Origin of the sequence: Variovorax sp. VaC1, from assembly GCF_043658315.1 — a bacterium.
Taxonomy (GTDB): domain Bacteria; phylum Pseudomonadota; class Gammaproteobacteria; order Burkholderiales; family Burkholderiaceae_C; genus Variovorax.
Map to the genome: position 1 here is coordinate 56,932 of NZ_JBIGLT010000002.1, position 57,061 is coordinate 113,992.

The window sequence follows — 57,061 nt, forward strand, 5'->3', positions numbered from 1 at the left end:
GATCCCCGGCGTGGCGCAGCGCACCGGCGCCACCACTTACTACATCGAGGTGTTCCCGGTGCCGCTCGCGCAGCTCGGCGGCCGGCGCCCGGTGTTCAGCCTGAGCCCGGTGCCGGGCGCGCTCGACGCCATCGTGTCGTCGGAGCTGCTCGAAACCGCGCGCCAGATCGGCAACGGCATGAGCGCGCCGCTGCGCACGCTGGTCATCAGCTCGTCGGCGCGCATCTTCACCACCGCCGAGCGCATGGAGCCGGGCGATGGCCGCGCCGACGCGCAACGGCTGCTCGACGTGGTCAAGGCCTTCAGCCGCGAGCACCATGTGTTCGACATGAACGCCATCGCGCGCGACGCCGGCACGGTGGTCAGCGCGGTGATGCTCGGCGCCATCGCGGGCAGCGGCCTCTTTCCGTTCAAGCGCGAAGCTTATGAACACGTGGTGCGCGGCGGCGACGCCAGCGCACCCGAGAAGCTGAGCAAGATGGCCGCAGCCAGCCTGCGCGGCTTTGCCGCCGCACTCGACGCGGTGAGCGCGCCGCGCGCGCAGGCCGCCTTCGTCAACAGCATGATGGCGAACGACACCGCCGATGCACCGCCACCGCCGCGCGCCCTGCCCGACGAACTGGCGCGGCGCTTTCCGCCCGCCGTGCACGACATGCTCGCGCTCGGCCATGCACGCGTGCTCGACTACCAGGACGCCGGCTACGCCGCGCTGTATGCCCAACGCCTGGGCCGCGTGCTCGACGCGGAGCGCGGCGCCGACCCGGCCGGCGCGCAGGGCTTTGCCATCACGCGTGAAGCCGCGCGCTGGCTCGCGCTGTGGATGGCCTTCGACGACATCGTGCGCGTCGCCGCGCTCAAGGGCCGCGCCAGCCGGGCGCAGCGCGTGCGGCAGGAAGTGCGCGCCACCGACGAAGACATCGTGAAGGTCTACGACCACTTCAAGCCCGGCGCGGCCGAGTTCGCTGCGCTGCTGCCGCCCGGCTTGTCGCGCCGCGTGACCGCATGGGATCGCCGCCGGCAGGCGCGCGGCCTTGCGCCCTGGGCGCTGCCGCTGAAGGTCGGCAGCCATTCGGTGTTCGGCATGGCGTCGCTGCGGCTGCTGGCCTCGCTGCGCTGGCTGCGCAAGCGCGGCAGCCGCTTTGCCGAAGAGCAGGCCCTCATCGAGCGCTGGCTCGCCGCGGTGGAAACCGGCACGCGCGAAGCCTGGGCGCTGGGCCACGAGCTGGCGCTGTGCGGCCGGCTCATCAAGGGCTATGGCAGCACCAACGAACGCGGCAAGCACAATCTGCTGCATGTGATCGACGAACTCGCCGGCCGCGCGGCCTTGTCCGCGCCGGCACGGGCCGAGGCCATCGCCGCCGCCCGCGAAGCGGCACTGGCCGACGAAGGCGGCAAGGCGCTCGACGCCGCGCTGGTGCAGCACGGTGCCGCCCCGCGCCCCGTGCAGGCGCAGCCGATCCGCTGGATGAAGCGCAAGCCCACCGGCGGCGCCTGAGACGGAAGGCCCGCCGATGCCCCTTCTGAACGTGGAAGACTACCGGCGCCGCGCGCGCCGGGTGCTGCCGCGCCTCGTGTTCGACTATGTCGATGGCGGCGCGGAAGACGAGCGTTGCCTGCAGCGCAACCGCGACGCGCTGGAAAGCCTGCCGCTGATTCCCGAATGCCTGCGCGACACCAGCGCCATGGACATCGGCATCGAGCTCTTCGGCCGCCGCTGGCGCGCGCCCTTCGCCATTGCGCCCATCGGGCTGGCCGGCCTCGTGCGGCCCGGCGCCGATGCGTTGCTTGCCGGCGCCGCGCAGGCCGCGCGCGTTCCCTTCATTCTCTCGACCGCATCGAACACGCGCATCGAGGACGTGCGCGCCGCCGCGCCCGATGCCACGCTGTGGATGCAGCTCTACGTGATGGGCGAGCGCGCCATTGCCGAGCGCATCGTGCGCCGCGCGCGCACCGCCGGTTTCGAGGCGCTGGTGCTCACGGTCGACGTGCCGGTCAGCGGGCTGCGCGAGCGCGACCTGCGCCACGGCTTTCGCGTGCCGATGCAGCTCACGCCCGGCACGCTGCTCGACATGGCGCGGCATCCCGCATGGCTGCTGCGGCTGGCACGCAGTGGCGCGCCGCAGTTTGCGAACCTGCTGCCCGACGACGACGGCGCGCCGGTATCGGCACAGACCCAGGCCGCGCTGCTCTCGCGCGCGATGGACCGCACGCTCACCTGGGACAGCCTGGCCTGGCTGCGCAAGCTCTGGGACGGGCCGCTGCTCATCAAGGGTCTGCTGGGGGCCGAAGATGCACGCCGCGCGCTGCGCCATGGTGCCGACGGCATCGTGGTCTCGAACCACGGCGGGCGCCAGCTCGATGCCGCGCCCGCCAGCATCGCGGCACTGCCGGCCATTCTGGATGCGGTCGGCGGCCGCATCCCCGTCCTCATGGATGGGGGCATCCGGCGCGGCAGCGACATCGTGAAGGCACTGGCGCTCGGTGCGCGCGCAGCCCTTGTCGGCCGCGCTCCGGTCTATGGCCTGGCCTGCGGCGGCGAACAGGGCGCGCTGTCGGTGCTGCAGCTGCTGGCGCAGGAAACCGAGCGAACGATGACGCTGCTGGGTGCCAGCGGCGTGCATGAACTGGGGCCGCGCCATGTCGATCGGCCCGTGCCGCGTTCGCTCACCGAACAGGACGGCGCCGCGCAACGAATCAAGGAAACCCCGCACGAGAAAGCCTCCATTTACCCGGCGCGCGCGACTGCCTAGGCTGACCGACCTCGACGCTTTCAAGACACCACAAAGAAGGAGACACATGCCAAGCACCCACCAACCCCGGCCCCGGGGCACACGACCGCAACGCACCTTGCGTGCCTCGCCTCTTGCGCTGCTCGCGGCCTGCGCCGCGCTCGTCGCGGGCACGCCCGCCGTGCAGGCGCAGGACAAGCCCGTGCAGCTCAAGCTGTCGAGCTGGGTGCCGGCGCAGCATCCGCTCAACCCTGCGCTGCAGGCCTGGGCGGACGACATCAAGAAGGCGTCGAACGGCAGCATCACCGCGATCCTGTTTCCGTCGGAACAGCTCGGCAAGGCCTTCGACCACTACGACATGGCGCGCGACGGCATCGCCGACTTCTCGTACGTGAACCCGGGCTACCAGCCCGGCCGCTTCCCGGTCATGGCCGGTGCGTCGCTGCCCTTCCTGTTCGCCAACGGCAAGGAAGGCTCGGCCGCCATCGACGCCTGGTACCGCAACTACGCGGCCAAGGAAATGAAGGACGTGAAGTACTGCTTTGCGTTCGTGCACGACCCCGGCACCTTCCACTCGCGCAAGAAGATCGTGGTGCCCACCGACGTCAAGGGCCTGAAGGTGCGGCCGGCGACCAGCACCGTGGGCCAGCTCATCACCTCGCTGGGCGGTACCAACGTGCAGGCATCGGCGCCCGAGTCGCGCGACATGCTGGAGCGCGGCGTGGCCGACGCCATCACCTTCCCCTGGGGTTCGATCGGCCTCTTCGGCATCGACAAGGTGGTGAAGTACCACATGGACGTTCCGCTGTACGTCACGCCCTTCGTGTGGGTGATGAACAAGGGCAAGTACGAAGCGATGTCCACCGCGCAGAAGAAGGTGATCGACGACCACTGCACCAGCGAATGGGCGCAGAAGGTGGCCGCACCGTGGGCCGACTTCGAGTTCGCCGGCCACGCCAAGATGGCCGCGCTGCCGGGCCACGAGATCTACAAGCTCACGCCGGAGCAGCTCGACGCATGGCGCAAGGCCGCCGCGCCGTCCGAGGCGCAATGGGCCGAGAGCGTGAAGAAGGTCGGCGAAGACCCGAAGGCCGTGATGGACGCGCTCAAGGGCAGCCTCGCCAAGTACAAGTCGGCACTTTGATCGATCGCCCCCTCGGGGGCATCGGCCTGAAAAGGGAGACACATGGCTACACGGTCCGCCAGCTACATGGACCGCGCGATCAACACGATCGAATGGCTTGCCGCCATCTTCGTGGGCATCGTCGCGCTCAACATCTTCGTGGCCGTGGTGCTGCGCAAGTTCTTCGACACCTCGATCCCCGACGCCTACGACTTCGGTCGCATGCTGCTGGGCATCCTGATCTTCTGGGGCATCGCGGCCACCAGCTATCGGGGCGGCCACATCACGGTCGACCTGGTGTGGACGGCCGCGAGCCCGCGCATGAAGCGCGTCATCGACGTGTTCGCCACGCTGGTGCTGCTGTTCGTGGTGGCGGTGCAGACCGCAATGCTGTTCGACAAGGTGCGCGGCACCTACGTCGACAACGTGCAGACCTACGACCTGAACATTCCGACCTGGCCGTTCTACGCGGTGGCCTGGACCGGCGACGTGTGCGCGGTGTTGCTGATCGCCATTCGCACCTACCGGCTCATCTTCCATCCCGAACAGCTCGAAGAAACCCACCCTGAACAGAAGGCGGACGAATGAGCCCCGATGCAGTTGCCATCCTGGGCTTTGTCGCCCTGTTCGTATTGATGCTGTTGCGCGTGCCGGTCGGCATGGCGATGGGCCTCGTGGGAGTGACCGGCTACAGCTACCTCGTGGGCCCCGGGCCTGCGCTGAAGCTGGTGGGCCAGACATCGATGCGCACCGTGACCGACTACACCTTCGGCGTGATCCCGATGTTCATGCTGATGGGCGCGCTGGTGTCGGTGTCGGGCGTGAGCCGCGAGCTTTTCAAGGCGGCCAACTCGATGATCGGCCACCTGCGCGGCGGCCTCGGCGTGGCCACCGTGGTGGCATGCGGCGGCTTCGCGGCGATCTGCGGCTCGTCGGTGGCCACGGCCGCCACCTTCTCGGCGGTGGCATACCCGGAGATGCGGCGCTTCAACTACCCGCAGTCGTTCTCGACCGGCGTGATCGCCGCGGGCGGCACGCTGGGCGCGATCCTGCCGCCATCGACCGTGCTTGCGGTCTACGCCATCCTCACGCAGCAGGACATCGGCAAGCTCTTCATGGCGGGCATCGTCCCCGGCATCCTCGCGATGGCGATGTACGTGATGACCATCGCGATCATCGTCAAGCTGCGGCCCGACTGGCTGCCCGGCGGCGAGGTCAAGCCATGGTCCGAGCGCATCAAGGACCTGAAGAACGTGTGGGCGCCGCTGGTGCTTTTCATCTTCGTGATCGGCGGTCTCTACGGCGGCTTCTTCACGCCGACCGAGGCAGGCGGCGTGGGCGCGAGCGGCGCCTTCATCCTCGGGCTGGTGCGGCGCAAGCTCGACGGCCCGAAGATCCGCGAGGCCCTGCTCTCGGCCACGCGCACTGCGGCGGCCGTGTTCACCGTGCTGATCGGCGCGCTGCTCTTCGGTTATTTCCTCACCATCACGCAAAGCCCGCAGAAACTGACCGAGTTCCTCACCAGCCTGGGCATCGGCCGCTACGGCGTGCTCGCGCTCATCATGCTGATGTACCTTGTGCTCGGCTGCCTGATGGACGCGATGGCCATGATCATCCTGACCGTGCCCATCATCTATCCGGTGATCGTGCACCTGGGCTTCGATCCCATCTGGTTCGGCGTGATCATCGTGATGACGGTCGAGCTGGGGCTCATCCATCCACCGGTGGGCATGAACGTCTTCGTCATCAAGAGCGTGGTGAAGGACGTGAGCTTCACCACCATCTTCAAGGGCGTGCTGCCGTTCATCGTGACGGACATCGTGCGCCTGGTCATCCTGATCGCCTTCCCGATCATTGCCTTGTGGCTGCCAACGAGAATGGGCTGATGAGCGACAACAACAGCAATAGCGACGGCAAGGAAGTCGTCTACACCGCGCGCGTCGAGTTCGGCGATTGCGACCCTGCCGGCATCGTCTGGTTTCCCAATTTCTTCCGCTGGATCGATGCGGCCTCGCGGCACTTCTTTGCCGAGTGCGGCGTTCCGCGCTGGGAAGAAACGACCGAGACGCTCGGCGTGATCGGCACGCCACTGGTCGATACCCACACGCGCTTCGTGAAGGCCGCAAGCTACGGCGACACACTGCGGATTGCAGTGCGCATCACCGAATGGCGCGAGAAGAGCTTCGTGCAGACCTACCGCGTGACACGCGGCGAAGACCTGATTCTCGAATGCGAAGAGGTGCGGATCTTCGGTGCGAAGCGTGAAGGCGGGGGGATTCGGGCGGTGGCGATTCCGGGTTCGATCCGGGCGCTTTGCGAGTAGGCCTGGCTGTCAGTGCGCGTCGGCCTGCAGCTTCGCAAGCAGGCCATCGACGCCGCGGTCGATCAGGTCGAAGACTTCGATGAAGTCCTTCTGGCCGCCATACCAGGGGTCGGGCACATCGCCCTCGATGCCATCCGCGAATTCCGTGAACATGTGCACCTTGTCAGCCGTTCCCGTGGGAGCGAGCCTGCGGAGCGCGGCGCAGTGGTGCGTCGTCATGCCGACGATGAGATCGAAGCGCGCGAAGTCGTCGGTGCGAACCTGCCGCGCACGGTGCGCGTGCATCTCGATGCCGCGCCGCCGCGCCTCGGCCACCGAACGCGGGTCGGGCGGATTGCCGCGCTCCTCGTCGGAGATGGCGGCGCTGTCGACTTCGACCTCGAAGCCTGCAGCCCGCGCCTTATGCATGAGCAGCGTATGGGCTGTGGGGGAGCGGCAAATGTTGCCAGTGCAAATGAACAAGACCGATGGTTTCTTCATCTGCGCATTGTCGATGCCCCGCTACCAAGCGTCGCCGATGCCGAGCCCCTGTTTCAGATGGGCTGCGAGCGCCGCAGCACCCTGCAGCAAGAAGCTGATCGCATCCTGAAAAACCGGCACCTCCGTCGCTGAAAAACACGGCGGGGCCTGAGGGATTGCCCGTGGCAAGGGTTGACGCTCCATATGCCGCGGTGCAACAATTCGGAATCTTTATTTCGGAGCCCCGTGCGTGGACAGTGCCAGTTGGATCAGTGACAAGACGCGTGCCTCGGCAGGCGTGACACTCCAGGCCCTTTAGCGCAGGCTCCCCGCGCTGTGGCCGCCGTGCACGCAGCGTGACCCCCTTGCCTTCCGGCAAGCGGTTCTCCCCTCCCGATTCCCGTCGTTCTCGTCACTGACTTTTTCAGTCAGCTTGCGTGCGCCCATGCACGAGGCCCTTCATTGCGAAGGAGCCTTGCCATGCGTCAATTTCAACTTCGTCAGCCGCAGCCGTTGCAGCAGCCGGTCGCTCGCCCGTCGGCGCCTGCACCGGCACGTGCGGCCGCGTCCGAGATCGACGGCGCGCTGGACAAGGCCGCCGCGCTCTGGACCACGCGCCGCATCCGCAGCTTCCTGATGCTGCTCGAACAGCCCACACGCGCCGCCCAGCGCTGAAGCGCGGCGCACGGACACCCCCCATCGCCACGCGAGAAGACAAGGAGGCACCCATGGACCCCGCTCCTCATTGGCGCCCTTGCGCGCCCCAGCCGTTCCGATCGATTGCAAGAGTGCAGCGCGCCGTGCTGCGGAGAGACTTCCACGCCTGACTGACGCGTGAGCTTCTTTCCTTCGCGGCCTGCGCCGCCGTGAAGGAGAGAAAAATGAAAAACGTCCTGAAGTCCTTTTTCGAGAGCTTCCTGCGCAGCCGCCACATGCTGCATCACTTCGAGCGCTGGCAGACGCTGCTGGGCCCGAAGCCCGCCGGCACCGGCTCCATCAGCATGCCGCCCGACATCGCGAAGGCCCTGGCCACGGCCTCGCGCACCGATGCCGGCGAGATGCTCGTCAGGCTCGCCAGTTCGCCGCGCGGCCTCAGCGAAGGCCATGCCCAGGTGCTGCGCAAGCGCCTGGGCAGCAACGAAGTCCGGCACGAGCAACCGCTGCCATGGTGGCGGCACCTGTGGCAGTGCTACCGCAATCCGTTCAACCTGCTGTTGACGGTGCTCGCGCTGATCTCGTACGCCACCGAGGACATGAAGGCCACGCTGGTGATCGGCAGCATGGTGGTGCTGTCGACGGTGCTGCGCTTTCTGCAGGAGTCGCGCTCCAACAAGGCAGCCGACCGGCTCAAGGCGATGGTGAGCAACACCGCCACGGTGCTGCGGCCCGCGCCGGGCTTCAAGGCCGGCCCGGCCGGCGACGAAGGCTTCGACACCACGCACGCCGGCACGGTGCGCGTGGAGGTGCCGATGCGCGACCTGGTGCCGGGCGAAGTGATCGCGCTGTCGGCCGGCGACATGATCCCCGCCGACTGCCGCCTGATCACCGCCAAGGATTTGTTCATCAGCCAGTCCGCGCTGACGGGCGAAGCCATGCCGGTCGAGAAGTTCGTCGTCGACCGCAATGGGCACGCGGCCGGCGTGCTCGAACGCGAGAACCTGCTCTTCATGGGCACCAACGTGATCAGCGGCACCGCCACCGCGCTCATCGTGCACACGGGCGACCGCACCTTCTTCGGTGCGCTGGCGCAGCGCGTGACGGCCACCGACCGCGGCACCAGCGCGTTCCAGGCGGGCATCAACCGCGTGAGCTGGGTGCTGATCCGCTTCATGCTGGTGATGGCGCCGCTGGTGCTGGTGATCAACGGCCTGGCCAAGGGCGACTGGTGGGAGGCGGCCCTGTTCGCGCTGTCGATCGCGGTCGGCCTCACGCCCGAGATGCTGCCGATGATCGTGACCGCCACGCTGGCCAAGGGCGCGGTGGTCATGTCGCGCCAGAAGGTGATCGTGAAGCGGCTGGAGGCCATCCACAACTTCGGCGCCATGGACGTGCTGTGCACCGACAAGACCGGCACGCTCACGCAGGACCGCATCGTGCTCGAACGCCACACCAACGCCTGGGGCGAGGCCTCGGACCACGTGCTGCAGCTGGCCTACCTCAACAGCTTTCACCAGACGGGCCTGAAGAACCTGCTCGACAAGGCGGTGCTGAGCCATGCCGAGATGCAGCTCGAGACGCGGCTGCAGACCGCCTACCGCAAGATCGACGAAGTGCCCTTCGACTTCTCGCGCCGCCGCATGTCGGTGGTGGTGGCCAACGGCGGCAGCCAGCACCTGCTGATCTGCAAGGGTGCGCTGGAAGAGATCCTGTCGGTGTGCACCTCGGTCGAGCGTGGCGCCGAGGTGCTGGCGCTCGATGCCGACGTGCTCGCGCGCATCCACCGCGTGGCGTCGGAGCTCAATGCCCAGGGCCTTCGCGTGGTGGCCGTGGCAAGCCGCGCGCTGGCGCTCGATGCACAGAAGCCGGCCTATGGCGTGGCCGACGAATCGGGGCTCACGCTGCTGGGCTACGTGGCTTTTCTCGATCCGCCGAAAGAATCGACCGCGCCCGCGCTGCGCGCCCTGGCCGAGCATGGCGTGGCCGTGAAGGTGCTGACCGGCGACAACGAACTGGTCACGCGCAAGGTCTGCGCCGATGTGGGCCTGGAGGCCGGCCGCATGGTGCTCGGCCACGAGATCGAGGAGATGGGCGACGCCGAGCTGCGGGTGCGGGTCGAGCAGCACCAGGTGTTCGCCAAGCTCACGCCCGCGCACAAGGAGCGCATCGTGCATGCGCTGCATGCCAACGGCCACGTGGTCGGCTTCATGGGCGACGGCATCAACGACGCGCCGGCGCTGCGCGCGGCCGACATCGGTATCTCGGTGGACAGCGCGGTGGACGTGGCCAAGGAATCGGCCGACATCATCCTGCTCGAAAAGAGCCTGATGGTGCTGGAGCAAGGCGTGATCGAGGGCCGCCGCACCTTCGCCAACATGCTCAAGTACATCAAGATCACTGCCAGCTCGAACTTCGGCAACGTGTTCTCGGTGCTGGTGGCGAGCGCTTTCCTGCCCTTCCTGCCGATGTTGCCGCTGCATCTGCTGGTGCAGAACCTGCTGTACGACGTGTCGCAGATCGCGATTCCGTTCGACAACGTGGACGAAGAGTTTTTGAAGACCCCGCAGCGCTGGAACCCGGCGGACCTGGGCCGTTTCATGGTGTTCTTCGGGCCGCTGAGCTCGGTGTTCGACATCCTGACCTTCACAGTGCTGTGGTTCGTGTTCGCCGCCAATTCGGTGGACCACCAGACGCTGTTCCAGTCGGGCTGGTTCATCGAAGGCCTGCTGTCGCAGACGCTGATCGTGCACCTGATCCGCACGCGCAGGATTCCCTTCCTGCAAAGCCGCGCCTCGTGGCCTCTGTTGGCCATGGGCGCCGCCATTGCCGCGGTCGGCATCTGGCTGCCGATGGGACCGCTGGCACACTATTTCAAGCTGCAGGCGCTGCCGCTGGCGTACTTCCCGTGGCTGGTGGCAATGCTGGTGGGCTATGCGTTGCTGACGCAGACGGTCAAGGGCTGGTATGCGCGGCGGTATGGGTGGCAGTGAGCGCCTGCGGCCTTGCGGGCTTCATGACACGCATATGACATTCGGCGGTTGCAAACTGCGGCATCAACAAGAAGAGGGAACCCATCGATGCAAGCCATTCATAACATCAACCTGCTCTCGCTCCTCGACACCTTCGTCAGCGTGACGGCAGCCTTCATCCTCGGCTCGCTGATCGGCCTGGAACGGCAGGTCCGGCAGCGCACTGCGGGCTTGCGCACCAACACGCTGGTGGCCGTGGGTGCCGCGGTGTTCGTCGACCTGGCCCAGCGGCTGGACGGCAGCGGCGGCGCGGTGCGCGTGGTGGCCTATGTGGTGTCGGGCATCGGCTTCCTGGGCGCGGGCGCGATCATGAAGGAAGGCGCCAACGTCACGGGCCTGAACACGGCGGCAACGCTGTGGGGGTCGGCGGCGGTGGGTGCCTGCGCGGGCGCGGACCTGCTCGGCGAGGCGCTGATCGCAGCGCTGTTCGTGCTGGCCAGCAACACGCTGCTGCGGCCGGTGGTGAACCGCATCAACCGCCAGCCGATCAGCGAGGGCGCGAGCGAAGCGACGTACGTGGTGCGCGTGATCTGCTCACGCGCGGCACGGCCCGAAGTGATGGACCAGCTGCTGCTGTTGCTCGAGGCCGCGAACTATCCGGTGCGCGACGTCGACCAGCACCCGTTCGGCCCGGCCGACACCGAGATCGGTGCAACGCTCTATGCGACAGCGGTCGAGCCTTCGGAGCTCGACCGTGTCATCGAAGACCTGGAAGTCCTCGACGGTGTGCAGCAAGCCTTCTGGAATGCCACCGCCGAGGAGTGATCCGAGGCCGACTTACACGCCCAGGATCGACACCGCCTTGGTGTTCAGGTAAGCCTCGAGCGCCTCGGGGCCGCCTTCCGAGCCGTAGCCCGAATCCTTCACGCCACCGAACGGCATTTCGGGCGACGGCGTGGCGGGCTGGTTGATCCACAGCATGCCGAGTTCGAGCTTCTGGCTCAGCAGGTGCGCGCTCTTGATCGACTTGGTGAAGGCGTAGCCGGCCAGGCCGAACGGCAGGCGGTTGGCTTCGGCGATGGCTTCTTCGAGCGTGTCGAAACCGCGGATGGCGGCAATGGGGCCGAAGGGTTCGTTGTTGAACACGTCGGCGTCCAGCGGCACGTCGGTCAGCACGGTGGGAGCGAAGAAGTTGCCGGTGTCGCCGACGCGTTCGCCGCCAGCAGCCACGGTGGCGCCCTTCTTGCGGGCATCTTCCAGCACATGGGCCATGGCCGTGAGGCGGCGGGCATTGGCCAGCGGGCCGATGGTCGTGCCTTCGGCGAGGCCGTCGCCGAGCTTCAGGCCTTCGGTGTACTTGACCAGCGTGCGGGCGAATTCTTCGCGCAGGCTGTTGTGCACCAGGAAGCGGGTCGGCGAGATGCAGACCTGGCCGGCGTTGCGGAACTTGGCGGCACCGGCGGCCTTGACGGCCAGCGCCACGTCGGCGTCTTCGGCCACGATCACCGGTGCGTGGCCGCCCAGTTCCATCGTGACGCGCTTCATGTGCGAGCCGGCCAGTGCGGCCAGTTGCTTGCCGACCGGGGTCGAGCCGGTGAAGGTGACCTTGCGGATGATCGGATGCGCGATCAGGTAGTTCGAGATTTCAGCGGGGTTGCCGAACACGAGGCCCACGGTGCCGGGCGGAATGCCGGCGTCGACAAAAGCCTGCAGCAGCGCAGCAGGCGATGCCGGGGTTTCTTCAGGCGCCTTCACCAGGAACGAGCAACCGGTGGCCAGCGCGGCACCGAGCTTGCGCACGATCTGGTTGATGGGGAAGTTCCACGGCGTGAAGGCGGCGACGGGGCCCAGCGGCTCCTTCAGCACGAGCTGCTGCGCGGCCAGGTTGCGCGACGGCACGATGCGGCCATACACGCGGCGGCCTTCGTCGGCGAACCATTCGATGATGTCGGCGGCGGCCAGCGTCTCGACCCGGGCTTCGGCGAGCGGCTTGCCCTGCTCTTGCGTCAGCAGCTTGGCGATTTCAGGGGCGCGTTCGCGGATCAGGCCGGCGGCGCGGCGCATGACGGCGGCGCGCTCGTTAGCGGGGGTGTTGCGCCACTTTTCAAAGCCGCGTTGAGCAGCGGCCAGGGCACGGTCGAGGTCGGCGATGCTGGCGTGCGCCACCTTGCCGATGGCCTTGCCGGTGGCGGGGTTCACGACGTCCAGCGTCTTGCCGCCGGTGGCGTCGACCCATTCGTTGTCGATCAGCAGGCGTGTGTCGGTGTAGGTGGCGGTCATGGCGAACTTTTCCTTCGGGACTGGATGATGAAAAGGGGGAAATCTGGATGCGCGACGCGGCACCACGGGGTGGTGCGCTTGCAACAACGGCGGCAGCAGGCTGCCGGACGCGTAGATTAACCCGAGTTCACAATCCGCGCCGAGGCTGGGAAACCCGCCCCCGCGCGCCTTTCACAGCACCAGCAGCGCCCGGAAGTCGTTGACGTTGGTGTGGGAAGGCCCGGTGATCAGCAGGTCGCCGATGGCACCGAAGTAGGTGTAGGCGTCGTTGCGGTCCATGTAGTCCGACAGCTTCATGCCCTTGGCCGTTGCACGTGCCAGCGAGTCGGGCGTGACGAAGGTTCCGGCGTTGTCTTCCATGCCGTCGATGCCGTCGGTGTCGCCCGCCAGCGCCCAGACGCCCGGCTGCCCCATGAGCGCGCCGGCCAGGCCCATGCAGAACTCGCCGCCGCGGCCGCCACGGCCCTTGGGCTGGCCGGGCTTGCGGGGCCGGATCGTCACCGTGGTTTCGCCGCCCGACAGGATGACGCAGGGCCTGGCGAAGGGTTGGCCATGGAGCGCCACCGCGCGCGCGAGCGCGGCATGCACCTTGCCGACCTCGCGCGATTCGCCTTCCATCTCGTCGCTGAGGATGTGCGCATCGAGGCCGGCCGCGCGCACCACCTGGGCCGCCGCCTCCAGCGACTGCTGGGGCGTGGCGATCACGTGCGTCTGGTGGCCCGCGAACACCGGGTCATTCGGCTTGGGCGTTTCGAGCGCCCCGCTCTCGAGCTGCGCGCGCACCGGTGCGGGCACGTCGATGGCATAGCGCTCGAGGATGGCGAGCGCATCGGCGCAGGTGGTGGCGTCAGGCACCGTCGGGCCGCTGGCGATGACCGCCGGATCGTCGCCGGGCACGTCGCTGATCGTGAGGGTGACGACGCGCGCCGGCGCGCAAGCTGCGGCCAGCCGGCCGCCCTTGATGCGCGACAGGTGCTTGCGCACGCAGTTCATCTCGCCGATGCTCGCGCCGCTCTCGAGCAGCTGCGTGTTGATGCGCTGCTTGTCGGCCAGCGTGAGGCCTTCGGCCGGCAGCACCAGCAGCGACGAGCCGCCGCCCGAGATCAGGCACAGCACCAGGTCGTCGGCCGTGAGGCCTTGCGTCAACGCGAGGATGCGCTCGGCGGCGCGCAGGCCGGCTTCGTCGGGCACCGGGTGCGCCGCCTCGACCAGCTCGATGCGCCGTGGCAGGCCTTCGGGCCGCGGCGGAATGTGGTCATAGCGCGTGACGACCAAGCCCGACAGCGGCGCGTCGGCCGGCCACAGGGCTTCGAGCGCCTGCACCATCGAGCCCCCCGCCTTGCCGCAGCCCAGCACCAGGGTGCGGCCCTTGGGCGGCGGCGGAAGATGGGGGCCGAGCGTGGACAGCGGCAGCGCGCGGTCCACCGCCACGCGGTAGAGATGTTCGAGAAAGGCGCGCGGATCTTCGCGTGGATCGGGGGCAGCGGCCAGGGACGGATTCGATGCGGTCATTGCTGTATGTCTCCAGTCCGGCAATTGTGCTGCGGACCAGGCCCCGCCCCTTCGCCGGTCAACTTTTTCGGGATGCCTAGTTCGTCTTTGCGCCGGCCTGGAACCAGCGGCCGATCAGGGCGCGCTCTTCGTCGGTGATGCCGGTCGCGTTGTTCATCGGCATGATCTTGGTGACCACGACCTGCTGGTAGATCGCCTGCGCATGCGCGGCCACCTGCTCCGGCGAATCGACCCGCACGTTCTTCATCTGCACGGACGCGCCGTGGCACATGAAGCAGCGTTGCGCGAGCACCTTCTGCACGTCGGCGAAGGGCACCGCGGGTGCGGCCGCGGAAACGACCGGCGCCGCCACGGGTGCGGGCTTCATCCAGACGATGGTCAGGCCCAGCACCACGATGCCGACCAGCGCATAGGGCAGCGGGTTGCCCGCATTGCCGAGCTTGAAGCGATGACGCACCACGAAGAACTGCCGGATGGCCGCGCCGCCGAGCATGATGAGCAGCAGCACGATCCAGTTGTACTGGTGCGTGTAGGTGAAGCTGTAGTGGTTGCTCAGCATCGCGAACAGCACGGGCAGCGTGAAGTAGGTGTTGTGCACGCTGCGCTGCTTGCCGCGCTGGCCGTGCACCGGGTCGACCGGCTTGCCTTCGCGCAGTGCCGCCACGTTCTTGCGCTGGCCGGGAATGATCCAGAAGAACACGTTGCCGCTCATGGTGGTGGCCATCATGGCGCCCACCAGCAAAAAGGCCGCGCGCCCCGCGAACCACTGGCAGGCCAGCCACGTCGCGAAGGCGATGAAGATCGCGATCAGCACGCCGACGATGGTGTCGCCGTTCTTGCGGCGCCCGAAGATCTGGCAGATGCCGTCGTAGACCATCCAGAACACCACGAAGAAAGCCAGCGCCACGGCAATGGCGGCGCCGGGCTGCCAGTCCATCTTCGACTTGTCGATGAGGTAGGTGCTCGCGTTCCACAGGTACGACATGGTGAAGAGCGAGAAGCCCGTGATCCAGGTCGAGTAGCTCTCCCAGTACGACCAGTGCAGGTGGTCGGGCAGCTTCTTGGGCGCCAGCGCGTACTTCTGCATGTTGTAGAAACCACCGCCGTGCACGGCCCACTGCTCGCCGCCCACGCCCTTGTCGAGCGATTCTTGGTCGTGCGGCTTCTCGAGGCTGTTGTCCAGCATCACGAAGTAGAAGGAGGCGCCGATCCATGCGATGGCGGTGATGACGTGGACCCAGCGCAGCAGCAGGTTGGCCCAGTCGAGGTAGTAGCTTTCCATGTGCTTCTCTCTCAGCCCTGTGCACGCGTGGGGGCGTGGCAAAGGGGTTTCAGCCTGCTCACCACCGCGGGCGCTGTAAGCAGAGAAAGTGCCGCGAACGCAGGCTCCATGGAATGGGCCTCGCTCCGCTGCGGCTTGTTGTCGACCGAAAGTGTATACAGTTTTGGCAAGGGGCGGGATGCTTTTTTAGGGCGTCGTCGCCGGGAAAACCCTGTTCAGCCCAGCGATTGCAACAACTGTGCCGCCACCGCGACAGCGATCACCTCGGGCTCCTTGCCGGTGATGCCCGGCACGCCGATCGGGCAGGTGATGCGGGCCAGTTCGTCGGCCGTGAAGCCGCGCGCCTCGAGCCGGTGGCTGAAGGTGGCCCACTTGGTCTTGCTGCCGATCAGGCCGATGTAGGGCAGGTCGTCGCGCTCGCGCAGGCGCTTGAGGCAGGCGATGACGATGTCGAGGTCCTCGGCGTGGCTGAAGCTCATGATGAGCACGCGGCTGCCCGGCGCGAGCGCGGCCACGGCGTCTTGCACGGGCTCGGAATGCTCGGTGTCGATCTGCGCGGGCAGCTCGTCGGGAAAGACGCCGTCGCGGCTGTCGATCCAGCGCACCGCGAAAGGCAGCGCCGCCAGCAGGCGCGCGAGTGCGGCGCCCACGTGGCCGCCGCCGAACAGCGCCACCGGCTTGAGCTGCGCCACCAGTTCGCGCTGCAACGCCGGCGCGTCAGCCGCCGTGATGCGCTGGTACGACAGGAACATCACGCCGCCGCAGCATTGCCCCAGGCTGGGGCCGAGCGGATAGCGCTGGATGCCGTCGAAAGGCGCGCGTGTGCCGGCCAGCAGTTCGCGCGCTTCTTTGGTAGCCTGAAATTCGAGCTGGCCGCCGCCGATGGTGGCGGTCAGCGCGTCGGCCCACACCGTCATCCAGGTGCCTGCCTCGCGCGGCGCCGAGCCCTGCGTGGACTCGACGCGCACCAGCACCCCGTCTTCGTGGCGAAGACGCGCCAGCAGTTGATCGACCGCACCGCTCATTGCCGATACCTTCGGTTGCCCGGCCCGCGACGACTCACGGTATAAACCCGGCGATGAATCGCCAGCTTACGCCCCGCCGCCTTGCCCTTGCAGCCTCTGTTCTTTCCGCCTTGTGGCTCGCCGGCTGCGGCTCCACCGGGTCCGTGCCCGGCCAGTTGAGCGGTGCCAGCGGCGATGTGGGCGCAGGCCCCGCGCCGCGCGCATCGAATGCGGCCACCGCGCGCGACTACCGCCGCGACGCGGCGCGCCACATCTACGACACCAACCGCTCGCGCATCTACAAGGGCCAGCTGCCGCCGGTGCTCTATGCGGTCGGCACGCTGGAAGTGAACCTCGACACGGGCGGCAAGGTGCGCTCGATGCGCTGGCTGCGCGCGCCCAAGCACGCGCCCGAGGTGATCGCCGAGATCGAACGCACGGTGCTGAAGGCCTCGCCCTTCCCGCCGGCCACCCGCCTGGGCACCGTCACCTGGACGGACACCTGGCTGTGGGATGAAAGCGGGCGCTTCCAGCTCGACACCCTGACCGAAGGCCAGCAGCAAGGGGACTGACGACATCAAGACCCGCGGTAGGTGGAGTAGCTCCACGGGCTCACGAGCAGGGGCACGTGGTAGTGCTGGTCGGTGTGCGCCACGCCGAAATCCAGCGAGACCTTGTTCAGAAAGTTCGGCTCGGGCAGTTTCACGCCGCGCGCCTTGAAGTAGCCCGCCACGTCGAACACGAGGCGGTAGGTGCCGACCTTCAGCGAGTTGTTGTCGTAGAGCGGCCCGTCGCTGCGGCCGTCCAAATTCAGCGTGAAGCGCTTGACCAGCGTTGCGGCGTCGCCGTCGGTGGTGTACAGCGCCACCTCCATGCCCGCGGCAGGGCCGCCATGCATCGTGTCCAGTACGTGAGTGCTCAGGCCCATGGGGCGCTCCTTGAAAGTTCGAAAGTCGGATCGACGGGTGCGGGATATTCCGGTGGACAAAAGTGTATACAGTTCACGGCTTTGGGTCTATCATGAAAAACATGGAGTCCTCCACCACCCGTTCGATCGTCGACGCGCTCACGAAAGCGATCGTCGAGCACCGGCTTCAACCCGGCACCAAACTCGCCGAGCAGAAGCTGGCCGACCACTTCGGCGTGTCGCGCACCCTGGTGCGCCAGGCGCTGTTCCAGCTCTCTCAGAACAAGCTGATCCGGCTCGAACCCGCGCGCGGCGCCTTCGTGGCCGCACCGGCCGTCGACGAGGCCAAGCAGGTGTTCGCCGTGCGCCGCATGCTCGAAGCCGAGATGACGCGCGAGTTCGTGCGCACCGTCACGCCGGCCAAGATCAAGGCGCTGAAGGAACACGTCGCACTTGAAAAGTCGGCGGTGTCGGGCGAAGACATCTCGGGCCGTACCGAGCTGCTCGGCGACTTCCACGTGCGCATGGCCGAGCTCATGGGCAACCAGGTGCTGGCGCAGATTCTTGGCGAGCTGATCTCGCGCTGCGCCCTCATCACGCTGATGTACCAGAGCACCAGCGCGGCCGAGCACTCCAACGACGAGCACGCCGACATCGTGAAGGCGCTGGCCGCCCGTGACGAAGAGCGCGCCGTGCGCCTCATGACCGAACACCTGGAGCACGTCGAAGCCAACCTCACCTTCGACCGCAAGGTACCCACCAACGACATCTCGCTCGCCCTGGCCTGAACACCCATGACCGTCTACGACACCACCCTGCCCTACCCGCGCGACCTCGTCGGCTACGGCCGCAATCCACCGCACGCCCAATGGCCCGGCGGCGCACGCATCGCCGTGCAGTTCGTCCTCAACTATGAAGAAGGCGGCGAAAACGCCACGCTGCATGGCGACGCGGGTTCCGAGCAGTTCCTGTCCGAGATGTTCAACCCGGCGAGCTACCCCGACCGGCACATCAGCATGGAAGGCATCTACGAATACGGCTCGCGCGCCGGCGTGTGGCGCATCCTGCGCGAGTTCGAAAAGCGCGGCCTGCCGCTCACCGTGTTCGGCGTGGGCATGGCGCTGCAGCGCTACCCCGAGCTGACCGCCGCCTTCAAGGAACTGGGCCACGAGATCGCCTGCCACGGCTGGCGCTGGATCCACTACCAGAACCTCGACGAAGCCACCGAGCGCGAACACATGCGCCTGGGCATGGAAGCCATCGAGAAGCTCACCGGCGAGCGCGCCCTGGGCTGGTACACCGGCCGCGACAGCCCGCGCACGCGCCGCCTGGTGGCCGACTACGGCGGCTTCGAATACGACAGCGACTACTACGGCGACGACCTGCCCTTCTGGATGAAGGTACAGAAGACCGACGGCAGCGTGGTGCCGCAGCTCATCGTGCCCTACACGCTCGACTGCAACGACATGCGCTTCGCGCTGCCGCAAGGCTATTCGCACGCCGACCCGTTCTTCCAGTACATGAAGGACACCTTCGATGCGCTCTATGCCGAAGGCGACGCCAACGGCGACAACAGCCCCAAGATGATGAGCATCGGCATGCACTGCCGGCTGCTCGGGCGGCCCGGCCGCATCACGGCGCTGCAGCGCTTCCTCGATCACATCGCGCAGCACGACCGCGTGTGGGTCTGCCGGCGCGTCGACATCGCGCGGCACTGGAAGCAGGCGCATCCCTTCGAATCGGCCGCCACCGGAAACTGACCATGAGCCTCACCCTCGCCCAACTCAATGCCGCCGCGCCCGCCGCGGCCGTCGCCCTGCTTGACGGCGTCTACGAACATTCGCCCTGGATCGCGCAGCGCGCGCTGGTGCAGCGGCCCTTCCGCTCGCTCGCGCACCTGAAGCACGCGCTGGTGCAGGCGCTGGCCGCATCGACCGCCGACGAGCAGATCGGCCTGATCCGTGCCCACCCCGAGTTGGCTGGCAAGGCCATGGTCAGCAAGACGCTCACGGCCGAATCGACTCACGAGCAGAGCAAGGCCGGTCTGACCGACTGCACGCCCGAAGAGTTCGCGAAGATCCAGAAGTTCAACGCCGACTACAACGCCAAGTTCGGCTTTCCGTTCATCCTCGCGGTGCGCGGGCCGCGCGGCACAGGCCTGGCCAAGCGCGAGATCATCGACACCTTCGAGCGCCGGCTCTTCAATCATCCGGACTTCGAACTCGGCGAGGCACTGCGCAACATCCATCGCATCGCCGAGATCCGCCTCGACGACAAGTTCGCGGCCGACGTCACGCTCGGCAACGACGTGTGGGACTGGCAGGAGCAGCTCTCGGTGCACACCGACCCCGGCTATGCCGAGAAGGGCCAGCTCACCGTCACCTATCTCACCGACGCGCACCGTGCCTGCGCCGCGCAGATCAGCGCGCTGATGCGCGACGTGGGTTTCGACTCGGTGCACATCGACGCGGTCGGCAACGTGGTCGGCCGCTATGAAGGCGCCAAGCCCGACGCGAAGACCCTGCTCACCGGCTCGCACTACGACACCGTGCGCAACGGCGGCAAGTACGACGGGCGCCTGGGCATCTTCGTGCCGATCGCCTGCGTGCGCGAACTCAAGCGGCAAGGCAGGCGCCTGCCCTTCGCCTTCGAGGTGGTCGGCTTCGCGGAAGAAGAAGGCCAGCGCTACAAGGCCACCTTCCTGGGCTCGGGCGCACTCATCGGCCACTTCGACCAGCGCTGGCTCGACCAGAAGGACGCCGACGGCATCACCATGCGCGAGGCCATGCAGCACGCGGGCCTGAAGCAGGAAGACATTCCGAAGATCCAGCGCGATCCGGCCCGCTACCTGGGCTTCGTCGAAGTGCACATCGAGCAGGGCCCGGTGCTCACCGAGCTCGACCTGCCGCTGGGCATCGTCACATCCATCAATGGCAGCGTGCGCTACGTGGGCGAAGTGATCGGCATGGCCAGCCACGCCGGCACCACGCCGATGGACCGCCGGCGCGATGCGGCCGCTGCCGTGGCCGAGCTGATCCTCTACACCGAGCAGCGCGCCGCGAAAGACGGCGATTCGGTCGGCACCGTCGGCATGCTCGAAGTGCCCAGCGGCTCCATCAACGTGGTGCCGGGGCGCTGCAAGTTCAGCCTCGACCTGCGGGCGCCGAACAACGCGCAGCGCGACGCGCTCGCGACCGACGTGGTCAACGCGCTGAAGGACATCTGCGAGCGCCGTGGCGTGCGTTACGAGCTCGAAGAAACGATGCGCGCCGCCGCCGCGCCCAGCGCGCCCGCGTGGCAGCAACGCTGGGAACAGGCCGTCGATGCGCTGGGCATTCCGCTGTTCCGCATGCCCAGCGGCGCCGGCCACGATGCGATGAAGCTGCACGAGGTGATGCCGCAGGCCATGCTCTTCGTGCGCGGCATCAACTCGGGCATCAGCCACAACCCGCTCGAATCGAGCACCAACGACGACATCCAGCTTGCAGTGCAAGCCTTCCAATTGCTGCTGGACAACCTCGCCGCCGAACAAGCCCACTGATTCACAGAAGAACAACCATGACCGACTACACGAAGCTCGACGCCTGGATCGACGCCCACTTCGACGAGGAAGTGCAATTCCTGCAGCAACTGGTGCAGGTGCCCACCGACACGCCGCCCGGCAACAACGCGCCGCACGCCGAGCGCACCGCCGAGCTGCTGAAAGACTTCGGGCTCGACGCCGAGAAGCACGCCGTGCCCGCGCAGGACGTGAAAGACTACGGCCTCGAATCGATCACCAACCTGATCGTGCGCCGCAAGTACGGCAAGGAAGGCGACGGCGGCCGCACTGTGGCGCTCAATGCCCACGGCGACGTGGTGCCTCCGGGCGAAGGCTGGACGCACGACCCGTACGGCGGCGAGATCGCCGACGGCAGCCTCTACGGCCGCGCCGCAGCCGTCAGCAAGAGCGACTTCGCCAGCTTCACCTTCGCGCTGCGCGCGCTCGAAGCGGTGGCCAAGCCGACCAAGGGCAGCGTCGAGCTGCACTTCACCTACGACGAAGAATTCGGCGGCATCCTCGGCCCGGGCTGGCTGCTCAAGAACGGCCTGACCAAGCCCGACCTGATGATCGCGGCCGGCTTCAGCTACGAAGTGGTCACCGCGCACAACGGCTGCCTGCAGATGGAAGTGACGGTGCACGGCAAGATGGCGCACGCGGCCATCCCGACCACCGGCATCGATGCGCTGCAAGGCGCGGTGAAGATCCTGAACGCGCTGTACGCGCAGAACACGCTCTACCAGCAGGTCACGTCGAAGGTCGAGGGCATCACGCACCCGTACCTCAACGTCGGCCGCATCGAAGGCGGCACCAACACCAACGTGGTGCCCGGCAAGGTGGTGTTCAAGCTCGACCGCCGCATGATCCCCGAGGAGAACCCGGTCGAGGTCGAAGCGACGATCCGCAAGGTGATCGCCGATGCCGCCGCCGAAAGCGCCGGCATCACGGTGGACATCAAGCGCCTGCTGCTGGCCAATTCGATGAAGCCGCTGGCGGGCAACAAGCCGCTGGTCGACGCGATCCAGAAGCACGGCGGCGAACTGTTCGGCGAGCCGATCAAGGCCATGGGCACGCCGCTGTACACCGACGTTCGCCTGTATGGCGAAGCCGGCATTCCGGGCGTGATCTACGGTGCCGGCCCGCGCACCGTGCTCGAATCGCACGCCAAGCGCAGCGACGAGCGCGTGGTGCTGGAAGACCTGCGCCGCGCAACGAAGGTCATTGCGCGCACGCTGAGCGACCTGCTGGCCTGATCGGCGGTGACCCCGGCCAGCGCGGCCGGGTCACTTCACACGTTGCTGCGGAGCTTCAGCGGCCCACGGTCGACCAGACCGCGGCCCGGCAACCGGGCTGGTCGCGCGGATGCAGCACATTGCAGTTCTGCAGCGCGAGCCTTTGCATGTCGCTGAGCCGTGGCGCATTGCGCTGCGGCGGCGCTTCCCAGCGCGGCCCGTAAGGATCGGGCTGCCATTGGGGTGCCGGCACCGGGACCGGCACGGGCACATAGCGCTCCGGTGCCTCGCCCCAGCCATAGCGGCGGTCGTACTCGCGCCGCTCGTAGCGGCCACTGCGGTTGTTCTGCAGCTGCCACATGCAGCTGTTGAAGTCGACGCCCGAACGGCCGCTCGCGCAATACCTGCGGTCGCTTTCGTACACGTCGATGTCGCGCTGGGCGAAAGCGCTGATGGCGTTCAAACCCAGGAAGGCCAGGAGAACCAGTTTTTTCATAGATCGGACCACAGGTTCGTTGATGAAGGGCAGCCAGGCCGAAGCCGCTGCGATGCCTGTATTTTGCCCTTGTGAATTCGTGAGCAGGCACAAGGATTCATCGCACCGCCGCCCGGATGATTTCAGGCGCCGGATTCACTCCTTGCCCCACCGCCACTTCGGCGGCTCGCCCTTGAGCCAGCAGATGGCCACGAGAACCGCGCTCAGGCCCACGACGGCCAGAAAGAAGGTGAAGGGCGCGCGGTCGGGCCGAATGCGCCACACCGCCACGCCCAGCAGCGCGAAGTAGCCGAGCATCACGGCCCAACCCTCCCAGCGCGTCGGTACGCCCCAACCCCAGCCATAGCGCTTGGCGGGAAACCAATAGTCTTTCGGCGTGCGAGATGTCATGGGAAATTCCGGCCGGTTCAACATGCGCACAGGGTAGCGCCAGCGGCGCGCGCGTGGGTTCATAAAGCCTTCAGATGCCGGGGAACCGCGCGGTCTCTTACCTGCGGTTTCATCGCCGCGTCACAGCCTGAATTCAGACTCGGCGGCTCCTCCTGCCTCGAAAACCCGAACACGGCGGCCAGCCATCTGCTGGCCGTTGTCGTGTCTGCTCTCATGAAATCCGCTTCCCTGCCTTCTTCTCTTTCCACGCCCCTCGTGTCTTCCCTCGCGCTCGCAACGGCCCTGCTCGCCAGTTGCGGCGGTGGCTCTGGCAGCGGCGTGTCGTTCATCGGTTTTCCCACGGCCCCTGCAACGCCCGTGGCCTCCGTGCCGCCTGCCGAACCCGCACCTGAACCCGCGGCCCCGGAACCGGCGGCCAAGCCCGGCCGCTGGACCGTGGGCGATCTGCACATCCACACCATCCAGTCGAACGACACGCAGCAGGTCTCTACGCTGGACCAGGTGCTGGCGCTGGCCTTCGACCGCTTCGGGCTCGACTGGGCCGCCCTCTCGAACCATCTGCGCGAGTCTTCCTACGACAACGACGGCAACACGCTCCCCGCGGCGATCTCGTTCCCGCGGTTCGACAGCAACGGCAATCCGCTTCCGTCGGTGATCGCTTTTTCAACGGGCATGGCGCTGTACGAAGTGCCGCGCATCAAGGCACTGCAGGCCAGCGGCAAGTACGCGGACAAGACGATCTTCTCGTCCTTCGAGTGGGACATGCCCACGCACGACCACGGCAACGTCGGCATCCTGACCGACAACCCGATGTCCGACGCCGCGCTCAAGGCCGTGAGCCAGTTCGAATACCTCTTCACCACCCGCGACCCGGCGATGTTCCCGGCCAGCGACGTGGCGGCGTGGAACGCGAAGGACGCACGGGCCAACGCCACCCATGAAGACGTGCTCAAGGCCATTGCCTGGCTCAAGAAGAACTATCCCGACACGAGCTACCTGCAGATCAACCATCCGTCGCGCAATCCGGGCAAGTACACGGTCGCCCAGTTGCGCGAGATGAACGACGCCGCACCCAACATCGTCTTCTCGCTCGAAGGCATGGTCGGCAACCAGATGGAAGGCAACCGGGGCGGCTACGTCAGCGACTACATTCCGGCCAACCTGCCCTCGCGCACCTACGGCGGCGTCGACTACCTCGTCGCCAAGCTCGGCGGCACCTGGGACGCGCTGCTGTCCGAAGGCCGGCGCATCTGGAACGTGGCGGATTCGGACTACCACTTCACGACCGCCAAGGGCCTCTTCGCCAGCGGCTATGCGCCCGGCGAGTACGCCAAGAACCACCTGTGGGGCGACATCAAGGACCCGAAGTCGCTGCTCGTAGCCTTCCGCGCGGGCAAGCTCTTCGCGGTCAACGGCGACCTGATCGACGCGCTCGACTTCAAGGTGCAGAGCGCGAAAGCCACCGGCGAGATGGGCTCGGAAGTGGCAGCCAACGCGGGCGAAGACCTGAAGATCACCATTCGCTTCAAGAGCCCCGAGCGCAACAACTTCGAGTACCAGCTCGGCAGCGGCATCTACGCCAACGTGAAGCCGGTGGTCGACCACGTCGACCTGATCGCCGGTGACGTGACCGGCCCCGAAACCCCGGGCACACCGGGCTACTCGCGCGCCACCAACCCATCGACCCGCGTGCTCAAGCGCTTCACGCGCGCCGACTGGAAGCTCGACGCCGACGGCTACTTCGCGGTCAGCTACACCGTGAAGGCCGGCCGCAACCAGTACTTCCGCCTGCGAGGCACCAACCTGGGGACGGACGTGCCGAACGAGACATCGAACGGCGAGCCGCTGCCCGATACCGAGCTGACGGTGGGCGCTGAACCAGTCAAGGGTTTCAACGCCATCAATGCCCGCAACTACGCCGACCTGTGGTTCTACTCGAACCCGGTTTTCGTGAAGGTCGCCGCGCTGTAGCCTGTCGATCCGCCCGGGCTTCCCTCTCCCCTTGCGCCGCGCCTCACGACATGACACGCCCGCCGGCGACATCGAGCGTCACGCCAGTGATCCACGCCGAGGCAGACGACAGCAGGAACAGCGTGGCGGCGGCCACGTCATCGGGATGCCCGAGGCGGCCCAGCGGAAAGGCGGCGCGCATCCGCTGTTGCTGCTCCTCGGGCATCGATGTGCGGGTGCGCTCGGTCAACACGGCGGAGGGCGAAACGCAATTGACGCGGATGCCGCTCGGTCCCAATTCCTGCGCCAGATGGCGCGTCAGCATGATCACGCCTGCCTTGGCGGCGCCATAGGCCGCGGGCGCACCAGAGGCGATTCGTCCGCCGGCGGAAGCCATCGTGACGATACTTCCCGCTCCACGATCGAGCATTGCCGGAAGGAATGCTCTGAGGGCCAGAAAGGTCGACGTGAGGTTGTTGTCGATGCTTGATCGCCAATCGGATTCGCTGATCTGAACAAAGGGGACCGGTCTTCCCGTTCCACCTCCTGCGAAGGACACGACGAAGTCCGGGACACCCAGTCGTGCAAGGACACGATCGCGCATGGCTTCGACCGCTGAAGCTTGCGCGCAATCGGCGGGGGCAGCCATCGCTTCGCCCCCCATGGCGTGCACCGCTGCAACGGTGGTATCCATCGCCGCTTCGTCACGGCCATTGACAGCCACCTTCACGCCGTTCCTTGCAAGCGCCAGGCAGGTTGCGGCCCCGATTCCACGAGAGCCACCTGTCACGAGCGCGATCTTCCCCTCCAGGTCTGGATAGATGGGAAGGCTGGACGATTGCGTAGGCATGGTGGGCTTTCTGAAGCTGCGTTGCCGCCACTTTGCGTCCGACCTAGACTAAAAACAAATCATGAATATTCGCCACGGGTATCAATATTCTTATGTCTCACCTGCTCTACCTGCGGACCTTCCTGAGCGTCTACCGGCACAGCTCGATCTCGCGCGCCGCCGAAAAACTTCACCTGACGCAACCTGCGGTGTCCCGGCACATCAAGGTTCTCGAAGGTCGTCTCGGTTATCGCCTGTTCGAGCGTTTGCCGCGCGGTCTGTTGTCTACGCCGGCCGGCAATGAACTGGAGCGAAGAATTGCCTCTCACCTGGATGCGCTCGAGCAGATCGTCGGCTTGTCTGAAGGCCAAGGCGAAGCGCTTGCAGGGGTGGTGCGCGCCGGTACGAGCAGCGGTTTTTCCCGGCTCGTGCTCTCGGCCCTTTCATCGTTGCCGAACTACGGCGTCCGGCTCGATCTGCGCACGGCGCCACCTCCAACGCTCCTCGCCGCGCTGGTGGACAACGACATCGATCTCGCAGTGACACTCGCGCGAATTCCACACCGGGCGATCGAATACGACCTGCTCCACGAGAGTCCGTTGCTGCTTGTCTGTGCACCGCGCTGGCGCGATCGGCTCACCAGGACCGCAGCGCCTCGCGGCATACCGTTGATCGATCTGCAAGGCCCTGCGCCGGCGCTGGCGGGCTACTGGCGCGCGGCATTCGGCGAAGCCCCGGCCGCACCTTCGGCGATCGTTCCCGACTACCAGGCGGCGCTCGATGCCACTGTGGAGGGTGTCGGTATTTCCGTCATTCCCGAGTGCCTGTGCTTCGATCACCTGCAGACCGGCCGCGTGATCAGCCAGCCCACACGTGCAAGGATCCCGGTACCGCTCTATGCGGCGTACAGCAAGGCGGCCCGCGAAAATGCGCGCTTGCGCACTTGCCATTCCCTGCTCACGGAAGCTGCGGGGGGCTGGCTCACTCGAAGCACCCGCTGAAGGATCGCGCAAAGGGCGATCCAGACGGCTGCGTCAAAGCGCCCGTGCTTGCCGCCGTCTACATGCCGTGAGTGCTTCACCCCATAGAAATTGAACCGCCCAGCGCGGACCGCAGGACGGCATGAGGCCGCGCCGGTGATCGTCGTCCGAAGCGTGAGATCGACAGCCGATGCGGCTCCCGCACGAAGCAACGGTCGCGCACAGTCGCGGTGCATCTGTGCAGATTGCCATTCCGCAGTTGTGTTTCAGCGCGCTCGCCCGCGTCCGCAGTAGTGGCGCCGACACGGCGATGCACTTCATTGGGCATCAGCCGTGCATCAGGGAATCTACGGATATATGATTCCCCGGATGGTCTTGATTGCGTGCAGTTTTTGTATACAAATAACGCACTCGAAAAGCCGGCGCGAAATTTGCGTCAAAACGGGTCCCCAAACCCCACTTAACTCGCACGAGGAAAGACCATGAGCACAGTCGTCAGCCAGGCCCCCACGGGGGCAAGCGAAGCCGGCATTGCGCCGCACGCCGAATCGAACGCCCTCATCAAGCCCGGCTACGACCCGCGCCTGACCAACGAAGACCTCGCCCCGCTCAAGAAGCAGACCTGGGGCCAATACAACATCTTTGCGTTCTGGATGTCCGACGTGCACAGCGTGGGCGGCTACATCACGGCCGGCAGCCTGTTCGCACTGGGCCTGTCGAGCTGGCAGGTGCTGGTGTCGCTGCTGGTGGGCATCGTCATCGTGCAGTTCTTCTGCAACCTCGTGGCCAAGCCCAGCCAGGTGACGGGCGTGCCCTACCCGGTGGTGTGCCGCGCGCCCTTCGGCGTGCTGGGCGCCAACATCCCGGCCATCATCCGCGGGCTGATCGCGGTGGCCTGGTACGGCGTGCAGACGTACCTTGCGTCGGCGGCCTTCATGGTGCTGGCGCTGCACATGGCCCCGGGCCTGGCGCCGTATGCCGATGTGGCGCAGTACGGCTTCGTCGGCCTCTCGGCGCTCGGCTGGGTCGCGTTCATGGTCATGTGGGTGCTGCAGGCCTTCGTGTTCTGGCACGGCATGGAAGCCATCCGCAAGTTCATCGACTGGGCCGGCCCGGCCGTGTACGTGGTGATGGCCGTGCTGTGCGGCTGGCTGGTGTGGAAGGCCGGCTGGAGCAAGATCGACCTGAACCTGGGCGGCATCAAGTTCCAGGGCTGGGACGCGCTGCCGGTGATGCTCTCGGCCATCGCGCTGGTGGTGAGCTACTTCAGCGGCCCGATGCTCAACTTCGGCGACTTCTCGCGCTACGGCAAGAGCTTCGACGCGGTGAAGAAGGGCAACTTCTGGGGCCTGCCGGTCAACTTCGTGTTCTTCTCGCTGCTGACCGTCATCACCACGGCCGCCACGCTGCCGGTGTTCGGCGAGCTCATCACCGACCCGGTGCACACCGTGGGCAAGATCGACAGCACCACCGCCGTGGTGCTGGGCGCGCTGACCTTCATGATTGCCACCATCGGCATCAACATCGTGGCCAACTTCGTGTCGCCGGCCTTCGACTTCTCGAACGTGGCGCCACAGCACATCAGCTGGCGCACGGGCGGCATGATCGCCGCCGTGGGCTCGGTGTTTCTCACGCCCTGGAACCTTTACAACAGCCCCGAGGTCATCCACTACACGCTCGACGTGCTGGGTTCGTTCATCGGCCCGCTGTTCGGCATCCTGATTGCCGACTACTACTTCGTGCGCAAGCAGCGCATCGACGTGGACGCGCTCTACACCATGAGCCCCAAGGGCGAGTACTGGTACAGCGGCGGCTACAACCCGAAGGCGATCCAGGCCCTGGTGCCGTCGGCCGTGGTGCCGATCCTGTGCGTGATGGTGCCGACGCTGCGCGGTGCCGCCAACTATGCGTGGTTCATCGGCATGGGCCTGGGCCTTGTCCTGTACGTGCTGCTGAACCGAAACAACAAGACCTGAAACACTGATAGAGAAAGAAAGGGACCGCGCCGTGCGCATCAAGATCATCAACCCCAACACCACCTGGAGCATGACCGAGAAGATCGGTGCCTGCGCCCGCGCGGTGGCGCACGCCGGCACCGAGATCATTGCCGTGAGCCCGGCCATGGGGCCGGTCTCCATCGAGAGCCATTACGACGAGGCACTGGCCGTGCCGGGGTTGCTGCAGGAGATCGCGGCGGGCGAGCGCGACGGCGTCGACGGCTACGTGATCGCCTGCTTCGGCGACCCGGGCCTGAAGGCCGCCCGCGAACTCGCGCGCGGCCCGGTCGTGGGCATCGCCGAAGCCGCGATGCACCTGGCCAGCATGATCGGCAGCCGCTTCAGCGTGGTGACCACGTTGGGCCGCACCATCGGCCAGGCCTGGCACCTGGCCGAGATCTACGGCATGGAACGCTTCTGTGCCAACGTGCGAGCCTGCGAACTGCCCGTGCTCGAACTCGAAGAGCCGGGCTCGCGCGCACGCGAACGCATCGTCGAAGAATGCCGGCGCGCACTCGACGAAGACGGCTCCGACTGCATCGTGCTCGGCTGCGCCGGCATGACCGACCTGTGCGAGCACATCAGCGAACTGCTCGGCGTGCCGGTGATCGACGGCGTGGCCGCGGGCACCAAGCTCATCGAATCGCTGGTTGCCCTGAAGCTGCAGACCAGCAAGCGCGGCGAACTCGCGCGGCCCCTGCCCAAGACGATGAAGGGCGCGCTCGAAGGCTTCACCCTCGCCGGGTGATACGGGCGGCGCCACAGCCACAACCGCTCGCTGGGCCACAATCTGCGCATGCCCCGCGCCAGCTCCAAATCTCCCGCCGCCCCTGCAACCGCCGTTCCGGCAGAGAACGGCGCGACAGCCGCATCGGCTGCGGCCGACAAGAACAGCTCCATCGAGAGCATCGCGAACGACATCGCCACCGCGATCGTCGAGAAGCGCCTGCCGCCCGGCACCTGGCTGCGTGAAGAGGCGCTGGGCCGCGTCTACTCGGTGAGCCGCACCAAGGTGCGCGCGGCCCTGCTGATGCTGTCGAAAGACAAGCTCATCGAGATGATTCCCGACAAGGGCGCCTTCGTCTGCCAGCCTTCGGTGGAGGAGGCGCGCGAAGTGTTCACGGTGCGCCGCATCCTCGAAAGCGAGGTGGTGCGCCTGTTCATCGCCAATGCACGGCCGCGCGACTACCAGGTGCTCGAGCAGCACATCAAGTTCGAGCGCACCGCGCTGCGCCAGACCACCACCACGGGCACTGTGCGCGAAAAGCTGCTGGGCGACTTCCACGTGGCGCTGGCCGAGGCCACGGGCAACAAGACGCTGGCCGAACTGGTGCGCGAGCTGGTGGCGCGCAGCTCGCTGATCGCGATGCTCTATCACTCGTCGAACGATCCGCACTGCTCGTCCGACGAGCACGCCGAGTTCCTGCGCATCTGCCGCAAGGGCGACGTCGAAGGCGCGGTGACCAGCATGATCGATCACCTGGAGCGCATCGAGGCCAGCCTCGAGCTGGGCACCGACAAGCCCGACCGGCAGCTCGACCTGGTCAAGGCGCTGCTGGCCTGACGCCACGCCCTCGCGACGCCACGGCCGGCGGGCCGGTGCGACTGTCACAGAACCGCGTCATGCTGCTGCCCGGACAGGCTCCGCGTTCTTTCTTCTTGCGGATGCGCCACCGACGAACATCCCAACAGCATGCCCCGGCACATTCGGCCCAGCGACACCCCTGCCTCTCATCCCGCGGTTCACCCTGTTTTCCAGCCCATCGTGGACCTGCGCCAGGGAACGATCTTCGGCCATGAAGCCCTGATTCGCGGCCCCGCCGGCACCCCGCTCCACTGTCCCCAGGCACTGCTCGCGCAAGCTGCCGGCGAGTCGCGGCTGATCGAGTTCGAGCTGCATTGCGTGGAAGTCATCTTCACGCATTGGGGCCAGTTGCCCAAGCCGGGACGGCTCTTCGTGAACATGAGCGCCGACGCGCTGGTCGCGGCCATGGGCGGCGTGGGCGCGGCCTGCTGGCTCGAACGCATGCTCGCGCGCTGCGACATCTCGGCCCGCGACGTGACAGTGGAACTCACCGAGCAACGCGCGGCCGTCAACCCCGAGGCGCTGCGACAGGCCGTCAAGTCGCTGCACGCGCTGGGTGCACTCGTCGCGCTCGACGATTTCGGCGAAGGCCACTCGAACCTGCGGCGCTGGAAAGACCTGCAACCCGATTTCGTGAAGATCGACAAGCTGCTGACCCAAGGCATCGCGAGCAGCCCGCAGAGCGTGGCGCTGGTGCGCGCCATCGTCGGCCTCGGCAATGCACTGGGCACCGAGCTGGTGGCCGAGGGCGTGGAAGACGCCAAGGATCTGCGCGTGCTGCGCGACCTCGGCATCGCCCATGGCCAGGGCTACCTGTTCGGCCGGCCGGCGCCCGCGCTGCAGCCATCGCTGCCCGAGCCCGTGACGGCCGCCATCCACGACGCCCGCATCGCGGTGATGCCGCATGCCTCGCAGCCGTCGCAGCCCAACGTGCTGCGCGGCCTGTCGGTCATCCAGGCGCCGGCGCTGAGCCCGCAGACGCCGATCGACGAGGTCTCGGCCATCTTCCAGAAGCACCCCGACCTGCACGCGCTGGCGGTGGTCGAGCAGGGGCGTCCCGTGGCGCTGATCAACCGGCAGTCGTTCATGAACGACTACGCGAGGATGTACTTTCGCGAGGTGCACGGGCGCCGCCCCTGCCTGTTGTACGGCAGCCTCTCGCCGCGCATCGTGGAGCGCGAGGAGAACGTCGAGAGCCTGCTCGGCATCCTGATGTCGGAAGACCAGCGCTACCTGAGCGAAGGCTTCATCGTCACGGAGAAGAAGCGCTACGCGGGCCTGGGCACCGGCGACCAGCTGGTGCGCGCCGTGACCGAGGCGCGCATCGAGGCCGCGCGGCACGCCAACCCGCTGACCTTTTTACCGGGCAACATCCCCATCAACATCCATATTGCGCGCCTGCTCGAGGGCCGCGCCGACTTTGTCGCCTGCTATGCGGACCTGAACAACTTCAAGGTGTTCAACGATCACTACGGCTACTGGCGCGGCGACGAGATGATTCTGCTGCTCGCGCGCCTGGCGACGCAGCACGCCAACCCGCACCGCGATTTCGTCGGCCACATCGGCGGCGACGACTTCCTGGTGCTGTACCAAAGCCCCGACTGGCAGCAGCGCTGCACGCAGTTGATCGAGGACTTCAACCGGCAGGCACCCGGCCTCTACGACGAGGCCGACAGGCTGGCGGGCGGCGTCGAAGGGGAAGACCGGCAGGGCGCGATGCGCTTCACGCCCTGCGCCACGCTTTCCATCGGCGCGGTGCGCATTCCGCCGGACATGTTCAGGCACGCCGAAGATGTGGCCAGCGAGGCCGCCATCGCCAAGCACGAGGCCAAGCACACCGCGTCGGGCCTCACGGTGCGCGAGCCCCGGCCGCGCACATAGCCGTCCACATCACCGGGCACGCAAAGCACCCGGCCGGATTCGGGTTTTTCCGAGTCCGGATTGTTGCATAAGTTGTATACAGTTTGGCGTACACAATGAGATGTGCGCCATGGCAATACCGTGCCGCGCAGCCTCTCCCCTCGCAGCAGCAGGAGACAACGATGACGGGCGATACCCTTTCCTCAGCAGTTCACCCCGTGGACGAGCGCCTGCCTTCGGGCAAGCTCGCGGCCCTCGGCCTGCAGCACGTGCTGGTGATGTACGCGGGCGCCGTCGCGGTGCCGCTCATCGTCGGCCGCGCGCTCAAGCTCTCGCCCGACGAAGTCGCGCTGCTGATCTCGGCCGACCTGTTCTGCTGCGGCATCGCCACGCTGATCCAGGCGCTGGGCGCCACGCAGTGGTTCGGCATCAAGCTGCCGGTGATGATGGGCGTGACCTTCGCATCGGTCGCGCCCATGGTGGCCATGGCCAACGCCAACCCCGGACAGAACGGCGCGCAACTGCTGTTCGGCTCCATCATCGGTGCGGGCGTGGTGTCGATCATGATCGCGCCGCTCGTGAGCCGCATGCTGCGCTTCTTTCCGCCGGTGGTCACCGGCACCATCATCGCGGTCATCGGCATCAGCCTGATGCGCGTGGGCATCAACTGGATCTTCGGCAACCCCGTGGGTCCGACGGCCCCCGCGCTGGTCGACCCGGTCTATGCGAAGTGGCTGGCCGAGGTCACCTCGCCGGGCAGCTCGATTCCCGCAGTGCCCAAGGGCTTCGCGATCATGCCCACCGTGCCCAACCCCAAGTACGCCGACCTCTCGGGCTTCGGCGTGGCCGCGCTGGTGCTGGTGTCGATCCTGCTCATCGTGAAGTACGCCAAGGGCTTCATCGCCAACATCTCGGTGCTGCTGGGCATCGTGATCGGTGCGGTGGTGGCCTCGCTCACCGGGCTCATGACCTACGAGAAGGTCGGCAAGGCGGCCTGGGTCGACATCGTGCTGCCCTTCCACTTCGGCATGCCGCAGTTCGACCCGATCCTGATCTTGACGATGACGCTCATCATGATCGTGGTGATGATCGAATCCACCGGCATGTTCCTCGCCCTCGGCGAGATGACGGGCCGCAAGATCGACCAGAAAGACCTGGCCCGCGGCCTGCGCACCGACGGCCTGGGCACGCTGATCGGCGGCATATTCAACACCTTCCCCTACACCAGCTTCTCGCAGAACGTGGGCCTGGTGGCCGTCACCGGCATCAAGAGCCGCTATGTGTGCGTGGCTGGCGGCGTGATCCTGATGGTGCTGGGCCTGCTGCCGAAGATGGCCGCGCTGGTCGAGTCGCTGCCCACCGTGGTGCTCGGCGGCGCGGGCTTGGTGATGTTCGGCATGGTGGCCGCCACCGGCATCCGCATCCTCTCGGGCGTGGACTTCAAGACCAACCGCCACAACGCGATGATCGTCGCCGTATCCATCGGTATCGGCATGATTCCGCTGATCGCACCCAACTTCAAGCAGTGGATGCCGCATGCCATTCACTCGCTGATCGAGTCGGGCATTCTGCTGGCGTCGATTGCCGCCGTGCTGCTGAACCTGTTCCTCAATGGCGCGAAGCACGACGAGCAAGCGGTGATTGCGGCGGCCAAGCAGGCCGAGGCGCATTGACCGTGCTCTCCCCAGGCTGCCGGCGCTGCGTGCCACTTCTCCTTTCCCCTTGACGGGGGCCACACCAGCGGCCTGGCAAAGCTGGTTCTGCGGCGTTCTGAATGACTACCCGAAGACCAGCATCGACAGCTTCTGGTTGCGCCGCGGTGAACTCGTGCGATCTCGCCCGGTGAGGGACGCGGGATCAACAGGTTGGGTCTGCTTTTTTCATCTCGCCAATCTTGAAGGCTGTGCGCGACGATGGACCCAATTTGAGCGAAGCCTCCGATGCATGCGAATTCGCAACACCTGTGAATTTTGCGCATTCGCTCAGGCCGATTTCCCGAGGATGCCGCCAGTTCACCATTGTTCGCAGTGTGCATTGCAAGAGTGCGCCAGACTTTTGAGCTTCCGCTTGTCACCGAAGCTCTGCACGTGCCGCAAACCCTCTCCATTGCCAGCGAAGCCATTCCGTTGATTCTGGGCCGCCCGGCCCTTCATCCCGTCCGACTTGCAGGTCATGAGGGCATGAGCAGTTTGTTCACGTACGAACTTCTGCTCAAGACACCCGACTCACTGAACCTGATGTATTCGGCGTCGGCCTTCCAGCCCGGAGGGTGGTATTCGATCTCGCGGTACGCTGCGCTGTCGGCCGTCTTGTAGGCACCCATGGCATCGCTCAAGATGAGGCGATGCTTGCCCTCGGCATGTTCGAAGTGATAGCTCAGCCCCCATTCTTCGCAGAGGCGGCTGAAGAAGTCGAAGTCGGACTCGTTGTACTGCGTCTGGAAGTCCCGGACAGGGTACGTGTCGAACAGACGCTTGTCGACTGGAAAGGAATAGTCGGCCAGCGGCTTTGTCCCCCACAGCCATCTCACAAGCGGCCAATACAGTACCCGCGACTACGACTACACCCGACCTCGGGCCGACCTGAGCGCGGGCCGCAAGGACCCAAGGTCCACGGGGCAAGCAGGGGGTGAGGTCTATCAATGGCACGCCCCGCATGCAGGCAGTCACTACGCTCAACCCCGAGCCGGCACATCCGAGGTCAACGACCCTCAAGGCGAAAGCAGGCTGCTGGCTCTGTTGAGGATGCAGGCGCTGCGTACGCACGGCGAACGCGCCCAGGCCAGCGGCAATCTTCGAGGGATGATTCCCGGCTGCACCTTCAAGTTGAAGGAACACCCTCGCCAAAAGGCCAACGCCGAATACCTTGTCCTTGATACGCACCTTGTCATCGAAGACATCGCGCAGGACAGCCAGAACAAAGACGCGGCGCAAGAGCGATCATCAACACAGCTCGCTGAGCCTCGGCCACATCACCCGCATCGAAGACAATGCGGGCCGCAAGGATGCCAGAGGCGAAGGGTTTGAGCTTCGCACCGACGGACATGGCGCAATTCGCGCGAAAGATGGGTTGCTGATCACAACCGAAGCGCGGATCAACGCTCTCCGGCACGCCAAGGATCTTGGCGAGACAGCGATGCGGCTGACCCGAGCCCGCGAGCAACACGAGAACCTCGCAGAAGCTGCCCAGTTGGCCCGCGCGCAAGACACCGGCATGCAACTGTATTGGCGCTGGCGACTGATGCACGCGGGCAATGTGGCGAAGCTCCCGAGCTACCAGCAGGCCAGCGCACAGGATCGCATCGACATGCGTGAAAGCGACGCCGATTTCTCATCCGACATGGCCGCGGCGCTATGGCAGGAAAAAACCGAATCCGCTCTCACGCAAACAGAACCGCTGGCTGCCGCAATATCCGGCCTCTCTGAAGCGCAGAAAGACTTCTTGCGCATCCACGCAGAGTTTGCGCAAGGCGCCCCGGCAAGCAAGCTGCCGCTTGCCATCGATCAATTCTTCGACCAGTTGGTGCACGACTCGCATGCGTCTTTCTACATGGTCGGTCCAGTCACTGCTTTCGATCGCAAAGAGAAGATCAAGCAGATTGAGAAAAAGGTCGAAGCCAACCGGCGGTTCATCGCGCGTGTCAAGGAAACAAGCGCGGCGCTTATCCTGCCACCGGGCGCAGTGCGTCAGCCAATGCCACCGATGGATGAAACGCGATCACTGTCCGAACTGGAGCGGCGGGTATGGGAGTACCAGAAGACGCATCCCGGCGAATTCCCTCTGCTTTCCGACGCCGATCGCGCACAGCTGCTGGCGATGGAAGACATCGTGACCAGCGGCGCCGTGCGCCTTGTGACGAACAAGACACGGCGGGAGCTGGGTGGTCACGTGCGCTACCGACGCGTGTTCGACAGAAGCTGAACCTGTCCCTCAATGGCGCGAAGCACGACGAGCAAGCGGTGATTGCGGCGGCCAAGCAGGCCGAGGCGCACTGAGCAAGCAGGCGCTCTGCGGCCAGAGCGCCACGCCGGCTCACTGCTTGCGCCGAGTCCGGCTGCTGGCCGAAGAAGTGTTCAGGACCACGGCCGCCCGAATCAGCGCCTTGATCGCCTTCTCGTCCAGCTTGTCACCCTCATGAAAATCGATGGCGCGCCGGACGTTGCCGTCGAGGCTGGAATTGAAGAGGCTCGTCACGCCGTCCAGCGCCGCGCCCTTGGCAAAGGTCATCTTCACGGCGCTCTTGTAGGTCTCGCCCGTGCAGACGATCCCGTCGTGCGACCACACCGGCGTGCCTCGCCACTTCCATTCCTCGATCACGTCCGGGTCTGCCTGCCTGATCAGCTCGCGCAGCCGCGCGAGCATCTCGCCCCGCCAGTCGCCCAGTTCCGCGATGCGCGCATCGATCAGATCCGAGGCAGACGCGGCGCCTTGTGTGCGGCTCTTGTCGTCCATGCCGCCCACCTCAGCCCCGCGCCTCGATCATCTTCCAGCCGTTGCCGGACGGGTCGCGAAAGCCCGCGTCGACCGTGCCGAAACGCGCGACCGGCTCCTGCGTGAACTCCACGCCACGGGCACTCATTGCCTCGTGGGCGGCGCGGCAGTCGCTCACACTCAGCACGAGCGGCGGCATCGCGCCCTTGGCCACGATGGCGTTCAGCGTCTGCGCCGTCGCCGCATCGTGGACCGGTGGGCCGGGCACGAACAGCCCCAGCTGAAACGACGGCTGCTCCGGGTGCTGCACCGTGAGCCAGCGATAGCTGCCGTTGCGCACATCCGTGTGGACGCGAAATCCGAGCTTGTCGACATAGAACGCGAGCGCTTCGTCTTGGTCACGAACGTACAGGCTCACCACTTGAACACCTTGACTCATAGGATCTCCTTGTTGGATGGCCCGTTTATAGCGATGGCCTCACGGCGCCGCTTCTCCGAAACTGCTGTCGTCAGGTCGGGCCGCTGCGCCGCGCCGAGGATGCAGACCGGCACGCGGCCGGGCTCCTGCGCCTCGGCCCTGGCGCGCGCACGCACCGCGCTCGGGCTCTCGCCGGTGATGTCGCGGAAGGTGCGTCCGAAGGTGCCCAGGCTCTCCCATCCCGTCTGGAATGCGATCTCGGTGATGGGCTGGTCGGTGTCGCGCAGCAATGCCGTCGCCCGCTCGATGCGCCGCGTCAGCAGGTAGCGGTGCGGCGGGATGCCGAAGGCGTCCTTGAACGACCGCGCGAAGTGGGCTTCGGAAACGCCGCTCACGTCCGCCAGCCGCTGCACGGGCCAGTCTTCGCTCGACGCGGCATCCATCCGGTCCTTGGCGCGCAGCAGGCGCCGCAACAAGGCCGGGTCCTGGCTCGGGAGGTCGTCGTTCATGTCTTGTCGGGCAGGCTGCTGCGTGGCAATTGAAGGCCCGCGTCAGATCATCGCCAACGGGCCCTTGCGGCGCGGCGGCGGATGCAGGCGGTCCAGTTCGGCGAGCGTGGCCGCATCGAGCTTCAGGTCGGCGGCGGCCAGGTTTTCTTTCAGGTGCGCGCTGCGCACCGCCTTCGGAATCGCGACGACACCGGGCCGCGCGAGCACCGCGGCCAGCGCGAGTTGCGCCGCCGTCACGCCGAGCCGCTGTGCCAGTTCGCCCAGCGCATCGTCTTCGGCCAGCGCGCCCTGGTCGATGGGGCTGTAGGCCATCAGCGGCATGCCGCGCTCGCGCTGCCACGGCAGCAGGCTGAACTCGGGGCCACGCTCGCCCAGCGACAGGTACACCTGGTTGGCCGCGCAGCCGGGGCCATCGCCGATGGTCTGCACCAGCTCTTCCATGTCGTCGGTGTCGAAGTTGCTCACGCCCCAGTGGCCGATGTACCCATCGGCCACCAGCGCCTGCATCGCCTCGACCGTGCCGGCCAGCGGATGGTTGCCACGCCAGTGCAGCAGGTAGAGGTCGATGGCGTCGAGCCCCAACCGCTGCAGGCTGCGCTCGCAGGCCTCGCGCGTACCGCGACGGCTCGCGTTGTGCGGATAGACCTTGCTGACGACGAAGAGGTCTTCGCGCCGCACGTCGCCCGTGCGCAGCGCCTCGGCGATGGCCTGTCCGACCACGGTCTCGGCGCCGCCTTCACCGTACATCTCGGCCGTGTCGATGAGCCGGTAGCCCAGCACGATGGCCTCGCGCACGGCGGCCACCTCGGCCGCGCGACGGGCAGCGTCTTCGCCCATGCGCCAGGTGCCCAGGCCAAGAACCGGCATCCCGCCGCCGGTGGGGAGTGGAAGTGTTCGCATGGCCCCGATGGTACGAGGGGGCGAAGCCGCTGTCAGGCCGTCGACAGCGGCAGCCAGACGGTCACTTGCAGGCCGTTCCCCTTCGGATTGACGTCGAGTTCGATGCGGCCCTTGTGCTGTTCCAGCACCGACTTGACGATCGCCAGGCCCAGCCCGCTGCCCGACTGGGTCTGGTCCGGGTTGCGGAAGAAGCGGTCGAACACGCGCTCGCGCAAGGCGGGCGGAATGCCGGGGCCTTGGTCCGTCACGCGCAGCACCGCACTGCGCCCTTCGCGGGCGATGCGTACCGTCACGGTGCCACCGTCGGGGCTGTACTTGATGGCGTTCTCCACGAGATTGCTGATCATCGAGATCAGGCTCTCGCGCTCGCCGAAAACGGGCGTCGCCCCTTCGGACGAAAAATCCAGCACCACGCCACGCGCACCAGCCAGGCCCTCGACCAGCGAGATCCTGTCCTGCACCAGCCCGTCGAGCGCAAGCACCGTGGGCAACGCGTCTTGCGGAATCTCGTCGCTGCGCATCAGTTGCTGCAGCTGGCCTACAAGCCGCGAGGCGCGGTCGTTGCTTCGCAGCAGGTTGGCCATCAGCTCGCGCTGGCCCGCGTCGTCGGTCTGCTCTTTCAGTGCTTCCACGTTCACGCGCATTGCATCGAGCGGCGTGCGCAGTTCGTTGGCGGCATCGGCGATGAGCCCGCGCTCGCGCGCGGCGCGGTCACGCACGCTGCGCAGCAGGTCGTTGATGCTGCGCACCAGCGGCCGCAGCTCCTTGTGCTTGGGCTCGAACGACAGCGGCGTCAGGTCCGCCGGCCCGCGCGCGGCGGTTTCCTGCGTCACCTGCCGCCAGGGCCGCAGCGCGAGCAGCACCGACAGCCACGCCGGAAAGACCAGAAACGGCAGGCTGATGACCAGCGGCAGCAGGTAATAGCTACGGTTCTCGATGGTGAAGTTGAAGCGCCATATCTTCGGCTCGGCCAGCATCACGCGGGTGTCCAGCAGCGGCGAAGTCATGGTGCGCGCGCGCCACTCGCGGTCGCCCACCCGGATCGTCTCGACCTGCCCCGGCGCCGAATTCAGCATCACCGGCATGCCGGCGTTGGAGTTGTAGATGAGCACGCCCTCTTGCCACACCTGCATGATCGGCGCCTTGTCCGAGGTGGAGCCGAAGTCGCCCGAGGTCTCCAGCAATGTCAGGTCCAAGGTCCGCAAGGTCTCCTGCTGGCGGTCGGGCGCATCCGCGAGGTTCTGGGCCGTCGAGAGGATGAGGTCGTAGACCTTGCCGTAGCGCACCAGCTCCGGCACCGAGTTGGAGTCGTACAAGAAGAGCGCAACGGTCAGCCCCCACAGCAGCGCGACCACGCAGATCTGCGCCAGCAGCAGCCGCCGCACCAGCGACGGCTGTACCCATCGTTTCCATCGCCGGACGAGCGCCTGCGTCACCGCGCGCCGCTCTTCGCGCGTGCGTCGCGGCCGCAACGCGGCACCGTTCTCGACAAGCAAAACATGGGTGGGTCTCCTGGCGAGCGGCCCCGGTGCGGGGTGTCGCGAGCGCGCCAGTATCTGGCAGCCCCTCCCTGAAGAATTCAGAAAACCTTCATGAACGGCCTGGATGGCGGGCATCCGCCGGCAAGCGAAGGAAGGCAAGTGCCTTCTCATTTTCAGAAGTCGAAGGCAGTTTTATGACAAGAAAATTCCGCAGCCCTCTGGGAAACGACCCGTTCTTGTCTTCTGATTTTGTCAACACTGGGTGGGTGCCAACCCCGCCCCTCTGGCACGGCGCGTGCTCCTAGAATTTTTCGATGGTCCTGCGTCACGAGCGCCGGCACCCCATCAAAACGAACTTGGAACAGGTTGAGTCAATGCAGAAAAAGCACAGGATTGCCGTCATTCCCGGAGACGGCATCGGCGTCGAGGTCATGCCCGAAGGGCTTCGCGTGCTCGACGCGGTCGGTCGCCGCTTCGGCATCGACTTTTCGTACGACCACTTCGACTGGGGCTCCGACCACTACGTGCGCACCGGCCTGATGATGCCGGTCGACTGGGCCGACAAGATCCAGGGCCACGACGCCATCTACTTCGGCGCGGTGGGCGCACCCGACAAGGTGCCCGACCACATCGCCGTGTGGGGCCTGCTCATCAAGATCCGCCGCGACTTCGACCAGTACGTCAACCTGCGCCCCGTGCGCCTGATGCCCGGCGTGCCCGGCCCGCTGGCGCACCGCAAGCCCGGCGACATCGACTTCTTGGTGGTGCGCGAAAACACCGAAGGCGAATACACCTCGGTGGGCGGGCGCCTGTTCGAAGGCACACCGCGCGAAATGGCGATCCAGGAAGCGGTGTTCACCCGCACCGGCGTCGACCGCATCATCGACTACGCGTTCCAACTCGCCAGCCGCCGCAAGCGCAAGAACCTGGTAGCCGCCACCAAGTCGAACGGCATCTCGATCACCATGCCCTACTGGGACGAGCGCCTGGCCGAGATCGCCACGCGCTACCCCGACGTGGCGACGAGCAAGTACCACATCGACATCCTGTGCGCGCACTTCGTGCAGCACCCGGACTGGTTCGACGTGGTCGTGGCCTCCAACCTGTTCGGCGACATCCTGTCCGACCTGGGCCCGGCCTGCACGGGCACCATCGGCATCGCGCCGTCGGCCAACCTGAACCCCGAGCGCAAGTTCCCATCGCTGTTCGAGCCGGTGCACGGCTCGGCGCCCGACATCGCGGGCAAGGGCATCGCGAACCCCATCGGCCAGATCTGGTCGGCCGCGCTGATGCTCGACCACCTCGGCAACAACGACCCGGTGTACGCACAAGCCTCGGCTGCCGTGATCTCGGCCATCGAGACGGTGCTGAGCGAAGGCCCGCGCACGCGTGACATGGGCGGCACGGCCAACACCGTGGACGTGGGCCGCGCGATTGCCGAATGCATCTCGGCATGACGCCTTGCATTTCTGCTTCTTGCGCTGTCGATCTTGAGCGCTGCCATTCAGGGCAGCGCTCACGTCGACGGCGTGCTCTGCTCCGCGAATGTCCCCCGGGGCTGCGCCCCTCCTCCTTTATTTCGCTGCGCAGAGCACACCATCAACGCGAGCGCCATGCGGTGCGGCCGTTGATCGGCGGCACACCTGCGGCGTCACCTGTGCGAATGGCATCGGGTACTCCCCGCAGCGAAATAAAGGAGGAGCCGAAGGCGGGGGACATTCGCGGAGGGGAGTGCCCGGTGTCGTTCGCACGCGCCCCGAACAAGAGCGCTTCGAACAGCCGCACCCCGCAACACAACGCAAGCCGGAGCCACTGACATGGGCCTGTTCCTGCTCAAGCGCACATTGACACTGATCGGCACCCTGGTCGGGGCATCGATCATCGTGTTCCTGGTGCTGGAAATTCTTCCGGGCAATGCGGCACAGATGCTCATGGGCCCCGATGCATCCCCCGAAGCAGTGGCCGCCCTCGCCACCAAGCTCGGCCTCGACCTGCCTGCGTGGACCCGCTACTGGCACTGGATCGGCGGCCTGCTCACCGGCAACCTGGGCGACAGCTATGCCTACAGCTCGCCCGTTCTCGACCTGATCCTCGAACGCCTGGCATTGACCGTGCCGCTCGCGCTGCTGGCCATGACACTCACCATCGTGATCGCCCTGCTGGTGGGCGTGACCGCCGCCGCCCGCCACAACAAGCTCGGCGACGTCGGCCTGATGGGGCTGGCGCAAGTCGGTGTCGCCATTCCCAATTTCTGGTTCGCGATTCTTCTGATCCTCGTGTTCTCGGTGCAGCTGCAGTGGTTCTCCGCCGGCGGCTTCGAGGGCTGGGGCGAGGGCTTCTTTGCGGGCATCAAGTCGCTGCTGCTGCCGGCCCTGTCGCTGGCCGTGGTGCAGGCGGCGATTCTTGCGCGCATCACGCGTTCGGCCGTGCTCGAAGTGATGCGCGAAGACTTCGTTCGCACCGCACGCGCCAAGGGCGTGTCGCAGCGCGCCGTGCTGTGGACCCATGTGCTGCGCAACGCGATGATCCCGGTCATCACCGTGATGGGCATGCAGTTCTCCGAACTGCTGGCCGGCACCATCGTGGTGGAGAACGTGTTCTACCTGCCGGGCCTGGGCCGGCTGATCTTCCAGGCCATCAGCAACCGCGACCTGATCGTGGTGCGCAACTGCGTGATGCTGCTCGCGGCGCTGGTGGTCATCGTGAACTTCGTGGTCGACGTGCTGTATGCAGTGATCGATCCACGCATCAAGGCCAGCGACATATGAGCGCCATCACAGCCCCGCGCGCTGCCGCGCTCAAGGCCCCCGGATTCTGGCGGCGCGCGTTGCAGCACCGCAGCTTCGTCATTGGTGGCGTGCTCGCATTGCTGCTGGTCGTCGCAGCCCTTGTGTCTTTCGTCTGGACGCCGTGGTCGCCCTATGCGATGGACATGGCGAACAAGATGCAGGCGCCCTCGGCCTCGCACTGGCTCGGCACCGATGCATTCGGCCGCGACGTGGCTTCCCTGCTGCTGGTCGGCGCACGCGCCTCCATCCTCGTGGGCGTGATCGCGGTCGGCATCGGCCTCGTCGTCGGCACCGCACTGGGCCTGCTGGCGGCCGCGAAGCGCGGCTGGGTCGAGGAAGCGGTCATGCGGCTTTCGGACTTCACGCTCGCCTTTCCCGCGATCCTGTCGGCCATCATGATGACGGCGGTGTTCGGTGCGGGCATCGTGAATGCCATCGTTGCCATCGGCATCTACAACATCCCGACCTTTGCGCGCATCACGCGCGCCTCGGCCAACGCCATCTGGTCGCGCGAGTACGTCGCCGCCTCGCGCGCCTGCGGCAAGGGCCCGTTCGCGATCACCATGCAGCACGTGCTGCCCAACATCTCGGCCGTGCTGATCGTGCAGATCACGATCCGCTTCGCCATCGCCATCCTGGCCGAAGCCGCCCTCTCCTATCTGGGCCTGGGCACGCAGCCGCCACAACCTTCGTGGGGCCGCATGCTGAGCGAAGCTCAGACCCTCATGTTCCAGCAACCGCTGCTGGCGGTCTTCCCCGGCATGGCCATCGCGTTGGCGGTGCTGGGCCTGAACCTGCTGGGCGATGGCTTGCGCGATTTGCTCGACCCCCGCCTCGCCCGCGCCCGCTAAGCCCTATGCCTCTCCTCGAAGTCAACAACCTCCAGATCGGCCTGCAGACGCAGCGCGGGCCCGCGCTGGCCGTGCGCGGCATTTCGTTCTCGCTGGAGCGCGGCGAAACGCTGGGCATCGTCGGCGAGTCGGGCTGCGGCAAGTCGATCACCGTGATGTCGCTGATGGGCCTGCTGCCCTCGACTGCCGATGTCACCGGCAGCATCAAGCTCGACGGCCAGGAGCTGGTCGGCCTGCCTGAAAAGCAGATGTGCCAGATTCGCGGCAACCGCATCGGCATGATCTTCCAGGAGCCGATGACGGCGCTGAACCCGGTGCACACCATCGCGCGCCAGGTCGGCGAGCCGCTGCAGCTGCATCGCGGCCTGACGAAAGCGCAGGCCCGCAAGGAAGCCCTGGGCCTGCTCGACCGCGTGGGCATTCCCGATGCGGCTTCGCGCCTGGACGCCTACCCACACCAGTTCTCGGGCGGCCAGCGCCAGCGCATCGGCATCGCGATGGCGCTCGCCTGCGGCCCCGACCTGCTGATTGCGGATGAGCCCACCACCGCCCTCGACGTGACCATCCAGAAGCAGGTGCTCGACCTGATCCAGGGGCTGGTCAAGGAGATGGGCATGGCGATGATCCTCATCTCGCACGACCTCGGCGTGATCGCCAACAGCGTCAAGCGCATGCTGGTGATGTACGGCGGCAGTGCGGTCGAAAGCGGCCCGACCGACGTGGTCTTTGCCGGCCGCGCCCACCCTTACACGCGCGGCCTGTTCGCGGCACGACCGGCCATCGGCGTGCAAGGTGCCGGCCGGCTTCCGACGATCCGCGGCAGCGTGCCCGAGCTGGTCGACCTGCCCCGGGGCTGCGGCTTCGCGGGCCGCTGCGCCCACACCATCGACCTGTGCCAAAGCACGCGCCCGCCCGCCACGACGCTGCCGAACGGCCATGCGGTGCGTTGCCTGCGGCTTGCGGAGATCGCCGCCCTGAATGCGAAGGCGGCCACCGCATGAGCAGCCAGCCCGCACGCGCATCCGCCAGCCAGCCGCTGCTGTCGGTCAACAACCTCTACCGCCACTACGCGCTGCCGCGCGAAAAGCTCTTCGGCCCGCCGCCGACCGTGAAGGCGCTCAACGGCGTGAGCTTCGACGTGCAGGCCGGCAAGAGCGTCGGCATCGTCGGCGAATCGGGCTCCGGCAAATCGACCATCGCGCGCCTCGTGATGGCGCTCGATACACCGACCTCGGGCACCGTCTCTCTCGAAGGCCGCGACCTGCATGCGCTGTCGAAGGCCGAGCTGCGCACCGCGCGGCGCGACTTCCAGATGGTGTTTCAAGACCCGTACGGCTCGCTCGACCCGCGCCAGACCGTGGCACGCATCGTCGCCGAGCCGCTCGAAGCACTGGCCGAAACCAGCCGCGCCGTTCAACGCGAGCGCGCTGCAGAAGCACTCGCCGCTGTGGGCCTGCGCACCACCGACATGGACAAGTACCCGCACGAGTTCTCGGGCGGGCAGCGCCAGCGCATCGCCATCGCACGCGCCCTCATCACGCGGCCCAAGCTCATCGTGGCCGACGAGCCCGTGAGCGCGCTCGACGTATCCGTGCAGGCCCAGGTCCTCAACCTCATGCAGGACCTGCAGCAGCAGTTCGGCATCAGCTACCTGCTCATCAGCCACGACCTCGCGGTGGTCAACCACCTGTGCGACGAAGTCTGCGTGGTCTTCAAGGGCCGCATCGTGGAGCGCGGCAAGCCCGCCGACCTGTTCGCGCATGCCCAGCACCCCTACACGCGCACCCTGTTGTCGGCCGTGCTGCACACGCCGTCGCGCTAGGCGCGGCGGTCTTTCCCTCTCACTTCCAGGAGCTATCGAATGTTGAAGCGACGCACCGTCATGACCTCCGCCATGGCCGCGGCCATCCCGGGTGTCTTCCTGCCGCAGGCCCGCGCACAGGCCGGCAAGAACACGCTGACGATCGGCATGCCGCTCGAACCGCCGGGCATGGACCCGACCACGGGCGCCGCGTCGGCCATTGCCGAGATCACGCAATACAACATCTTCGAGACGCTCACCAAGGTCAACGCCGACGGCTCGGTCACGCCGATGCTGGCCGAGAGCTGGTCGTCGTCGCCCGACATGAAGACCTTCGTCTTCAAGCTGCGCCGTGGCGTGCGCTTCGAGAACGGGCAGCCCTTCAACGCCGCCGTCGTGAAGTTCTCGTTCGACCGCGCGGGCGGTGCCAAGAGCACCAACAAGGACAAGCGCTTCTTCAGCGAGATCGGCACCGTGGTGCTCGACGAATACACGGTCGGCGTCAACAGCACGCTGCCCAACCCCGACCTGCCGTTCATGCTCGGCCAGTCGACCGCCTGCATCGTCGAGCCCAAGAGCGCCGAGACCAACGTCACCACGCCCGTGGGCACCGGCCCCTACAAGCTGGGCGCGTGGCAGCGCGGCGCCTCGTGCACGCTGGTGAAATCGCCGACGTACCGCGACCCGAACTTCGCAAAGACCGAGCGCTTCATCTTCCGCTTCATGTCGGACACCGCTGCACAGACCGCTGCGCTGATGGCGGGTGACATCGACATCTTCCCGCGCGCTGGCACGCGCTCGGTCGCGCAGTTCAAGGGCAACCCGCGCTTCCAGGTGATCGAGGTGGGCACGCGCGGCAAGGTGATCCTGACCATCAACAACCGCAAGAAGCCGCTCGACGACGTGCGCGTGCGCCGCGCGATCCTGGCGGCCATCGACCGCAACGCGATCATCCAGGGTGCGGCGGACGGTTTCGGCAAGCCCATCGGCAGCCACTACGCCATGGGTGCGCCGGGCTTCGTCGACACCACGGCAATGAACCCCTTCGACGTCGAGAAAGCGAAGAAGCTGCTGGCCGAAGCCGGCGTGAAGACGCCGCTCGAACTGCGCCTGCAACTGCCCCCGCCTTCGTATGCACGCCAGGGCGGCGAGATGATCGCGGCGCAACTGGCGCAGATCGGCATCCACGTGAAGATCCAGAACGTCGAATGGGCGCAGTGGCTGAGCAGCACCTTCGGCGGGGCGCACGACTTCGACCTGACGATGGTGGCGCACGTGGAGCCCTTCGACCTGGTGAAGTACACCGAGCCCGACTACTACTGGGGCTACGACTCGAAGAAGTTTCGCGACCTGTTCGTCACCATCCAGAACGAAGAGAACAAGAAGCGCCGCGCCGACCTGCTGGCCGAGGCCCAGCGCCAGCTGGCCACCGATGCGGTCAACGGCTTCCTGTACCAGGCGGTGTTCCCGACCATCGCGCGCAAGGAAGTGAAGGGCCTGTGGCCGAGCATGCCGATCGTGGTGAACGACCTGGCCGCGATTTCGTGGGGTTGATGACATGACGACGAAACCTCTTTACGCACTGGGCGTGCAGGAGCTGCACGCGGCCTACGCGGCCAAGGAACTCTCGCCGGTCGAAGTCGCGCGCTCGGTCAACGAGCGCATTGCGGCCTACGAGCCCGCGCTGCGTGCGACATGGCTCTTTCGCCCCGAACTCGCGCTCGAACAGGCCCGTGCCTCCGAAGCGCGCTGGCTGGCCGGCACGCCTCGCGGCACGCTCGACGGCGTGCCCGTGACCATCAAGGACAACCTCGCGACCGAAGGCGATCCGATGCCGCTGGGCACCGCCGCCTACGACCTCGTGCCGATGACACAAGACTCGCCACCCGCCGCGCGCCTGAAGGAAGACGGCACCGTGCTGGTGGCCAAGACCACGATGCCCGACCTGGGCATGCTGTCGTCGGGCCTGTCGAGCTTTCATGAACTCTCGCGCAACCCGTGGGACCTGTCGCGCACGCCCGGCGGCTCCAGCGCGGGTGCCGGTGCGGCGGCTGCCGCAGGCTACGGCCCGCTGCATGTGGGCACCGACATCGGCGGCTCGCTGCGCCTGCCGGCCAGCTGGTGCGGCATCTACACGCTCAAGCCCAGCTTTGGCCGCATTCCGCTGAGCACGCCCTACATGGGCCGCTGCGCCGGCCCGATGACGCGCACCGTGGCCGACTCGGCGCTGATGATGGCGTCGGTCGCGCAACCCGACGACCGCGACTATTCGGAACTGCCCGCACCCACCATCGACTGGAGCGCCTTCGAGGTCGATCCGTCGTTCCTCAAGGGCAAGCGCGTGGCACTGCACATGGACGCGGGCTGCGGCCTGCCGCTCGATCCGCAGATCGCCGAGGCCATCCGCCGCGCCGCCAAGCGCATCGAGGCCGCGGGCGCGCACATCGAAGAAATTGCGGCCTTCATGACGCCGAAGATGCTGCAGGGCATGGACCACTTCTGGCGCATGCGCTCGTGCATCGACATCCAGGCCATGCCGGCCGAGAGGCGCGCGAAGATCCTGCCGTACATCCGCGAATGGGCCGAGAGCGCGGCCGGTTTTTCGGGCGCGCACATCTTCGACGCCTACAGCCAGTTCATCGCGACGCGCGCGGCCACGGTCGCCGCCACCAAGGCCTACGACTTCGTGATATCGCCGGTGTCGCCGAACATGCCCGGGCCCGCGGACCATGCCTCGCCGACCAACGACCCGATGCTGCCGCTGGAGCACATCGGCTTTACCGTGCCCTACAACATGTCGGAGCAGCCGGCCGCGTCGATCAACTGCGGCTACTCGGCCGAGGGCCTGCCCATCGGCCTGCAGATCGCGGGCCGCCGCTTCGACGACCTGGGCGTGCTGCAGTTCAGCCGCGCCTTCGAGCAGATCCGCGACGCACAGCGCGCCTGGCCCGAACCCCAATGACGAATGACGTCGCGGCGCATCCACACGGCGTCGCGCGCAAGGAGACAGATTCAATGAGCAACAACGACGCAGCCACCCACTACATCGACGGCCGCCGCGTGGCGTCCGAGGGCAACGCCACCATCGACGTGATCGACCCGAGCGACGGCCAGAAATTCGGTGAGATCGCACGCGGCACCGCTGGCGACGTCGACACGGCCGTGCGCGCCGCGCGCAAAGCCATGGGCGAGAACTTCGACGGCCCATGGGGCGCGACGACCGCGCTGGAACGCGGCCGCCTGCTCGCCAAGCTCGGCGCCGCCGTCATGCAGCACCATGAAGAACTCGCGCAGCTCGAAGCCCGCGACACCGGCAAGGCGCTGCGCGTGGCGCGCAACGACGCGACCGCGCTCGCGCGCTACATGGAGTACTACGCCGGCGCCTGCGACAAGCTGCACGGCGACACCCTGCCCTACGAGCGCGGCTACACCGTGCTCACCGTGCGCATTCCGCACGGCGTGACGGGCCACATCATTCCCTGGAACTACCCGATGCAGATCGCGGGCCGCAGCGTGGGCGCATCGCTCGCGGCGGGCAACGCCTGCGTGGTCAAGCCGGCGGAAGACGCGAGCCTGTCGCTGCTGCGGCTGGCCGAGATCGCGACCGAGGTGGGCTTTCCGGCTGGCGCGCTCAACGTGGTGACGGGCTACGGCAAGGAAGCCGGCGCCGCGCTGTGCGCGCACAAGGGCATCGACCACATCTCCTTCACCGGCTCGACCATGACCGGCCGCAGCGTGGGCCTGGCCGCCGCCGAGCGCCACTGCCCAGTGACGCTGGAACTGGGCGGCAAGTCGCCGCAGATCGTTTTTGCCGATGCCGACCTGGACGCGGCCGAGCCGGTGCTGGTGAACGCCATCATCCAGAACGCCGGCCAGACCTGCTCGGCGGGCAGCCGCGTGCTGGTGGAGCAATCGATCTACGAAGAGGTCGTGCAGCGCCTCGCCAAGCGCTTCACTGCAGTGCGCGCCGGCACGCCGGCGGAAGACTTGGACATGGGCCCGCTCATCAACGAAAAGCAGTTCCGCCAGGTGCGCGACATGGTCGCGACCGCCGAGGCGAGCGGCATGAAGGTGGCGGCGCGCGGCACGGTGTCACCCAACGCATCGGCCACCGGTTTTTATCAAGAGGCCGTGCTGTTCCGCGACGCACCGCACGACAGCGACCTCGCGCAGCGCGAGGTCTTCGGCCCCGTGCTGGCGGTGATGCCTTTCGCCGACGAGGCCGAGGCGGTGCGCCTGGCCAATGGCACCGACTTCGGCCTGGTGGCCGGCGTGTGGACCCGCGACGGCGGCCGGCAACTGCGAATGGCCCACAAGCTGCACTGCGGGCAGGTCTTCATCAACAATTACGGTGCGGCGGGTGGTGTAGAACTGCCCTTCGGCGGCGTGAAATCCAGCGGCTTCGGCCGCGAGAAGGGCTTCGAGGCCCTGCTCGGATTCACGACCCTCAAGACCATCGCAATCAAGCACGGATGAAGAAGACAACACATGACCACCACTGAACAGCAAGCCCCGCGCAAAGTCGGCCTCGTCGGCGTCGGCCTGATGGGCCACGGCATCGCCAGCAACATCGTCAAGCACGGCCACCAACTGACCGTGCTGGAGCACGCCGGCAACCAGCCGCTCGACGCGCTGCTGAAGGCGGGCGCCACGTCGGTGGCCGATGTCGCCACGCTGGCCGCGCAGGTCGACGTGCTGATCCTTTGCGTCACCGGCACGCCGCAGGTCGAAGCCGTGATGCTGGGCGACAAGGGCGCGCTGAGCACCCTGCGCCCCGGCACGGTGGTGATCGACTGCTCGACCGCCGTGCCCGCCTCCACCGCGAAGGTGGCCGAGGCTGTGAGCGCCAAGGGAGGCAAGTTTCTCGATGCGCCGATGACGCGCACCGCGAAGGAAGCCGCCGAAGGCCGGCTGAACCTGCTGGTGGGTGGTGACGCCGAAGTGCTGGCTTCATGCCTGCCGCTGCTGCGCTGCTTTGCCGAGAACATCACGCACGTGGGCGGCATTGGTGCGGGCCATGCGATGAAGCTGCTGCACAACTTCGTGTCGCTGGGCACGGTCGCGTTGCTGTGCGAGGCTGCGGCCTGCGCAGAGCGCGCCGGCGTGAAGCCCGATGTGTTCGTCGATGTGCTCGCCAAGGGTGGCGGCAATGGCGTCGCGCTGGAACGCGTCAAGCCCAAGCTGTTGACGGGCAGCACCGATTCGCTGAAGTTCTCGATGGCGAATGCGAAGAAGGACTTGGGGTATTACAACGACATGGCGGAGCAGTCGTCGTCCAGCCATGGCATTGCGCAGGCGGTCGATGCGCTGCTGACGCATGGGGTCGAGAAGTTCGGTGGCGACCGGATGGTTCTCGATCTGGTTGAAGCGCTGCGCTGATTTTCTTGCTGTGTTCTGTGCACCGCTGTTCAGGGCGCGTGCACAGGACACCGGGTACTCCCCTCCGCGAATGTCCCCCGCTTCGCTCCTCCTTTATTTCGCTGCGGGGAGCACCCGATGCCCTGCGCACAGTGAGTGCAGCTGGGGGTTGCCGGTTCGACCGCTGCAGTCGATTGCAGATGGACATGCGCGAGCGCACCACTGACCTTTCGCGAGAGCCAGCCGCTGGACAAGCAGAACTCCGAGGGGCTGGCGTCCGCCACGGTCGACATTGGCATGACTGCGTTCAATGCCCGCTTCAGACTACAAAGCAGACATCCGTGATCGTCGGGTCTATGGCAGTACAGTGCCCGAACGAGACATTCCGGGCACTCCAAAGCAGCCGCACGGCGAGCCGCAACTACTACTCGCTCGACTGTCCAAGGCTAGGGCTGCCAACGGCCTTTTCCAGGTCGGAGCTGAAGCAGTTTCTAAACGAACTGCCGACTGGGATACTCGCGACCAGGAAGGCTTCTCCAGAACTATCTTTTGGGCGGGGCGGTCTCCGGGTCCACCCTCGAAGGCAACTCCAAGATCACCGGCAACCCGGTTCTAATCGCCTGCTGGGAGGCCTTCGTCGCCGCCTCCAACCACTCATCGTCCGGTTCCCAGTGGGGCGACGATAGGACGCCAGCGGCGTTCAGCCGCGCTACCGCTGCCGTCATTGCCTCCAACTGCCTGTGGGTTATCGTCATTGGCTTTCCGTTTTGTAGATCAGAGTGGAAGCAGCCCCTCGGCGAATTGCTCGAACGGGGAACTCTGCGACCAGGAACACTTTGCCAGGATTACCGTTTGGATGGGGCGGCCTCTGGAGCCGCCCGCGGGGGCAACTCCAAGGTCACGGGCAACCCTGTCCTGATCGCCTCCTCGGATGCCTTCGTCCACGCTGCCGCCCACTCATCGTCCGGTTCCCAGTGGGGCGACGATAGGACACCAGCGGCTTTCAGTCGCGCTTCCGCTGCCGTCATTGCTTCCAACTGCTTGTGGGTTATCGTCATTGGTTGTCCATCTTGTAGAGATCAGGGTTAAAGCAGCCCTTTGAAAAATTGCTCAAGCGGGAAGCTCTGCAATTAGGAACACTTCGCCAAGATTACCGTTTGGATGGAGCCGCCCGCGGAGGCAACTCCAAGGCCACGGGCAACCCTGTCCTGGTCGATTCCTCGGATGCCTTCGTCCACGCTGCCGCCCACTCTGCGTCCTGCGACGTATCTGGTGGCGAGAGGACGCCCATCGATATCAACCGTGATTCGGCCACCATCATTGCGTCCAACTGCTTGTGGGTCATCGTCATCGAATGGCCTCTCGCGGCTCATTTTGAGGTCACAATTTTATTCGAATGGGCCCCTAACGTCGCGGCAGATTCGCCTCTCCTAGCCTCGCTTCGTACAGTTCAACGGGCCCGCACTTCAACATCGCACACGCCCTCTTTTACTCCAGCCCGCGGCGACCAAGCCTCGTCCAGCTCAGACTTGGAATCATCGACAGCTCATTTCATCAAGAACGTCAATTTCTCTTGCCTTTGTTCGCGCTTTTCCCTCTAGGGCGACGAGCTTCCGCGACTCAATTTCCTCCTGAGCAGCCGCACACATGTTCGTACCGGCGCGACGAGGAGGCTTCTAGGCCAAGACGCTTTTTTGACTAACCAGCTATCTCGGAGGCGTCATCTTGAGGGGACGCTCAAGGGCCACTCAAAGCCTTCCGTAGCGGCGGATCTTCGGGGTACAGTTGGTCGGAACCAGTCAATCGGTCCAGGCACAAGATGTCCTCGAGCGACGTCTTCCCGCAGTTGTAGAGGGCCCTTCCTCTTACCTGTCGACTTGATTGACGGCAAGCCAAGTTCACTCCCAACCGCGAAGCTGAATGAATCAGAAAAACTGCGACGACCGGATCTCAATCAAAGACGCATTGCCGCGCCTCTACGCCAGCGTTGCGCAGACTCTGCGCCGCGACAGGCCCGAGTTGCTCGAGCAACTCGAATCTTTGTACCTAGTAGACCGGTGCAAGTGTGGAATGGATGGCTGCGTCTCTTTCACATGCGAGTCGGCTGACGCGCGCTTCGCACCCATCAACAGCCGGCGCCCGCTTTCATATCCGCTTGATGACATCCATGGTTGGTATTCCGTGTCGGAGGACGGCGTGCTAGCTGGCTTCGAAATTCTGGACGACTACGAAGACGAATATGTGAGCAGTCGTCTTGCAGACAGTGGTCTCGGATTTAACTTCCGCTCGAGCGCCACGAAAGTCGAGAAGCGCCACGAAAACCTTGACAAAAACGGTTCGGCACGAACCTTCGAGGCCGAATCGGCAACGGAAACAGAAAAACAGTCGACCAATTCCGTCTACATGACCGCTGGCTCTACCCAGCATTTGATTGACTACCGCCTCAAGGTTCAGGGCTATGAGCCAAAGGAGATTGCAGAGTTCGCTGAGGCGGCAATGGCTTCCACCGCGAGACCTGAAGCCACCATCATTCGAGGAGCTCAATATCCCTCGCTGGTGAGTGTTGCGGTACGGGACTTGGTGACGCAGCGTGTGTGCGAGGTGAGGATGCCGCTGAACAAAGTTGGGGGCGGCTTCGAGGCGCGCAGTCTAGTTCCTGAAGATCCGCTCGCACGAGGCGTGAGGAACGGAAGGGCCCTAACGCCGTGAGCCAACGAATCGTCCGATGAGCTGGCGCCCGGCATCCCGCATGAAGTTGAAGTCCATTCTTGCCCTTGCCGCGGCCTTCTGCTCGGCCGCAGTGTCCGCGGAGACTGTGACTTACCTTGACAAAACGGTGAGCCTGGTCTTGCCCAAAGGTCAATGCCTGGTTAGGTTCGGCGGATTCAACCGGTCGCTGCAAAGCAGACATCCGTGACCGCCAGGTTTAGGGCGGTACAGGGCCTGCAGCGATCGCTGGGCGGCCCCCAAAGCATTGCGCGATCACCTGACGCAGGGCGAGATCGGAGCGGTGCGCGACCAGGATGACGGGGCGCGACGATTGGGTCGGCATCAGACCGTGGTGAGCCGCTCCTTTGCCAGCCTCGTGCCCTCCGCCAGCGCTTTCAGTTTGCGCCATGCCACGTCCCGCCCCATCGGCGCCAGGCCGCAATTCGTGCACGGGAACAGCCGCTCCTTCGGCACGAACTCCAACGCCCGGCCGATGGTGTCAGCCACTTCCTCGGGGGTCTCGACCACGTCGCTGGCCACATCGATCACGCCGACCATCACGTCCTTGCCGACCAGCAGTTTCATCAGGTCGGGCGGCACATGGGAATTGATGCATTCCAGGCTCACCTGGTCGATGCGACTCTTGGCAAGTGCGGGGAACACCGTCTCATACTGACGCCATTCGTCGCCCAGCCGCAAGCCAGAGCAGGTTGTTCATCTGCCGAGGCCCATCACCGTTGCACCAGTCGATGTTGTCCCCATGGCAGACCCACAGCAGAGCCTCAAGCTGAGAGAGTGTGTTTTCTAGAAGATCCGCCGGGTCTTGGGCGTTGTCTTCGGAAGCTGCCGGCGTGCGAGGCCGGGCTATAGTCTTGCTAGCCATTTTTGTGCGGTCCTTTAGAGGGTAGTTGCACGAACTTGGTTAGACGGCTGGGGTGCTCACTACACCCTGGCCGTCGCCTTTTGATACCTCGCATCTGCATCGCTGCTTTCGCACCGACAACCTGCCGCGAGGCAAGCAGCCTTCAAACATCTCGGTGGTGGTTGGGTGTGTTGCGCCTTTCTTCTTCCCTTGGCCCCTTGGCGGGGTGTCGAGTGACAGGGGCATTCACTCTAGAGAAGAACCCGGCGAAGCAGCGCGGTTCATGCCGCGCGAAGTCTCGGCAACCGCCAACAAATGCAGCTTCCGCAATGCGCAGCGCGCGAGCCTCGCAGGCTCGTGCCGTGCCAGTCCGCAGCGGCTCTCAACGATCGCGCCGGCGGGGTGCCTTGCGCAGCGAAATAAAGGAGGAGGCCGCAGGCCGGGGGACATTCGCGGAGCAAGGTACCCCGTCGGCGTGAGCGTCGCCCTGATGAACCCGAACCCGAGCCTCAAGACATCCCGCGCGTCAACAGATACCACCTGCACCGAGCGCACCGGCGTCAAGCCCTGCGTGTTCGTAGACCTGCTCGCCAAGGGCGGCGGAAGGCCGTGGATGCCCTGCTCACGCAAGGCATCGAGAAGTTCGGACCCGACCGGATGGTGCTGGATCTGGTCGAAGCGCTGCGCTGAAGCGGGGCGCTTCTCCCCGCTTCTTCTTGACTTCATCCGGCGCGCACCCCATCCGGGCACGCGCCGGCGAACCTCAGTTCACGGCGTATGCGAACCCAGACCTGAAGCGGTATCGATGGGATAGCTGTCCCATTGCACCGATGGATCGAAAACAGCGGTTGCGTTCGGGTCGCCCGAGGTGATGCCGGCCTTGCGGCGCAGCGTCTGGTCTTGCGAGCTGACGCCGTTGCTTGTCCAGGCACTTGCCGGACGAAAGCCGAGCTGCCCGAACCGATCGATGACCACGCCCGACTTCTCCAGCGTCAGGGCATCGTCGCCGTTGAAGTTGACGGCACCGCTGGTGATGGAGCCCGCCACCTTGAACTGCGCCGCGGCGCTTGCATGGACCAGCACCACCGTGCCACCTGGCAAGAGCGATCCGCTCAGTGCCTGGGTGCCGGTCGCCGTGGTTCCGCCGTTGGCGTACAGCTTGACGGTGTACAGGCTCAGGTCCACCGCCGAAGCGGTCGGGTTGTAGATCTCGAGCGCCTTGTTGTTGGACGAACCTTCCACGTATTCGCTGAAGAAGAGGTCGGGCGGACCCGGCGGCACCACCACCACGGGCGCGCTGACAGTCACGCGGCCCGATTGCATGGCGGTCTGGCCGGCGGAGTTGGCCAGGGTGACCACCACTGTGTAGGTGCCCACGGCCGGATAGACATGCGTCACGGTGCCGGTGCCGGGCGGCAAGGAGGTGTTGCCGTCGCCCCAGTCGACCGTCAGGGAAGTCGTCGTGGCCGAGCCACCGGGCGTGGCTTCCGAGATGTCGACGCTGACGGTCTCGCCGGTCTTCGCGGATGCCGGAATCGTCGCGCTGACGATGGGCTGGCTCACCGCGGCGTCGGCCGCCAGGTTCAGGCCCACGAGCACCGGGTCATGGTCCGATGCACGGAACGGCGTGGGCGCGTAGCGATCGTCGGTCGTGAAGTCGGTGTTGTAGTCGAGCGCGGTGGGTTCGTCGGAGTTGATGTGCCACACGTTCACGCCGCTGACCTGCGTGGCCAGCGAGGTCGAGACGTAGGCATGGTCGAGCGCGCCGGTCTCGCCGCCGAACACGTAGGTGTAGCGGTCGCCAACGGGCATGCGCTTGAGCAGGCTCTCGTGGCCCGCGGCCTCGAGTTCCTTGGTCGGGTCTTCGAGCAGGTAGCTGTTGAAGTCGCCCATCATCAGCACGTCGGTCTCGCCCATGGCCTTGAGCTTGCCGACGAAGCTGTTCAAGGCCTTCGCCTGCTGCACGCGCGCCAGGTTCCAGCAGCCCTGCCCCTGGTCGGTGTCGCCGGTCGTGGGGCAGCTGCCCTTGCTCTTCAGGTGGTTGACCACGAACCAGAAGCCGCCGTTGTTGCCCACCGCGCTGAAGCGCTGGGCCAGGGGCGGCCGTCCGCTGGCGGCGGTGTAGTCCGTCAGGTCGGTGCCCGTCGGCAGAACAACGTTGCCGACGCGCTGGACCTTCGCGGGCTTGTAGAGGATGTCCACCTTGATTGCGTCGGTGCCGAACACGCCGCTGCTGACCGAGGCATAGGTATTCGCGCCGACCTTGGCGTTGAGCGCCGCGACGAGGTTGCTGGTTGCCACGTCGGTGTTCTGGATTTCCATCAACCCCACCACGTCGGCGTCGAGGCCCGCGATGGCGGCCACGATCTTGGCCTGCTGCCGCTGGAACTCGTTGAGGTTGTTCGCGCCACGGCAGGTCGCCGCCGATGCGGGCCCGGTGCCAAACGAACAGCCCTGGCCGGTCTGGCCCGCGGCGTTCGTACCGTCCTGGAAGGTGGTGAAGTAGTTGAGCACGTTGAGGCTGGCCACCTTGAGCGAGCCGCCGACCACCGGTGCCGTGAGCTGGCGCGGATTGGCCTGCGCGAACACGGGCGTCACGGTTGGCTGGATGCGGTAAGCGCCAAAGTTGTGGCTCAGGATGCCCGTGACCTTCTGCGTCGTGTCGCCCATCCGGCGGGTGCCGTCGGTGCCGGCCGCGCTCAGGTACGGAATGGGGTTGGGGTTCGAGCGCGAAGAGCCGTCGTCCAGCACGATGCGCGAAAGCATGTTCTGCGCATGGGTGGCCGTCGAGTTGCCGTTGGTAGGGTTGAACTGGCGCCCGTTCAGCGACAGCACCATCTGGCCATA

48 protein-coding genes and 2 pseudogenes (2 of these 50 running past the window's edge) are annotated in these 57,061 nt (G+C 66.2%); 33 read left to right on the forward strand and 17 right to left on the reverse strand.

Translation table 11 applies throughout. The annotated features are described in order from the left end of the window. The 6 genes in view from ACGLHS_RS07245 to ACGLHS_RS07270 are tightly spaced (at most 46 nt apart) and all read left to right on the forward strand, a layout consistent with a single transcriptional unit that may run on beyond the window. A protein-coding gene (locus tag ACGLHS_RS07245; RefSeq protein ID WP_394478296.1) for an indolepyruvate oxidoreductase subunit beta family protein crosses the window boundary here: on the forward strand, positions 1–1,495 show its 3' portion. 122 nt of this gene lie to the left of the window's left edge; the window shows 1,495 of its 1,617 coding nt (coding positions 123–1,617); the start codon falls outside the window, past its left edge; the stop codon is at positions 1,493–1,495. Between the two features lie 16 nt (positions 1,496–1,511). Further along, positions 1,512–2,750 (forward strand): alpha-hydroxy acid oxidase, encoded by a 1,239-nt coding sequence (locus tag ACGLHS_RS07250; protein ID WP_394478299.1) that lies wholly within the window; start codon positions 1,512–1,514, stop codon positions 2,748–2,750. Positions 2,751–2,796: 46 nt separating this feature from the next. Beyond that, positions 2,797–3,873, forward strand: a complete 1,077-nt coding sequence (locus ACGLHS_RS07255; RefSeq protein WP_394478301.1) for a TRAP transporter substrate-binding protein — start codon at positions 2,797–2,799, stop codon at positions 3,871–3,873. A gap of 42 nt (positions 3,874–3,915) precedes the next feature. Then, a complete protein-coding gene (locus tag ACGLHS_RS07260; RefSeq protein WP_256327234.1) occupies positions 3,916–4,440 on the forward strand; it encodes a TRAP transporter small permease in 525 nt (174 codons plus the stop codon). Beyond that, on the forward strand, positions 4,437–5,738 hold the full coding sequence (locus ACGLHS_RS07265; protein WP_093238575.1) for a TRAP transporter large permease: 1,302 nt from the start codon (positions 4,437–4,439) through the stop codon (positions 5,736–5,738). Before ACGLHS_RS07260 ends, ACGLHS_RS07265 begins: the two co-directional genes overlap by 4 nt. Beyond that, complete coding sequence (locus ACGLHS_RS07270; protein WP_394478304.1) at positions 5,738–6,175, forward strand: acyl-CoA thioesterase; 438 nt, start codon at positions 5,738–5,740, stop codon at positions 6,173–6,175. The genes ACGLHS_RS07265 and ACGLHS_RS07270 overlap by 1 nt, the downstream gene beginning before the upstream one ends. A 9-nt stretch (positions 6,176–6,184) precedes the next feature. Here the strand turns inward: ACGLHS_RS07270 and ACGLHS_RS07275 are convergent, their stop codons facing one another. Then, a complete protein-coding gene (locus ACGLHS_RS07275; RefSeq protein WP_394478307.1) occupies positions 6,185–6,655 on the reverse strand; it encodes a low molecular weight protein-tyrosine-phosphatase in 471 nt (156 codons plus the stop codon). A 459-nt stretch (positions 6,656–7,114) separates the two neighbouring features. On the opposite strand from ACGLHS_RS07275, the gene ACGLHS_RS07280 reads away from it, so the two are divergent. The 3 genes from ACGLHS_RS07280 to ACGLHS_RS07290 all read left to right on the forward strand — a co-directional run bounded on the left by ACGLHS_RS07280 (position 7,115) and on the right by ACGLHS_RS07290 (position 11,085). Continuing rightward, positions 7,115–7,309, forward strand: coding sequence for a hypothetical protein (locus ACGLHS_RS07280; protein WP_394478309.1), 195 nt, complete (start codon positions 7,115–7,117; stop codon positions 7,307–7,309). Positions 7,310–7,515: 206 nt separating this feature from the next. Beyond that, positions 7,516–10,281, forward strand: coding sequence for a magnesium-translocating P-type ATPase (mgtA, locus tag ACGLHS_RS07285; RefSeq protein ID WP_394478312.1), 2,766 nt, complete (start codon positions 7,516–7,518; stop codon positions 10,279–10,281). 87 nt (positions 10,282–10,368) lie between these two features. Beyond that, positions 10,369–11,085, forward strand: coding sequence for an MgtC/SapB family protein (locus ACGLHS_RS07290; RefSeq protein ID WP_394478314.1), 717 nt, complete (start codon positions 10,369–10,371; stop codon positions 11,083–11,085). 12 nt (positions 11,086–11,097) lie between these two features. Here ACGLHS_RS07290 and ACGLHS_RS07295 read toward each other — a convergent pair whose 3' ends face one another. The 4 genes from ACGLHS_RS07295 to xdhC all read right to left on the reverse strand — a co-directional run bounded on the left by ACGLHS_RS07295 (position 11,098) and on the right by xdhC (position 16,359). After that, the gene (locus ACGLHS_RS07295; RefSeq protein WP_093238567.1) at positions 11,098–12,540 is read right to left on the reverse strand and encodes an NAD-dependent succinate-semialdehyde dehydrogenase; all 1,443 of its coding nucleotides are present in this window, start codon (positions 12,538–12,540) and stop codon (positions 11,098–11,100) included. Between the two features lie 171 nt (positions 12,541–12,711). Further along, positions 12,712–14,052, reverse strand: a complete 1,341-nt coding sequence (locus ACGLHS_RS07300; protein ID WP_394478318.1) for a glycerate kinase — start codon at positions 14,050–14,052, stop codon at positions 12,712–12,714. Between the two features lie 76 nt (positions 14,053–14,128). Further along, positions 14,129–15,334, reverse strand: coding sequence for a urate hydroxylase PuuD (locus ACGLHS_RS07305; protein ID WP_394478320.1), 1,206 nt, complete (start codon positions 15,332–15,334; stop codon positions 14,129–14,131). A gap of 215 nt (positions 15,335–15,549) precedes the next feature. Then, entirely contained in the window at positions 15,550–16,359 is an 810-nt protein-coding gene (xdhC, locus tag ACGLHS_RS07310; RefSeq protein WP_394478322.1) for a xanthine dehydrogenase accessory protein XdhC, read from the reverse strand. 53 nt (positions 16,360–16,412) lie between these two features. Here xdhC and ACGLHS_RS07315 point away from each other — a divergent pair, with 53 nt between their 5' ends. Next, positions 16,413–16,910, forward strand: a complete 498-nt coding sequence (locus tag ACGLHS_RS07315) for a hypothetical protein (protein WP_093238561.1) — start codon at positions 16,413–16,415, stop codon at positions 16,908–16,910. Between the two features lie 5 nt (positions 16,911–16,915). Here ACGLHS_RS07315 and uraH read toward each other — a convergent pair whose 3' ends face one another. Continuing rightward, the gene (gene uraH, locus ACGLHS_RS07320; protein ID WP_394478325.1) at positions 16,916–17,266 is read right to left on the reverse strand and encodes a hydroxyisourate hydrolase; all 351 of its coding nucleotides are present in this window, start codon (positions 17,264–17,266) and stop codon (positions 16,916–16,918) included. Positions 17,267–17,358: 92 nt separating this feature from the next. Between uraH and ACGLHS_RS07325 the strand changes: the two genes are divergently transcribed. Genes ACGLHS_RS07325 through ACGLHS_RS07340 form a run of 4 tightly spaced genes read left to right on the forward strand, consistent with a single transcriptional unit; the run spans position 17,359 to position 22,039 of the window. Further along, positions 17,359–18,033, forward strand: coding sequence for a GntR family transcriptional regulator (locus ACGLHS_RS07325; RefSeq protein WP_093238558.1), 675 nt, complete (start codon positions 17,359–17,361; stop codon positions 18,031–18,033). A gap of 6 nt (positions 18,034–18,039) precedes the next feature. Next, positions 18,040–19,005 (forward strand): allantoinase PuuE, encoded by a 966-nt coding sequence (puuE, locus tag ACGLHS_RS07330; protein ID WP_394478328.1) that lies wholly within the window; start codon positions 18,040–18,042, stop codon positions 19,003–19,005. 2 nt (positions 19,006–19,007) lie between these two features. Continuing rightward, entirely contained in the window at positions 19,008–20,786 is a 1,779-nt protein-coding gene (uraD, locus tag ACGLHS_RS07335) for a 2-oxo-4-hydroxy-4-carboxy-5-ureidoimidazoline decarboxylase (protein ID WP_394478331.1), read from the forward strand. A gap of 17 nt (positions 20,787–20,803) precedes the next feature. Next, complete coding sequence (locus tag ACGLHS_RS07340; protein ID WP_093238553.1) at positions 20,804–22,039, forward strand: ArgE/DapE family deacylase; 1,236 nt, start codon at positions 20,804–20,806, stop codon at positions 22,037–22,039. A gap of 55 nt (positions 22,040–22,094) precedes the next feature. Here ACGLHS_RS07340 and ACGLHS_RS07345 read toward each other — a convergent pair whose 3' ends face one another. Together ACGLHS_RS07345 and ACGLHS_RS07350 are read right to left on the reverse strand one after the other, a co-directional pair. Further along, the gene (locus ACGLHS_RS07345) at positions 22,095–22,514 is read right to left on the reverse strand and encodes a hypothetical protein (protein WP_093238552.1); all 420 of its coding nucleotides are present in this window, start codon (positions 22,512–22,514) and stop codon (positions 22,095–22,097) included. A 135-nt stretch (positions 22,515–22,649) separates the two neighbouring features. After that, positions 22,650–22,904 (reverse strand): hypothetical protein, encoded by a 255-nt coding sequence (locus ACGLHS_RS07350; RefSeq protein WP_394478334.1) that lies wholly within the window; start codon positions 22,902–22,904, stop codon positions 22,650–22,652. A gap of 213 nt (positions 22,905–23,117) precedes the next feature. On the opposite strand from ACGLHS_RS07350, the gene ACGLHS_RS07355 reads away from it, so the two are divergent. After that, the gene (locus tag ACGLHS_RS07355) at positions 23,118–24,875 is read left to right on the forward strand and encodes an S-layer protein (RefSeq protein WP_394478336.1); all 1,758 of its coding nucleotides are present in this window, start codon (positions 23,118–23,120) and stop codon (positions 24,873–24,875) included. A gap of 43 nt (positions 24,876–24,918) precedes the next feature. Here the strand turns inward: ACGLHS_RS07355 and ACGLHS_RS07360 are convergent, their stop codons facing one another. Continuing rightward, on the reverse strand, positions 24,919–25,704 hold the full coding sequence (locus ACGLHS_RS07360) for an SDR family NAD(P)-dependent oxidoreductase (RefSeq protein ID WP_394478338.1): 786 nt from the start codon (positions 25,702–25,704) through the stop codon (positions 24,919–24,921). A gap of 92 nt (positions 25,705–25,796) precedes the next feature. Here ACGLHS_RS07360 and ACGLHS_RS07365 point away from each other — a divergent pair, with 92 nt between their 5' ends. The 6 genes from ACGLHS_RS07365 (at position 25,797) to ACGLHS_RS07390 (ending at position 33,778) form a co-directional block, all read left to right on the forward strand. After that, a complete protein-coding gene (locus ACGLHS_RS07365) occupies positions 25,797–26,684 on the forward strand; it encodes a LysR family transcriptional regulator (protein WP_394478341.1) in 888 nt (295 codons plus the stop codon). A 461-nt stretch (positions 26,685–27,145) separates the two neighbouring features. After that, the gene (locus tag ACGLHS_RS07370) at positions 27,146–28,639 is read left to right on the forward strand and encodes an NCS1 family nucleobase:cation symporter-1 (protein WP_394478343.1); all 1,494 of its coding nucleotides are present in this window, start codon (positions 27,146–27,148) and stop codon (positions 28,637–28,639) included. A 31-nt stretch (positions 28,640–28,670) separates the two neighbouring features. Further along, positions 28,671–29,408, forward strand: coding sequence for an aspartate/glutamate racemase family protein (locus tag ACGLHS_RS07375; protein WP_394478345.1), 738 nt, complete (start codon positions 28,671–28,673; stop codon positions 29,406–29,408). A gap of 48 nt (positions 29,409–29,456) precedes the next feature. Then, a complete protein-coding gene (locus ACGLHS_RS07380; protein ID WP_394478347.1) occupies positions 29,457–30,224 on the forward strand; it encodes a GntR family transcriptional regulator in 768 nt (255 codons plus the stop codon). 129 nt (positions 30,225–30,353) lie between these two features. Then, the gene (locus ACGLHS_RS07385) at positions 30,354–32,126 is read left to right on the forward strand and encodes an EAL domain-containing protein (RefSeq protein WP_394478349.1); all 1,773 of its coding nucleotides are present in this window, start codon (positions 30,354–30,356) and stop codon (positions 32,124–32,126) included. A 161-nt stretch (positions 32,127–32,287) separates the two neighbouring features. After that, positions 32,288–33,778: a nucleobase:cation symporter-2 family protein gene (locus ACGLHS_RS07390; RefSeq protein WP_093238538.1), complete on the forward strand. Its 1,491-nt coding sequence runs from the start codon at positions 32,288–32,290 to the stop codon at positions 33,776–33,778. Positions 33,779–34,275: 497 nt separating this feature from the next. Here the strand turns inward: ACGLHS_RS07390 and ACGLHS_RS07395 are convergent, their stop codons facing one another. Beyond that, a complete protein-coding gene (locus ACGLHS_RS07395) occupies positions 34,276–34,635 on the reverse strand; it encodes a contractile injection system protein, VgrG/Pvc8 family (RefSeq protein ID WP_394478352.1) in 360 nt (119 codons plus the stop codon). 34 nt (positions 34,636–34,669) lie between these two features. Between ACGLHS_RS07395 and ACGLHS_RS07400 the strand changes: the two are divergent. Both ACGLHS_RS07400 and ACGLHS_RS07405 read left to right on the forward strand, forming a co-directional pair. Then, positions 34,670–34,942: pseudogene (locus ACGLHS_RS07400) on the forward strand (contractile injection system protein, VgrG/Pvc8 family); the annotation flags it as partial. A gap of 46 nt (positions 34,943–34,988) precedes the next feature. Continuing rightward, positions 34,989–36,026 carry a type VI secretion system Vgr family protein gene (locus ACGLHS_RS07405; protein WP_394478354.1) on the forward strand — a complete coding sequence of 346 codons (1,038 nt, stop codon included), beginning with the start codon at positions 34,989–34,991 and terminating at the stop codon, positions 36,024–36,026. Positions 36,027–36,137: 111 nt separating this feature from the next. Here ACGLHS_RS07405 and ACGLHS_RS07410 read toward each other — a convergent pair whose 3' ends face one another. Genes ACGLHS_RS07410 through ACGLHS_RS07430 form a run of 5 tightly spaced genes read right to left on the reverse strand, consistent with a single transcriptional unit; the run spans position 36,138 to position 39,859 of the window. Continuing rightward, positions 36,138–36,557: a DUF1801 domain-containing protein gene (locus ACGLHS_RS07410; RefSeq protein ID WP_394478356.1), complete on the reverse strand. Its 420-nt coding sequence runs from the start codon at positions 36,555–36,557 to the stop codon at positions 36,138–36,140. 10 nt (positions 36,558–36,567) lie between these two features. Then, complete coding sequence (locus ACGLHS_RS07415) at positions 36,568–36,975, reverse strand: VOC family protein (protein ID WP_093238535.1); 408 nt, start codon at positions 36,973–36,975, stop codon at positions 36,568–36,570. Further along, entirely contained in the window at positions 36,972–37,463 is a 492-nt protein-coding gene (locus tag ACGLHS_RS07420; protein ID WP_394478359.1) for a helix-turn-helix transcriptional regulator, read from the reverse strand. Before ACGLHS_RS07420 ends, ACGLHS_RS07415 begins: the two co-directional genes overlap by 4 nt. Before the next feature lie 42 nt (positions 37,464–37,505). After that, the gene (locus ACGLHS_RS07425) at positions 37,506–38,363 is read right to left on the reverse strand and encodes an aldo/keto reductase (protein ID WP_394478361.1); all 858 of its coding nucleotides are present in this window, start codon (positions 38,361–38,363) and stop codon (positions 37,506–37,508) included. A 32-nt stretch (positions 38,364–38,395) separates the two neighbouring features. After that, complete coding sequence (locus ACGLHS_RS07430) at positions 38,396–39,859, reverse strand: sensor histidine kinase (protein ID WP_394478363.1); 1,464 nt, start codon at positions 39,857–39,859, stop codon at positions 38,396–38,398. Between the two features lie 359 nt (positions 39,860–40,218). Between ACGLHS_RS07430 and ACGLHS_RS07435 the strand changes: the two genes are divergently transcribed. The 10 genes from ACGLHS_RS07435 to ACGLHS_RS07480 all read left to right on the forward strand — a co-directional run bounded on the left by ACGLHS_RS07435 (position 40,219) and on the right by ACGLHS_RS07480 (position 53,352). Further along, positions 40,219–41,301 carry a tartrate dehydrogenase gene (locus ACGLHS_RS07435; protein ID WP_394478365.1) on the forward strand — a complete coding sequence of 361 codons (1,083 nt, stop codon included), beginning with the start codon at positions 40,219–40,221 and terminating at the stop codon, positions 41,299–41,301. A 360-nt stretch (positions 41,302–41,661) separates the two neighbouring features. Beyond that, positions 41,662–42,612 carry an ABC transporter permease gene (locus tag ACGLHS_RS07440; protein ID WP_394478367.1) on the forward strand — a complete coding sequence of 317 codons (951 nt, stop codon included), beginning with the start codon at positions 41,662–41,664 and terminating at the stop codon, positions 42,610–42,612. After that, positions 42,609–43,484, forward strand: coding sequence for an ABC transporter permease (locus tag ACGLHS_RS07445; RefSeq protein WP_394478369.1), 876 nt, complete (start codon positions 42,609–42,611; stop codon positions 43,482–43,484). Before ACGLHS_RS07440 ends, ACGLHS_RS07445 begins: the two co-directional genes overlap by 4 nt. A gap of 5 nt (positions 43,485–43,489) precedes the next feature. Further along, positions 43,490–44,485: an ABC transporter ATP-binding protein gene (locus ACGLHS_RS07450; RefSeq protein ID WP_394478371.1), complete on the forward strand. Its 996-nt coding sequence runs from the start codon at positions 43,490–43,492 to the stop codon at positions 44,483–44,485. Continuing rightward, a complete protein-coding gene (locus tag ACGLHS_RS07455) occupies positions 44,482–45,306 on the forward strand; it encodes an ATP-binding cassette domain-containing protein (RefSeq protein WP_394478374.1) in 825 nt (274 codons plus the stop codon). The genes ACGLHS_RS07450 and ACGLHS_RS07455 overlap by 4 nt, the downstream gene beginning before the upstream one ends. Before the next feature lie 39 nt (positions 45,307–45,345). Beyond that, complete coding sequence (locus tag ACGLHS_RS07460) at positions 45,346–46,839, forward strand: ABC transporter substrate-binding protein (RefSeq protein WP_394478376.1); 1,494 nt, start codon at positions 45,346–45,348, stop codon at positions 46,837–46,839. 4 nt (positions 46,840–46,843) lie between these two features. Continuing rightward, positions 46,844–48,247 (forward strand): amidase, encoded by a 1,404-nt coding sequence (locus ACGLHS_RS07465; RefSeq protein ID WP_394478378.1) that lies wholly within the window; start codon positions 46,844–46,846, stop codon positions 48,245–48,247. 53 nt (positions 48,248–48,300) lie between these two features. Next, positions 48,301–49,761, forward strand: coding sequence for an aldehyde dehydrogenase family protein (locus ACGLHS_RS07470; protein WP_394478380.1), 1,461 nt, complete (start codon positions 48,301–48,303; stop codon positions 49,759–49,761). 12 nt (positions 49,762–49,773) lie between these two features. Beyond that, entirely contained in the window at positions 49,774–50,664 is an 891-nt protein-coding gene (locus tag ACGLHS_RS07475; RefSeq protein ID WP_394478382.1) for an NAD(P)-dependent oxidoreductase, read from the forward strand. Between the two features lie 1,899 nt (positions 50,665–52,563). Beyond that, positions 52,564–53,352: a hypothetical protein gene (locus ACGLHS_RS07480; protein ID WP_394478384.1), complete on the forward strand. Its 789-nt coding sequence runs from the start codon at positions 52,564–52,566 to the stop codon at positions 53,350–53,352. Positions 53,353–53,694: 342 nt separating this feature from the next. On the opposite strand, the pseudogene ACGLHS_RS07485 reads toward ACGLHS_RS07480, so the two are convergent. Next, positions 53,695–54,045, reverse strand: a pseudogene (locus ACGLHS_RS07485) (methionine synthase); the annotation flags it as partial. A 937-nt stretch (positions 54,046–54,982) separates the two neighbouring features. Beyond that, positions 54,983–57,061, reverse strand: partial view of an ExeM/NucH family extracellular endonuclease gene (locus tag ACGLHS_RS07490; protein ID WP_394478386.1) — the 3' portion only. 801 nt of this gene lie beyond the right edge of the window; the window shows 2,079 of its 2,880 coding nt (coding positions 802–2,880); the start codon falls outside the window, past its right edge; it ends in the stop codon at positions 54,983–54,985.

Coding starts and splice junctions, on each gene's coding strand:
- ACGLHS_RS07250 (WP_394478299.1), top strand. CDS start 1,512: ATGCCCCTTCTGAACGTGGAAGACTACCGGCGCCGCGCGCGCCGGGTG.
- ACGLHS_RS07255 (WP_394478301.1), top strand. CDS start 2,797: ATGCCAAGCACCCACCAACCCCGGCCCCGGGGCACACGACCGCAACGC.
- ACGLHS_RS07260 (WP_256327234.1), top strand. CDS start 3,916: ATGGCTACACGGTCCGCCAGCTACATGGACCGCGCGATCAACACGATC.
- ACGLHS_RS07265 (WP_093238575.1), top strand. CDS start 4,437: ATGAGCCCCGATGCAGTTGCCATCCTGGGCTTTGTCGCCCTGTTCGTA.
- ACGLHS_RS07270 (WP_394478304.1), top strand. CDS start 5,738: ATGAGCGACAACAACAGCAATAGCGACGGCAAGGAAGTCGTCTACACC.
- ACGLHS_RS07275 (WP_394478307.1), bottom strand. CDS start 6,655: ATGAAGAAACCATCGGTCTTGTTCATTTGCACTGGCAACATTTGCCGC.
- ACGLHS_RS07280 (WP_394478309.1), top strand. CDS start 7,115: ATGCGTCAATTTCAACTTCGTCAGCCGCAGCCGTTGCAGCAGCCGGTC.
- mgtA (WP_394478312.1), top strand. CDS start 7,516: ATGAAAAACGTCCTGAAGTCCTTTTTCGAGAGCTTCCTGCGCAGCCGC.
- ACGLHS_RS07290 (WP_394478314.1), top strand. CDS start 10,369: ATGCAAGCCATTCATAACATCAACCTGCTCTCGCTCCTCGACACCTTC.
- ACGLHS_RS07295 (WP_093238567.1), bottom strand. CDS start 12,540: ATGACCGCCACCTACACCGACACACGCCTGCTGATCGACAACGAATGG.
- ACGLHS_RS07300 (WP_394478318.1), bottom strand. CDS start 14,052: ATGACCGCATCGAATCCGTCCCTGGCCGCTGCCCCCGATCCACGCGAA.
- ACGLHS_RS07305 (WP_394478320.1), bottom strand. CDS start 15,334: ATGGAAAGCTACTACCTCGACTGGGCCAACCTGCTGCTGCGCTGGGTC.
- xdhC (WP_394478322.1), bottom strand. CDS start 16,359: ATGAGCGGTGCGGTCGATCAACTGCTGGCGCGTCTTCGCCACGAAGAC.
- ACGLHS_RS07315 (WP_093238561.1), top strand. CDS start 16,413: ATGAATCGCCAGCTTACGCCCCGCCGCCTTGCCCTTGCAGCCTCTGTT.
- uraH (WP_394478325.1), bottom strand. CDS start 17,266: ATGGGCCTGAGCACTCACGTACTGGACACGATGCATGGCGGCCCTGCC.
- ACGLHS_RS07325 (WP_093238558.1), top strand. CDS start 17,359: ATGAAAAACATGGAGTCCTCCACCACCCGTTCGATCGTCGACGCGCTC.
- puuE (WP_394478328.1), top strand. CDS start 18,040: ATGACCGTCTACGACACCACCCTGCCCTACCCGCGCGACCTCGTCGGC.
- uraD (WP_394478331.1), top strand. CDS start 19,008: ATGAGCCTCACCCTCGCCCAACTCAATGCCGCCGCGCCCGCCGCGGCC.
- ACGLHS_RS07340 (WP_093238553.1), top strand. CDS start 20,804: ATGACCGACTACACGAAGCTCGACGCCTGGATCGACGCCCACTTCGAC.
- ACGLHS_RS07345 (WP_093238552.1), bottom strand. CDS start 22,514: ATGAAAAAACTGGTTCTCCTGGCCTTCCTGGGTTTGAACGCCATCAGC.
- ACGLHS_RS07350 (WP_394478334.1), bottom strand. CDS start 22,904: ATGACATCTCGCACGCCGAAAGACTATTGGTTTCCCGCCAAGCGCTAT.
- ACGLHS_RS07355 (WP_394478336.1), top strand. CDS start 23,118: ATGAAATCCGCTTCCCTGCCTTCTTCTCTTTCCACGCCCCTCGTGTCT.
- ACGLHS_RS07360 (WP_394478338.1), bottom strand. CDS start 25,704: ATGCCTACGCAATCGTCCAGCCTTCCCATCTATCCAGACCTGGAGGGG.
- ACGLHS_RS07365 (WP_394478341.1), top strand. CDS start 25,797: ATGTCTCACCTGCTCTACCTGCGGACCTTCCTGAGCGTCTACCGGCAC.
- ACGLHS_RS07370 (WP_394478343.1), top strand. CDS start 27,146: ATGAGCACAGTCGTCAGCCAGGCCCCCACGGGGGCAAGCGAAGCCGGC.
- ACGLHS_RS07380 (WP_394478347.1), top strand. CDS start 29,457: ATGCCCCGCGCCAGCTCCAAATCTCCCGCCGCCCCTGCAACCGCCGTT.
- ACGLHS_RS07385 (WP_394478349.1), top strand. CDS start 30,354: ATGCCCCGGCACATTCGGCCCAGCGACACCCCTGCCTCTCATCCCGCG.
- ACGLHS_RS07390 (WP_093238538.1), top strand. CDS start 32,288: ATGACGGGCGATACCCTTTCCTCAGCAGTTCACCCCGTGGACGAGCGC.
- ACGLHS_RS07410 (WP_394478356.1), bottom strand. CDS start 36,557: ATGGACGACAAGAGCCGCACACAAGGCGCCGCGTCTGCCTCGGATCTG.
- ACGLHS_RS07415 (WP_093238535.1), bottom strand. CDS start 36,975: ATGAGTCAAGGTGTTCAAGTGGTGAGCCTGTACGTTCGTGACCAAGAC.
- ACGLHS_RS07420 (WP_394478359.1), bottom strand. CDS start 37,463: ATGAACGACGACCTCCCGAGCCAGGACCCGGCCTTGTTGCGGCGCCTG.
- ACGLHS_RS07425 (WP_394478361.1), bottom strand. CDS start 38,363: ATGCGAACACTTCCACTCCCCACCGGCGGCGGGATGCCGGTTCTTGGC.
- ACGLHS_RS07435 (WP_394478365.1), top strand. CDS start 40,219: ATGCAGAAAAAGCACAGGATTGCCGTCATTCCCGGAGACGGCATCGGC.
- ACGLHS_RS07440 (WP_394478367.1), top strand. CDS start 41,662: ATGGGCCTGTTCCTGCTCAAGCGCACATTGACACTGATCGGCACCCTG.
- ACGLHS_RS07445 (WP_394478369.1), top strand. CDS start 42,609: ATGAGCGCCATCACAGCCCCGCGCGCTGCCGCGCTCAAGGCCCCCGGA.
- ACGLHS_RS07450 (WP_394478371.1), top strand. CDS start 43,490: ATGCCTCTCCTCGAAGTCAACAACCTCCAGATCGGCCTGCAGACGCAG.
- ACGLHS_RS07455 (WP_394478374.1), top strand. CDS start 44,482: ATGAGCAGCCAGCCCGCACGCGCATCCGCCAGCCAGCCGCTGCTGTCG.
- ACGLHS_RS07460 (WP_394478376.1), top strand. CDS start 45,346: ATGTTGAAGCGACGCACCGTCATGACCTCCGCCATGGCCGCGGCCATC.
- ACGLHS_RS07465 (WP_394478378.1), top strand. CDS start 46,844: ATGACGACGAAACCTCTTTACGCACTGGGCGTGCAGGAGCTGCACGCG.
- ACGLHS_RS07470 (WP_394478380.1), top strand. CDS start 48,301: ATGAGCAACAACGACGCAGCCACCCACTACATCGACGGCCGCCGCGTG.
- ACGLHS_RS07475 (WP_394478382.1), top strand. CDS start 49,774: ATGACCACCACTGAACAGCAAGCCCCGCGCAAAGTCGGCCTCGTCGGC.
- ACGLHS_RS07480 (WP_394478384.1), top strand. CDS start 52,564: ATGAATCAGAAAAACTGCGACGACCGGATCTCAATCAAAGACGCATTG.